This is a genomic window from uncultured Dechloromonas sp. (assembly GCF_945957265.1).
Taxonomy (GTDB): domain Bacteria; phylum Pseudomonadota; class Gammaproteobacteria; order Burkholderiales; family Rhodocyclaceae; genus Azonexus.
Genome location: NZ_CAMFKO010000032.1, coordinates 1 through 48556 on the forward strand (window position 1 = coordinate 1; position 48556 = coordinate 48556).

40 protein-coding genes are annotated in these 48556 nt (G+C 66.2%); 11 read left to right on the plus strand and 29 right to left on the minus strand.

The genetic code is table 11. From position 1 onward, the window contains the following. The 8 genes from Q0P59_RS15145 to Q0P59_RS15180 all read right to left on the minus strand — a co-directional run. Positions 1 to 1260: Fic family protein (locus Q0P59_RS15145; RefSeq protein WP_295007747.1), on the minus strand; the 1260-nt coding region annotated here is incomplete at its 3' end. Between the two features lie 245 nt (positions 1261 to 1505). Continuing rightward, the gene (locus Q0P59_RS15150; RefSeq protein WP_295007749.1) at positions 1506 to 2453 is read right to left on the minus strand and encodes an alpha/beta fold hydrolase; all 948 of its coding nucleotides are present in this window, start codon (positions 2451 to 2453) and stop codon (positions 1506 to 1508) included. A gap of 11 nt (positions 2454 to 2464) precedes the next feature. Next, entirely contained in the window at positions 2465 to 3106 is a 642-nt protein-coding gene (locus Q0P59_RS15155; protein ID WP_295007751.1) for a response regulator transcription factor, read from the minus strand. Beyond that, positions 3103 to 4491 (minus strand): ATP-binding protein, encoded by a 1389-nt coding sequence (locus tag Q0P59_RS15160; RefSeq protein ID WP_295007753.1) that lies wholly within the window; start codon positions 4489 to 4491, stop codon positions 3103 to 3105. Before Q0P59_RS15160 ends, Q0P59_RS15155 begins: the two co-directional genes overlap by 4 nt. A gap of 2 nt (positions 4492 to 4493) precedes the next feature. Then, complete coding sequence (locus Q0P59_RS15165; RefSeq protein WP_295007755.1) at positions 4494 to 6800, minus strand: TonB-dependent receptor; 2307 nt, start codon at positions 6798 to 6800, stop codon at positions 4494 to 4496. Further along, positions 6797 to 7510 (minus strand): energy transducer TonB, encoded by a 714-nt coding sequence (locus Q0P59_RS15170; protein WP_295007757.1) that lies wholly within the window; start codon positions 7508 to 7510, stop codon positions 6797 to 6799. Before Q0P59_RS15170 ends, Q0P59_RS15165 begins: the two co-directional genes overlap by 4 nt. Further along, positions 7507 to 8445, minus strand: coding sequence for a quinoprotein relay system zinc metallohydrolase 1 (locus tag Q0P59_RS15175; RefSeq protein ID WP_295007759.1), 939 nt, complete (start codon positions 8443 to 8445; stop codon positions 7507 to 7509). The genes Q0P59_RS15170 and Q0P59_RS15175 overlap by 4 nt, the downstream gene beginning before the upstream one ends. Next, a complete protein-coding gene (locus Q0P59_RS15180; protein WP_295007761.1) occupies positions 8442 to 9212 on the minus strand; it encodes a quinoprotein dehydrogenase-associated SoxYZ-like carrier in 771 nt (256 codons plus the stop codon). Before Q0P59_RS15180 ends, Q0P59_RS15175 begins: the two co-directional genes overlap by 4 nt. 406 nt (positions 9213 to 9618) lie before the next feature. Between Q0P59_RS15180 and Q0P59_RS15185 the strand changes: the two genes are divergently transcribed. Next, complete coding sequence (locus Q0P59_RS15185; protein ID WP_295007763.1) at positions 9619 to 11394, plus strand: PQQ-dependent methanol/ethanol family dehydrogenase; 1776 nt, start codon at positions 9619 to 9621, stop codon at positions 11392 to 11394. An 89-nt stretch (positions 11395 to 11483) separates the two neighbouring features. Here the strand turns inward: Q0P59_RS15185 and Q0P59_RS15190 are convergent, their stop codons facing one another. From Q0P59_RS15190 to Q0P59_RS15200, 3 genes are all read right to left on the minus strand, one after another. Next, the gene (locus tag Q0P59_RS15190) at positions 11484 to 11957 is read right to left on the minus strand and encodes a c-type cytochrome (protein WP_295007765.1); all 474 of its coding nucleotides are present in this window, start codon (positions 11955 to 11957) and stop codon (positions 11484 to 11486) included. Next, positions 11957 to 12529, minus strand: a complete 573-nt coding sequence (locus Q0P59_RS15195; RefSeq protein ID WP_295007767.1) for a pentapeptide repeat-containing protein — start codon at positions 12527 to 12529, stop codon at positions 11957 to 11959. The genes Q0P59_RS15190 and Q0P59_RS15195 overlap by 1 nt, the downstream gene beginning before the upstream one ends. Positions 12530 to 12657: 128 nt before the next feature. Next, positions 12658 to 14529: a methanol/ethanol family PQQ-dependent dehydrogenase gene (locus Q0P59_RS15200; RefSeq protein ID WP_366090908.1), complete on the minus strand. Its 1872-nt coding sequence runs from the start codon at positions 14527 to 14529 to the stop codon at positions 12658 to 12660. 214 nt (positions 14530 to 14743) lie between these two features. Here Q0P59_RS15200 and Q0P59_RS15205 point away from each other — a divergent pair, with 214 nt between their 5' ends. The 4 genes from Q0P59_RS15205 to Q0P59_RS15220 all read left to right on the plus strand — a co-directional run bounded on the left by Q0P59_RS15205 (position 14744) and on the right by Q0P59_RS15220 (position 18890). Further along, complete coding sequence (locus Q0P59_RS15205; RefSeq protein WP_295007770.1) at positions 14744 to 16027, plus strand: sensor histidine kinase; 1284 nt, start codon at positions 14744 to 14746, stop codon at positions 16025 to 16027. Beyond that, positions 16024 to 16671, plus strand: coding sequence for a response regulator transcription factor (locus tag Q0P59_RS15210; RefSeq protein ID WP_295007772.1), 648 nt, complete (start codon positions 16024 to 16026; stop codon positions 16669 to 16671). The genes Q0P59_RS15205 and Q0P59_RS15210 overlap by 4 nt, the downstream gene beginning before the upstream one ends. Positions 16672 to 16750: 79 nt before the next feature. Further along, the gene (locus Q0P59_RS15215) at positions 16751 to 17602 is read left to right on the plus strand and encodes a cache domain-containing protein (RefSeq protein ID WP_295007774.1); all 852 of its coding nucleotides are present in this window, start codon (positions 16751 to 16753) and stop codon (positions 17600 to 17602) included. A gap of 166 nt (positions 17603 to 17768) precedes the next feature. Next, a complete protein-coding gene (locus Q0P59_RS15220) occupies positions 17769 to 18890 on the plus strand; it encodes a branched-chain amino acid ABC transporter substrate-binding protein (RefSeq protein ID WP_295007776.1) in 1122 nt (373 codons plus the stop codon). An 81-nt stretch (positions 18891 to 18971) separates the two neighbouring features. On the opposite strand, the gene Q0P59_RS15225 is transcribed toward Q0P59_RS15220, so the two are convergent. Next, on the minus strand, positions 18972 to 21482 hold the full coding sequence (locus Q0P59_RS15225) for an ATP-binding protein (RefSeq protein ID WP_295007778.1): 2511 nt from the start codon (positions 21480 to 21482) through the stop codon (positions 18972 to 18974). A gap of 374 nt (positions 21483 to 21856) precedes the next feature. On the opposite strand from Q0P59_RS15225, the gene Q0P59_RS15230 reads away from it, so the two are divergent. From Q0P59_RS15230 to Q0P59_RS15245, 4 genes are all read left to right on the plus strand, one after another. Continuing rightward, positions 21857 to 23377, plus strand: a complete 1521-nt coding sequence (locus Q0P59_RS15230; protein ID WP_295007780.1) for an aldehyde dehydrogenase family protein — start codon at positions 21857 to 21859, stop codon at positions 23375 to 23377. A 164-nt stretch (positions 23378 to 23541) separates the two neighbouring features. Then, a complete protein-coding gene (locus Q0P59_RS15235; RefSeq protein ID WP_295007782.1) occupies positions 23542 to 23913 on the plus strand; it encodes a DUF779 domain-containing protein in 372 nt (123 codons plus the stop codon). Between the two features lie 15 nt (positions 23914 to 23928). Next, on the plus strand, positions 23929 to 24261 hold the full coding sequence (locus Q0P59_RS15240; protein WP_295007784.1) for a c-type cytochrome: 333 nt from the start codon (positions 23929 to 23931) through the stop codon (positions 24259 to 24261). Between the two features lie 281 nt (positions 24262 to 24542). Then, a complete protein-coding gene (locus Q0P59_RS15245) occupies positions 24543 to 27620 on the plus strand; it encodes a PAS domain S-box protein (RefSeq protein ID WP_295007786.1) in 3078 nt (1025 codons plus the stop codon). Positions 27621 to 27769: 149 nt separating this feature from the next. Here Q0P59_RS15245 and Q0P59_RS15250 read toward each other — a convergent pair whose 3' ends face one another. From Q0P59_RS15250 to pedF, 4 genes are read right to left on the minus strand one after another with little or no spacing between them, the layout of a single operon-like run. Next, complete coding sequence (locus Q0P59_RS15250) at positions 27770 to 28303, minus strand: cytochrome b (RefSeq protein ID WP_295007788.1); 534 nt, start codon at positions 28301 to 28303, stop codon at positions 27770 to 27772. Beyond that, positions 28300 to 29238: a beta-propeller fold lactonase family protein gene (locus Q0P59_RS15255; RefSeq protein WP_295007790.1), complete on the minus strand. Its 939-nt coding sequence runs from the start codon at positions 29236 to 29238 to the stop codon at positions 28300 to 28302. The genes Q0P59_RS15250 and Q0P59_RS15255 overlap by 4 nt, the downstream gene beginning before the upstream one ends. A gap of 8 nt (positions 29239 to 29246) precedes the next feature. Beyond that, on the minus strand, positions 29247 to 30095 hold the full coding sequence (locus Q0P59_RS15260; RefSeq protein ID WP_295007793.1) for a transporter substrate-binding domain-containing protein: 849 nt from the start codon (positions 30093 to 30095) through the stop codon (positions 29247 to 29249). Next, on the minus strand, positions 30085 to 30471 hold the full coding sequence (gene pedF, locus Q0P59_RS15265; RefSeq protein WP_295007825.1) for a cytochrome c-550 PedF: 387 nt from the start codon (positions 30469 to 30471) through the stop codon (positions 30085 to 30087). Before pedF ends, Q0P59_RS15260 begins: the two co-directional genes overlap by 11 nt. A gap of 306 nt (positions 30472 to 30777) precedes the next feature. Here pedF and Q0P59_RS15270 point away from each other — a divergent pair, with 306 nt between their 5' ends. Then, positions 30778 to 32763: a sigma-54-dependent Fis family transcriptional regulator gene (locus tag Q0P59_RS15270; protein ID WP_295007794.1), complete on the plus strand. Its 1986-nt coding sequence runs from the start codon at positions 30778 to 30780 to the stop codon at positions 32761 to 32763. A 33-nt stretch (positions 32764 to 32796) separates the two neighbouring features. On the opposite strand, the gene Q0P59_RS15275 is transcribed toward Q0P59_RS15270, so the two are convergent. The 8 genes from Q0P59_RS15275 to Q0P59_RS15310 all read right to left on the minus strand — a co-directional run bounded on the left by Q0P59_RS15275 (position 32797) and on the right by Q0P59_RS15310 (position 39921). Then, on the minus strand, positions 32797 to 33177 hold the full coding sequence (locus Q0P59_RS15275) for a SirB2 family protein (protein ID WP_295007796.1): 381 nt from the start codon (positions 33175 to 33177) through the stop codon (positions 32797 to 32799). Then, on the minus strand, positions 33174 to 34475 hold the full coding sequence (locus tag Q0P59_RS15280) for a hypothetical protein (protein WP_295007798.1): 1302 nt from the start codon (positions 34473 to 34475) through the stop codon (positions 33174 to 33176). Before Q0P59_RS15280 ends, Q0P59_RS15275 begins: the two co-directional genes overlap by 4 nt. 30 nt (positions 34476 to 34505) lie before the next feature. Continuing rightward, on the minus strand, positions 34506 to 34733 hold the full coding sequence (locus Q0P59_RS15285; protein WP_150427556.1) for a DUF2249 domain-containing protein: 228 nt from the start codon (positions 34731 to 34733) through the stop codon (positions 34506 to 34508). After that, on the minus strand, positions 34730 to 35176 hold the full coding sequence (locus Q0P59_RS15290) for a hemerythrin domain-containing protein (RefSeq protein ID WP_295007801.1): 447 nt from the start codon (positions 35174 to 35176) through the stop codon (positions 34730 to 34732). The genes Q0P59_RS15285 and Q0P59_RS15290 overlap by 4 nt, the downstream gene beginning before the upstream one ends. An 88-nt stretch (positions 35177 to 35264) precedes the next feature. Further along, a complete protein-coding gene (locus Q0P59_RS15295; RefSeq protein ID WP_295007803.1) occupies positions 35265 to 36005 on the minus strand; it encodes an MBL fold metallo-hydrolase in 741 nt (246 codons plus the stop codon). A gap of 15 nt (positions 36006 to 36020) precedes the next feature. After that, a complete protein-coding gene (locus tag Q0P59_RS15300; RefSeq protein WP_295007805.1) occupies positions 36021 to 36644 on the minus strand; it encodes a methyl-accepting chemotaxis protein in 624 nt (207 codons plus the stop codon). 80 nt (positions 36645 to 36724) lie between these two features. Further along, positions 36725 to 38473: an alpha/beta fold hydrolase gene (locus Q0P59_RS15305; protein ID WP_295007807.1), complete on the minus strand. Its 1749-nt coding sequence runs from the start codon at positions 38471 to 38473 to the stop codon at positions 36725 to 36727. A gap of 35 nt (positions 38474 to 38508) precedes the next feature. Then, positions 38509 to 39921 (minus strand): MBL fold metallo-hydrolase, encoded by a 1413-nt coding sequence (locus Q0P59_RS15310; RefSeq protein ID WP_295007809.1) that lies wholly within the window; start codon positions 39919 to 39921, stop codon positions 38509 to 38511. A gap of 151 nt (positions 39922 to 40072) precedes the next feature. Between Q0P59_RS15310 and Q0P59_RS15315 the strand changes: the two genes are divergently transcribed. Then, positions 40073 to 40516, plus strand: a complete 444-nt coding sequence (locus tag Q0P59_RS15315) for a universal stress protein (RefSeq protein ID WP_295007811.1) — start codon at positions 40073 to 40075, stop codon at positions 40514 to 40516. A 38-nt stretch (positions 40517 to 40554) separates the two neighbouring features. Here Q0P59_RS15315 and Q0P59_RS15320 read toward each other — a convergent pair whose 3' ends face one another. From Q0P59_RS15320 to Q0P59_RS15340, 5 genes are all read right to left on the minus strand, one after another. Beyond that, positions 40555 to 41247, minus strand: a complete 693-nt coding sequence (locus tag Q0P59_RS15320; protein ID WP_295007813.1) for a hypothetical protein — start codon at positions 41245 to 41247, stop codon at positions 40555 to 40557. 118 nt (positions 41248 to 41365) lie between these two features. Continuing rightward, positions 41366 to 42499 (minus strand): ABC transporter permease, encoded by a 1134-nt coding sequence (locus Q0P59_RS15325; RefSeq protein ID WP_295007815.1) that lies wholly within the window; start codon positions 42497 to 42499, stop codon positions 41366 to 41368. 2 nt (positions 42500 to 42501) lie between these two features. Further along, a complete protein-coding gene (gene rbbA, locus Q0P59_RS15330; RefSeq protein ID WP_295007817.1) occupies positions 42502 to 45252 on the minus strand; it encodes a ribosome-associated ATPase/putative transporter RbbA in 2751 nt (916 codons plus the stop codon). Between the two features lie 6 nt (positions 45253 to 45258). Continuing rightward, positions 45259 to 46245, minus strand: a complete 987-nt coding sequence (locus Q0P59_RS15335; protein ID WP_295007819.1) for an efflux RND transporter periplasmic adaptor subunit — start codon at positions 46243 to 46245, stop codon at positions 45259 to 45261. Between the two features lie 267 nt (positions 46246 to 46512). Continuing rightward, positions 46513 to 48556, minus strand: a 2044-nt coding sequence (locus tag Q0P59_RS15340; protein WP_295007821.1) for a hypothetical protein, incomplete at its 5' end; no start/stop codon positions are given.

Consider the following 48556-nt stretch of genomic DNA (forward strand, 5'->3'; position numbering starts at 1 on the left):
CAGCGGCCTGGCCTGTTCGGCACCGTGGAAGGCGAAATTCGACACCACGCCATCCTGGTAGGTAGTCCGCACTGGCTCGAACACGATCTGCTCCCGCACGGCCTGTATCAGGGGCTTGGACACCTCATCCAGCACCCGGTCATAGCCGCGCCGCTCCCCGGCGTCATCCGTGATGACGGCGGATACGGGCAGAATCACAGGCTCCGGAATCACGCCATCACGACGCAAGATGTCGTTGACCAGGAAGCGATGCACACGGCCGTTTCCATCGGCCAGCGGATGGATGTAAACAAAGCCGAAAGCCGCCACTGCGCTACGCATCGCGGGCGACTGACCTTGCGTTTTTTCGAGGAATGCCCGCAGCCCGTCCAGCATCGCGGCGACCTCGTCAGCCGGTGGCGCCACGTAGTGCACGACCTCCTGGTAGCGCAGAGTCTCACCGACGAACACGGGAGACTGGCGTATCCCGAAATGGGTAATCGTTGTCCGATCGCCCAGGATTTCTCGCTGCAACCCGGCCAACGCGGTATTACTGAACGGTAAATCCCCCTGACCGGTGCGCCGCGCCATCACATCCGCAAACCGCTGTACCCGCCCTGCCCGATCGGCTTCTCCTTCGATGGCAAAGCTTGCTTTGCTCTCCCGCAACGTCATCCAGACTGCCGCTCGCATCAGCAGGTCTTCGCCAAACTCGGCGGTCAGTTCCCCGAACAGGCGCGGCACGTCCAGACTGGCAGCTCGATTTACCGCGTCGGTCTTGACCACCATGGGGCAAAAATTCCGGTCCCCCGGCAGGTTGTCATTCACCCGCCAGCGCTGCACTTTGACGACCCGGTCGGGTGATGCCGCCACCAGTTTGGTGTCGTCAATGGCATCGATGTAATTCCCCCCCAGGCGCTCCGGCACCACCAGCGTCTCTCCCGTCAGCCACTCGTACAGGAAGGCGGCCCGACGGGCATACTGCCCGGTCGGTTCGGCCATGACCCAGGCTTGAACGAAATCCGGACCGCTTCGCCTGAAGAGGCGAGCGAGGAACTCCAGGTGGGGTATCTCGTGACGAAGGTGAAACTGCAGGTGTGCCGCCGGTTCTGCGGCGGGTCGCATGGCCTCCGTGTAGACCTCCGAACGGAAACCGTTGTCGACCTGGGTCGCGCGCCGCCCCCCGATCTGACTGAGCACAGGCGGCCTCCCCAGCGGCATCACGTCGTAGGTCTGCGCCAGCCAGGCAGAACCAATCAGTTGTGTCGGTAGTCCGTCCATGTAGCGTCTCCTGAGAATGGCGCTTTCGCTTGCTCAAAAACGATTACGCAAGCAAGGAGCCGGCATTCATTCAGCCAGAACCGCGTCAAATCAATTTAAATTAACACCCGTTGCTCAAAAATGATTATGGAACAAATTAACTCGCCCGCCAAGCCGCTTCAACGGGCAGGCAGCAACGATACGAATAGATGCCACAGGATCTTCGCCAACAGAAGGTCATCCCCGACACCGAACCTTCTCCGGTATCAGCCGACCACCTCGATACACTCGGCAACCCAGCCCAGCGCCTTGATGCAGGCCCGGGCGATGGGCGGCGACAGGCCGCCGTGGCCGGCATTCGACACCGGGAACCAGGTCGCCTCCGGCCAGGCGTGGTGCAGCGCATCGGCATTCTTCGGAGGGCAGACCGGGTCGGACAGCCCCTGCACGATGGCCGCCGGCAGGTGGCGCAGGCGCTCGACGCCGGCCAGCAGCTGCCCCGGCGCCAGGAAGCAGTGCCGCGACAGGTAATGCATCTGGATGCGCACCTTGGCCGTTTCCCGGGCGTCGGGCGAGCGGCCGAGCGGCGCCTCGCCGAGCAGGGCGCGCTCGTAGTCCAGCCAGGTCCGGCCGGCGCGCTCGGCCTCGCCGGCATCTTCGCCGAGCACGCGCGCCGCGCAGGCGGCCAGGAGATCGCCGGAGGCCGCCGCCCCCAGCCCCCGCGAGAAGGCGTGCCAGGCCTGGTGGGCGCCCGGATTCTCGCCGCCGACATACGAGGCGATTTCGGCCTGCGAGCCGAGAAAGATACCGCGCAGGACCAGCCCGAGCACGCGCTCGGTGTAGATCTGGGCGTAGGCCAGCGCCAGCAGGCTGCCCCACGAGCCGCCGAAGACGATCCACGCCGGAATGCCCAGCGCCTCGCGGACGATTTCCAGGTCGGCGACCAGGTCGGCCGTGGTGTTTTCGTTCAGGGCGCCCAGCGGCTGGCTGCGCCCGGCGCCGCGCTGGTCGACGAGCACCGCGCGGAAGCGCTGCGGGTCGAACAGCCGGCGCTGCGCCGGAGTGCAGCCGCTACCCGGGCCGCCGTGCAGGAAGAGCACCGGCAGGCCGTCGGCCGGCCCGACCTCCTCGACGTACAGGTAATGGCCGTCGCCGACGGCAATGCGCCGCGCACAGCGCGGTTTCACTTCGGGATACAAGAGATCGGCGGTCACCGCTGCTCCGCTCAGGATTCGATCAGGCCGTTGCGCACGGCGACCAGCGTCAGCTCGGCGGCATTCTGCACGTTGAGTTTCTGCTTGATGTGATAGAGATGCGTGCCGACCGTGCTCGGGCTGAGGCAGAAGTCGCTCGCCACGTCGTTGACCGAGCGGCCCTCGGCCAGCTTCAGGAAGACGGCGAGCTCCTTCTCGGTCAGCGACTCGACCGGGTTGGCCGAGCCCGACAGCTGCGCCAGGGCCACTGCCTGGGCCAGTTCGGGATCGAGGTAGCGGCGGTCGCGGCGCACCTCGCCGACCGCCCGCAGGAACTCGTCCGGCGACGCCCGCTTGCACAGGTAGCCGCGCGCGCCGAGCTTGAGGGCGCGCACCGGCACGATGTCGTCGTGATGCGCCGAGAGCATCAGCACGCGCGCCTTGCCGTCCCACACCAGCAGCCGCTCCAGCGCGGCCAGGCCGCCGATGCCCGGCATCGACACGTCCATCACCACCACGTCGGGATTGCACTCGGCGTACAGACGCACGGCGCTCTCGCCGTTGTCGGTCTCGGCGACGACCTCGGCGCCGGCCCCTTCGAGCAGGAGACGAAAGCCGAGGCGGACCATCGCATGGTCGTCGGCCAGCAGCACGCGGGTTCCTTGCAGATTCATGACACCACACTCCTTGCATTGACCGGCAGGCGGGCCTCGAAAACGAAGCCGCCCCCTGCCGGGCTGGTGAATTCCAGATGGCCGCCCAACAGGGCGACCCGTTCGCGCATGCCGAGCAGGCCCAGGCCGCAACCGGCCTGCCCCGACGGCCCCCGGCCGGCGCCGCGGCCGTTGTCGGCCAGGCGCACCCGCAGTTCCGCATCGCCCGCCTGTACCGCCAGCTCGACCCGGCTGGCCTGGGCGTGGCGGACGACATTGGTCAGCCCTTCCTGGACGATCCTGAGCACAGCCTGTGCCAGCTCGTCGTCGACGCCGCCATCGGGCAGCGAAATCCGGCTGTCCAGCGCGATGCCGTGCTGCCGGCGCCACGCCTCGACGCACCGCGCCAGGCGCACGGACAGGTCGTCCGCGTCGGGACGCAGGCGATGCAGGATGCGCCGGACCCCGTCCTGCATCTCGCCGGTCACCGCGACGATGCTCTGCGCGTGACCGTGCAGCGCCGGCTGCTCCGCGGTGCGCTGCACGATGGCGCCGCCCAGCGCACGCACCGCCGTGATGCCCTGCGCCAGCTCGTCGTGCAGTTCGCGGGCGATGCTCTCGCGCTCGGCGCGACGCTCGTCCTCGAGCCGGTTGCGCATCTGCTCGGCCACTTCCCTCGCCGTCTCGAGCCGGACGTTGTCGTCCACCGCCGCCTTCAGGCGATCGGCCATGCCGTTGAAGGCCCGCGCCAGGCGGCCGAGCTCCGGCGCAGCGAACTGCGGCAGCCGCGTATCGAAACGGCCGCTGCCGGTGCGGTCCAGCGCCTGCATGACCTGGTCGAGCGGCCGCAGCGCCCGGCCCAGGGCCTGGCGCACGCCGGCGAACAGGGCAGCCAGGAAGAGCAGCGCCCAGCCGGCCATGCCCAGCAGCTCGTCCCAAGCGTCGAGCACCGCCCGCGACGAATCCGGCAGCAGGCTCAGCCGGTAGCCGTCCACGCCCAGGTGTCGCGGTGGCAGCGGGCTGGCCAGCAGCCCGGCGAACCACGCCGGCGCCTCGCGCCCGGCCTTGTAGGTCGATGGCGGCGAGACATGGCGCAACTGGCCGTCGGCATCGCGCAGCTCGAGCACGTTGGCCCGCACCCGGCCGATGCCTGCCGCCACGGCGAGCAGGCGTTCGCCGCGGGCGCCCGGCGGCAGCGCCTGCAACTCGCCGATCACCACCTTCAGCCACTGTTCCGATACCCGCGTCGCCGCCTCGACCTCTTCATGCACGGCGTTGCGCGTGGCGTGCAGCCACAGGCCGCCGAGCACCAGCAGCAGGCTGGCCGCCAGCGCGCAGAGGACCAGGCCGACGCGGGTGTGCAGGCCGGCCTGGCGCAGCGCGGGGAGCGGAAACGGCCGCATCATGGTCACTTGCCGCCGAAGATGTAGCGCACGCCCAGCCATGCGGCGCGCGGCGCGCCCGGCGCGACGAAGGTCTGGCGCCGCCAGTCGTTGGGATCGACCTGGAAGCTGCCGGCGACGAAGGGGTTCTCGGCCAGCGCGCCGGCCGTCGCGTAGCGGCGGTCGAGCACGTTGTTGATCTTGGCGAAGAGCTGCCAGCCGCCGCCCAGCCTGGCCTCGGCGTTGAGGTTGAGGATGGCGTAGCCGCCGACCTTGCCCGGGCCGTCGAAGGTGCGCGTGTTGCCCAGCGCATCGGTGAAGGTGCCGCTCTGGTGCTGGTTGTTCTCGTTGCCGCGCACATACTGGCTGGAGAAAGCCTGGACGTCGCCGCCGACGCGCAGCCAGTCGGTCGTCCGCCAGGTCAGGCCGAGCTTGACGCTGTGCTCGGGCAGGCCGGGCAGGCGGTTGCCTTTTTTCACGAAAATCTCGTCATCCTGGCCGGCGCCGGTGCATTCCGCCGCCGTGCCGCGCGTGCTGTTGTTCCCGGCGAGCAGGCAGGCATCGGAGCGGAAGGTGGCGTGCAGCCAGTTGTAGCTGGCGAACCAGTCGACGGCGTGCAGGCTGCCGTTGAGGCCGAGTTCGAAGCCCTGGCGCTGCGTCTTGCCGAAATTGGTGAAGTAGCCGGCGCTGGTCGAGGTGCCGACGAACAGGATGTCGTCGGTGTTCAGGGTGCGGTAGACGCCGGCGTTCCACTGCGTGCCGCCGGCCAGATTGCCGCGCAGGCCGGCTTCCAGCGTGCGCGAGACGACCTGCTTGAGATAGGGGTCGGCGGCCATCGAGTTGGGCAGGGTGCACGGGTTGGCCGGGTCGGCGCAGCCGAGTTCGATCGGGGTCGGGATGCGGTTGCCCTGGCTGAAGCCGGCGTAGGCGTTGAGCGCCGGCAGCACCTGCCAGCTCAGGCCGAGGGCCGGGTTGAGCTTGCGGTAGCTGTGGTCGCCGTCGAGGTTGGGCGGGTTCGGGTTGTGCTCGTCGTGGGTGGTGACCCGGCTCATGTTGTAGCGCGCCGAGGCCGTCAGGTGCAGTGCGGGGGTGATCGACCAGGTATCGGTGGCGAACAGGCTGGCGGTGCGGGTGGTGCCCCACAGCCGGTTTTCCTCGTTCTCGGCGAGCAGGTTGCCGATGCCGCGCGAGTCGTCCAGCGCGCCGAGCTGCTGCGTCTGCACGAAGCGCATGCGGGCCTGGTCCCACGAGGCGCCGAGCGCCAGCTGGTGCGCCTGGGTCGTCAGGTTCCACTGCGCCGCCGCGCCGGTGCCCAGCTGCCGGGTCTGCGTGCGGTTATGGGCGCCGCTCGGGGTGGTCGGATCGCTCGCCCAGGCATCCTCGTAGTCGTCGTTCATGTCGCCGTTCAGCGTGCGGGTGCGCGTCTTGCGGACGTAGACGTTGCCGCTCAGGCTCTGGCTGTCGCCCAGCCACAGCTTGCCGTTGAGGCCGAGCTGGGTGAGGTCGTTGCGCGTCCGGTCGGGGTGGGTGAAGATCGCCTCGCGGCGCTCGGAAAGCAGGGACTGCGGCACCAGGCCGTTGCCGATCAGCCGGCTGCGCGCCTGGGTCAGGGTCAGGTCGGCCTCGCCGGCGCTGTTGCGGAAAGACAGCTTGCCGAAGAACTGCTTGACGTCCGACGGCGAGTAATCGCGCCAGCCATCCTCGCGGAACCAGTCGCCGGCGGCGTACCAGCCGACGGTGCCGTTGTTGCCGCCCCACGCCAGCTCGGTGTTGCTGCGCCCGAAGCTGCCGCCGGACACTTCGAGCTTGCCGCCGGGGTGCGAGAAGCCGCTCTTGGTGCGGATGGCCAGCGCGCCGCCCAACGTGTTGAGGCCGAAAGCCGGGTTGGAACCGGGAATCAGGTCGATGCCGGCGATCGCCGAATGGGGGATCAGGTCCCAGTTCACGGTATCGCCGAAGGGTTCGTTGACGCGCACGCCGTCGACGTAGATCGACAGCCCCTGCGCCGTGCCGAGCAGAGGCGAGGCGGTGAAGCCGCGGTAGTTGAGGTCGGCCTGGAAGGGATTGCCCTGGGTTTCGTTGATCGTCACCGCCGGCGCCTGGCGCTGCAGCTGCTCGGCGATGTTCAGGCTCTCGATTTCCTCCAGCCGGCGGTCGTCGAGCGACAGGACATTGGTCGGCAGGTGCAGGCGCGGCACGCCGATGCCGGCCAGCGGCGTGGTGCCGACGACCTCGACGGTGGCCGTGGTCACGGTCTGCTGCGCCCAGGCGGGGGCAAAGGCGGAGGCGAGCGCGACGGCGAGCAACGTCGGTTGATGGATTTGTCTTTTCATGTTGTTTTTCTGAGTTTGTAGTTGATGGGAACGATGACCAGGATTTCGCTGCCTTCCAATCCCTCGGGTAGGGGAGGCAGGTTGCCGTGACCTTCGAGCAGGGCCAGCGCGTGCTGGTCGAGCACCTCGAAACCGCTCGAACGATCCAGATGGACGCCGAGCAGGTTGCCCCGGCGGGCGACTTTCAGGCGCAGGCGCACCTCGCCCTCCCAGCCGCGCATGGCGGCGATGCGGGGGTATTCGTAGCCGCGCGCGAAGAGCTCGGTCAGGCGCTGGCGATAGCCGGCCAGCACGTCGGACTGGGCGGGTGCCGCCGTTGCCGGAGCAGCCGCGGCCACCGTCGGACGCGGCGCTTCGGCGACAGCCGTGCCGGCCACGGCGGCAACGGCCGGCACCGGCAGCGGATCGGGCTGTGCCGCGGCGGCAGCCGGAGCGGCGACCGGTGCCCGTGCCGGCTGGGCCATCCTGCCCGGACGCGGCGCGGCTTGCGGCTCGATACGCGGCGCAACCGGCCGGGTCGCGGAGGGCATGGTCGCCGCCGGCGCGGCGGGCGAGCCGGCGGCGGCAACGTCGACCAGGCGGATCGAGGCCTGGATGACCGGTGTCGCGGACGGCGTGCGCTGCACCGAAAGCAGGGCGAACAGCGCGCCATGGAGCAGCGCCGAGCAGCCCAGGATGATCCGGAAGCGACGCTTCTCCAGGGCGTTCACCGGCCGGGCTCCAGCGCGTCCTGCTCGAAGGCCGGGAACAGGTGGCCGACCGAACGGCGGTATTCGGCGGCGCCCATCGGCAAGCCGTCGTAAACGGCCGGCAGCGGCCGGGCCAGCACCTCGTTCATGTCCAGCCCGGCCCGCGCCGACTGGCGCAGGCCGTCCGTCAGCCAGTTCAGCCAGTCGCGGGTCTGGCGGATCGGCGCGGCATCGCGGGCGACGGCGCCGTGACCGGGAACCAGCGCGGCGAAACCGGATTCGCGGGTCAGCTGCTCCAGGCGGTCGAGGGCGGCGTGCCAGTGCCCGACGTCGGCATGCGGCGTGGTCGGCGCCCGGCCGTTGAAGACCAGGTCGCCGGCGAACAGCACGCCGCTCGCCTCGTCGACGACCACCAGATCGGCCCCGGTGTGCCCGTCGAGCGCCACCAGGCGCAGCGAACGCCCGGCCACCGCGAGCCTGCCGGCCGCCAGCGTGCGGTTCGGCACCTGCACCTCGGTGCCCTTCATCCAGTTGCCGCTCATCCGGAACAGGTTCTCGGCAAAGGCGTCGCCGTCCCGGGCGATGCCCTGGCGCGTGTCGGCGAGGGCGCCGATCGGCACGTCGGCGAAGGCCTGGTTGCCGAGGAAGTGGTCGGGATGATGATGGGTATTGATGACCAGCAGCACCGGCTTGGCGCTGACCCGGGCGATGGCCTGGCGCATCTGCTGGCCGTAGCGCAGCGACGGGCCGCTGTCGATGACGACGATGCCCTCCGCCCCGACGATGAAACCGGTATTGACGATGTTGCCGCCGTTGACGGTGTCGAAATCCTCGGTCTTGCCGATGAAGGCATAGACGTCCCCGGCCACCGGCTGCGCGACCAGGCGATAGTCGAAGTCGTCGGCGCCGAGGCCGCCGGCGAGCAGCGCGAGCAGGACGAAGAGCAGGCGCTTCATTGCTCGATCCGCGCCCGGAAGACGTTGCCGTTGTTGTCGCGGCCGCTGGCTTCGAGGATGCCGTCGACCGCCCCGCGATGCAGCGTGAACACCGGGTTCTCGCTGACCGGCTCGTAGGTCTGCACGCGCATCAGGCGCTTGCCGGCGGCGTCGGTGAAGTTGATTTCCTCGATGTGGAAGGCCGGCGTTCCGGCGACCAGCCCGGTATCCATGGGATGGACGATGCGCAGGCGGACCCGGCCGGCATTGGGCCCCTGCGACCACTGGCGGCCGGTGACCTCGTTCAGCCGCTTCTGCCATTCCGGCGACGCGGCGGCGGCCGACGGCGCGGTGCAGCCGCCGCCCATGGTCTCCACCCAGGTGCCGCCGACATGCCAGACGCCGTCGGCGGTACGCACGGCGGCCCGGACCGGGGTGGACTGCTGCAGCTTGACGCGGAAGCCGAGGTAGGCTGGCGCCTCCTCCGGGAAGAAGCGCAGCACCTGGACGATGGGATTGAAGTCGGCGAAGACCACCACTTCGACGATGCCCTTGAGCGCCGTGGCGTCGACGGTGACCGGCACCTGCATCGGGTTCTCGGCGGTGGACGGCGCCGTGACCTTGACGCGCGGATCGAAGAGGACCGGGGAGCCGGCCAGGAAAACCTTCTCCATGTCGGCCCAGCGCGCCGACGCGAGCGGGTCGCCGCTTTCCTTCATGGCGGCCGCCTCGGCCGGCGACATCAGGGCCGCCAGCGCAATGGCCGCAATGGTCAGGGGATATTTCATCGTGTCTCGCTCCAATCCGCCCTGCGGGCTGTTTGCGAAACTCTTGTGCAAGCGCCGTGCCAATCCGCCAGGCATCGCGCCAAACCGCCCGGTACACGGGGTTTCGGCAGCCCGGCGCGAGACCGCCACGGCATCGCCGGCAAACGGGTGTGCAACTTTGGAGCAGCTGGTGACATTTGAAGCAGCACATCAAGACACAAGTGTTCAACCCGCCGGGCCGGGGATTCAGCCGCGCATCCGCGCCAAACGGGCGATCCCGGCGACAACGGAGGCTTGGCACAGGCCTTGCAAACACCCATCCCGCCAGTGCGCCGATTCAGGGAAAGGAAGGCGGCACGCCGGCGGGACTCTCCGACCACCCGGAAACGGCTGGCCGGAACCAATTGGATAACCAAGGAGACAATCCATGCACAGACATACCCCCTTCAAGCGGAGCACCATCGCCCTGCTCGCCGCTGCCTTGCTGGCGGGCGGTCAGGCGTCCGCCGTCGTCACCGACGCGGACATCCTGAACGATGCGACCACCAAAGGCGACGTCGTCAGCTTCGGCCTCGGGACCCAGGGCCAGCGCTACAGCACGAGCACCCAGATCAACACCAAGTCGGTGAAGAACCTGGTACCGGCCTGGTCGATGTCCTTCGGCGGCGAGAAGCAGCGCGGCCAGGAATCGCAGCCGGTGATCCACAACGGCAAGATGTTCGTCACCGCCTCCTACAGCCGCCTGTTCGCCATGGACGCCAAGACCGGCAAGAAGCTGTGGAAGTACGAGCACCGCCTGCCGGACGGCATCATGCCCTGCTGCGACGTGATCAACCGCGGCGCCGCCCTGTACGACAACCTGGTCATCTTCGCCACGCTGGACGCCCAGCTGGTCGCCCTGAACCAGGACACCGGCAAGGTCGTCTGGAAGGAAAAGCTTGAAGACTACGCCGCCGGCTACTCCGCCACGGCCGCCCCGATCATCGCCAAGGGCAAGCTGATCACCGGCGTCTCCGGCGGCGAATTCGGCGTCGTCGGCCGCATCGATGCGCGCGACCCGAAGACCGGCAAGCTGATCTGGACCCGCCCGACCGTCGAAGGCCACATGGGCTACGCCTGGAAGGACGGCGAAAAGGTCGAGAACGGCATCTCCGGCACGACCAACGCGACGTGGACCGGCGACCTGTGGAAGACCGGCGGCGCGGCGACCTGGAACGGCGCCACCTACGATCCGGAAACCAACCTGATCTTCGCCGGCACCGGCAACCCGGCCCCGTGGAACAGCCACCTGCGCCCGGGCGACAACCTATTCTCGTCCTCCACCGTGGCCATCGACGCCGACACCGGCAAGATCGCCTGGCACTACCAGAACACCCCGCACGACGGCTGGGACTTCGACGGCGTGAACGAATTCGTCTCCTTCGACTACAAGGATCCGAAGACGGGCAAGATCATCAAGGCCGGCGGCAAGGCCGACCGCAACGGGTTCTTCTTCGTCAACGACCGCACCAACGGCAAGCTGCTCAACGCCTTCCCCTTCGTCAAGAAGATCACCTGGGCCACCGGCTTCAACCTCGAAACCGGCCGCCCGAACTACACGGCCGACGGCCGCCCGGGCAACCCGGCTGACGAAGCCGACGGCAAGAAGGGCAAGGTCGTCTTCTCAGCCCCGTCCTTCCTCGGCGGCAAGAACCAGCAGCAGATGGCCTACAGCCCGCAGACCGGCCTGTTCTACGTGCCGGCCAACGAGTGGTCGATGGACATCTGGAACGAACCGGTCGCCTACAAGAAGGGCGCCGCCTACCTCGGCGCCGGCTTCACCATCAAGGCCATCCACGACGACCATATCGGCGTGCTGCGCGCCGTCGATCCCGCCACCGGCAAGATCGTCTGGGAAAACAAGAACTACGCCCCGCTCTGGGGTGGCGTGCTGACCACCGCCGGCGGCCTGATCTTCTACGGCACCCCGGAAGGCTTCCTCAAGGGCGTCGACGCCAAGACCGGCAAGGAACTGTGGTCCTTCCAGACCGGCACCGGCATCGTCGCACCGCCGGTCAGCTGGGAACAGGATGGCGAGCAGATGATCGCCGTCACCACCGGCTGGGGCGGCGCCGTGCCGCTGTGGGGCGGCGACGTCGCCAAGCGCGTGAACTACCTCGAACAGGGCGGTTCCGTGTGGGTGTTCAAGCTGCACAAGGGCTAAACGGTCTCTCCCCGGGGCGGCTCGCCGCCCCACCCCAACGGCCCGTCTGCTTCGGCAGGCGGGCCGTTTTTTTGCGTTGACCGCCAGTCTCACGGTTTGCCCGCGGCCTGGCGCTCGACAAACAACTGGATGGCCCAGGCCAGCTCTTGCGGCAACACGCCTTCCCACGGCGGCATGTGGGTGACGCCGACGATGACCTTGCCGTGGCGCACGGTTTTCGCGAAATAGGCGTCGTTGTCGCGCAGGCACCAGGCCTTGAGTTCGTCATCTTCGATGCGCCGGCAACTGCGGTTCAGGTTGCGCAGGTCGGGAGCCGGGGCGGCATTGGTGCTGGCGTCACGGCCGTGGCAGCGGGCGCAGGCCTGGTTGTAGGCGTCGCGGCCGATGGCCAGGGCTTCGTCGGCGACCGGCCGGGCGCGGTAGGGGTTGGCCGCCAGCCATGAGCTGCCGAGCGCAGGCAGGCGGCCGGCATCGACCGTGGGGGCGAGCGCGACCTCGCCGGCGAACAGCGGGTTGGCGACAAGAACAAGCAGGCAGGCGGCGAGTTTCGTGAGTGGGCGCATTACCAGTCCTTGGGGTCCGGGCAGCCGGTGCAGCCCTCGAAATCCGCCTCCTGGAAGACGGCAAAGCGGCGGAAGGTGCCACTCAGGTCGGCACCGCGCAGGTTGACGGTAAACATCTTGGCTTCCTGCAGGTTGGCGTTGGTCAGGCGGGCGCCGCGGAACCAGGCGAAGTTGGCCTTGGCCGCCTCCAGATTGGCGGCGCTCAGGTCGGCATCGCTGAAATCGGCCCTGAACAGGCGTGCGAACTCGAGGTCGGCGCCGACCAGCCGGGCGCGCCGGAAGGTGGCCGTCGGCGCGGCGGCCTTGTTGAGTTTGGCGGCCGTCAGATCGGCCCCGTCGAAGTTGGCGCCGGCCAGGTTGGCGCCGGTCAGGTTGGCGCGCGCCAGATTGGCCCCGGCGAAGTCGGCGCCGGCCAGATTCCTGCCGGCCAGATTGGCGTGGCGCAGGTCGGCCCCGCGGCATTGGGCGTGCGGCCAGATGGCGCAGCCGTTGATGACCGGGGGGTCGGCGCTTTCCTGCGCCAGGGCGGTCGACAGGCGAAGCAAGAGGGTGACGACGAGCAGAAGACGCATCGCATGCAGCTCCCGAGTGAGAGTGACGTCTTGGGCGAACGGAGTGACGGGGCCGGTGTCCATGCCGCACCGGCCCCGCCGCGACAACGCCGGGAGCGGGGAAAGGTCGCTCGCGGCGCGGGGGAGACTTACTTCTTCGCCATCTTCGGCAGCTTGAACACCCACATCGAGCCACCCTGGGTGACCTGCTTGGTCAGGTCGGCCATGTCGCCGCCCCACAGCGGCACGGCGCCGCCATAGCCGGACTGGATGCCGAGGTACTGCTCGCCGTCCATCTCCCAGGTGATGGGCACGGAAACCACGCCGGAACCGGTCTGGAACTTCCACAGTTCCTTGCCGTTCTTCGCGTCGAAGGCCTTGACGTAGCCGTCCGAGGTGCCGGTGAACACCAGGCCGCCGGCGGTGGTCAGGGTGCCGGCCCAGAGCGGGAACTTCTCCTTGTGCTCCCAGGCGATCTTGCCGGTCTTCGGATCGATGGCGCGCAGTGTGCCGACGTGGTCGTCGAACAGGCGCTTGATGCGGAAGCCCTGGCCGAGATAGGCGGAACCGGCCTTGTAGGTCAGTTTTTCGGTCCAGTAGTCCATCGCCCAGTGGTTGGCCGGGATGTAGAACAGCTCGGTCTGCGGGCTGTAGCTCATCGGCATCCAGTTGGTGCCGCCGAGGAAAGGCGGCGAGACGAAGATGGAATCGCCCTTTTCGGCGCCCTCCTTCGGCTTCGGCGGATGCTGCCCGTCGACGATCATCGGCTTGCCGGTCTTGAGGTCGAAGCCCTTGGCCCAGGTGATGCCTTCGACGAACGGCCAGGCGCCGATCAGCGAGGTCGGCTTGTTCGGGTAGCCGGCGCCGTTGGTCAGTTTCTCCCGGTCGGTGACGAAGAAGAAGCCGTTGCGGTCGGCGTGCGCCGAGGCCTTGACCAGCCTGCCGGTCTTCGGGTCCTTGTATTCGAAGAGGACGACCGAGTTGTTGCCGGAGAAGTCCCAGGCGTCGTTCGGGGTGTGCTGGAAGAAGCCCTTGAGCTCGCCGGTGCTGGCATCGACATAGGCCTGGCCGGAGGTGAACAGGCTGTCCCAGTTGCGCGGATCGTCGCCTTCGGCGGTGCGGTGCCAGGTGTTCCACGGCGCCGGGTTGCCGGAGCCGATGACCACCATGTTGCGGTCCACGTCGTAGCTGGCGGTCTGCCACGGGGCGCCGCCGCCGTGCTGCCAGGCCTCGACCAGCTGGCCATCCTTGTCGCGCGGCCAGGACGGCGCCTTGGGGTCGCCGGTGGTCGTGCTCTCCTTGCCGTTCAGGCGGCCCATGTGGCCTTCGACCATCGGCCGCGCCCAGACTTCCTCGCCGGTATCGGGATCGCGGGCGAACAGCCAGCCGACGACGCCGAATTCGTCGCCCGACGAGCCGTGCACCAGCAGCACCTTGCCGCTCTTCTGGTCCTTCACGACGAAGGGCGCGCCGGTCATCGTGTAGCCGACCTTGTGGTCGCCGAATTTCTTTTTCCAGACGACCTTGCCGGTGTCCTTGTTGAGCGCGACGATGCTGGCATCGAGCGTGCCGAAGTAGACCTTGTCGCCGTAGATCGCGGCGCCCCGATTAACCACGTCGCAGCAGGGCCGGATGTCGTCCGGCAGACGCCCCTCGTATTCCCACAGGCGCTTGCCGCTGCGGGCATCGATGGCGAACAGGCGGGAGTACGACGCGGTGACGTAGATCACGCCGTCGTGCACCAGCGCCTGCGCCTCCTGGCCGCGCTGCTTTTCGCCGCCGAAGGAGAAGCTCCAGGCCGGGACCAGGTTGTCGACGTTCTTCGTATTGACCTTGGCCAGCGTGCTGTGGCGCTGCGCCTTGAGGCCCAGACCGTAGGAGAGCACGTCCTGCGGCGTCTTGTCGTCGTTGAGGATGTCCTCCCAGCTCACCGTTTTACCGGCCAGCGCGGGGGTGCAGACCGTCGCCGCGACCAGGGCGGCGAGCAGCGTCAGGCGGGAGGGGCAGTGCGTATTTTTCATGTTCTTCCTTGTCTCCGGATAGGTGTTCGTATCGTCCCCGTGGGGGCTGCCCGCTTTTGCCGGCAGGTGAGGCCAGTCTAGGAGGGCGCCCGCTGCTTCGTCCCGGGAGACGATCCCCCGCCAACCGGGAAAAATTCCCGGACTTCGGCGACAAGCCCGGAACGCAGGTACGGAACCTGCAATGCCTTGCCCAAACAACCGATGAGGAGACCCCATGGATCTGCGTCGCCGCCTGCTCGGCTGGCTCGGCCTGTTGCTCGGCGGCCTGCTGGCGATGACCCTGATCGTCCAGCTGCACTCCCTGCGCGCCGACATCGGGGCGGAGGTCGCCGCGTCGTCGCGCCTGGTCGAGGTGCTGCTCGCCGCCGACGGCGCCGCGCCCGACCTGCCGCAACGCCTGGCCGACGCCGACCTGCGGCATCTCAGCATGCGCAGCGTCGATACGCCGGCCGTGCCGGAAGCCCCGCCGCTCCTGGCGCGCCTCGGCCTGGTCCCGGAGAGCGGCGCCGGGCACGAGATACGCGTCGGCGCGCACCGCCTGATCATCGCCCCCAACCCGGCCTCCGAAATCGAGGAGCGACTGGGGGACACTGTTCGATTATTGATCACCCTGTTGCTCTATTCTGGAGCAACCCTGCTCGCCGTGTGGTGGGCCGCCGACCGCGCCCTGTCGCCGGTGCGCGCACTGGAAGACGGCCTGCACCGCCTGGCCCGAGGCGAATCCGACCCGGCACTGCCCTCCTTCGCCCTGCGGGAATTCCGCCGGGTGGCCGGCGCCATCGAGCGGCTGGCCGCGGCCCTGGGCGAGGCGCGCGCCGCCCAGCGCGCCCTCGCCCGCCAGCTGATCGCGGTTCAGGAGGAGGAGCGCCGCGCACTGGCGCGCGACCTGCACGACGAGATGGGGCAGACGCTGACCGCCATCAACGCCACCGCCGCCCACCTCGAACGCCATGCCGCCCGCCTCGACGCGACGGCGGTCGCCGAATGCGCGGCCGACCTGCGGCGCGACATTCGCCGCAGCGGCGAGCAGTTGCGGGCCATGCTCAAGACCTTGCGCCCGCACGGCCTGGACGCCTCGGGGCTGGCCGCCATGTTGCGGGAATTGCTGGACAGCTGGCGGAATCGCGAAACCGGCATCGAATTTGCAGTGGAACTCCCTGCGCACTGGCCGGCAGTCGATGAGACGACGGCACTGACGCTTTACCGGATATTGCAGGAGGCGCTGACCAACGTCGTCCGCCACAGCGGCGCCCGCCATTGCACGGTCCGCATCGTCGCCGATACCGGCTGCTTGCGGCTGAGCATCGAGGACGACGGCGACGGATTGCCGCAAACGGGCCCGGCCCGGCGGGGCGGCCTGCTCGGCATGGCCGAGCGGCTGGAAATGGCCGGCGGACGGTTGCAACTGGACAGCCTGCCGGGCCGCGGCCTCAGGCTGTCGGCCGAACTGCCGGCGATGGCCGGAACGGCGAACGGAAGGGAAGGAGAGAGGGAATGACACGCATCGTATTGATCGACGACCACGCCGTGGTCCGTACCGGCTATCGCCGCCTGTTGTCGGCGGAACCCGGTTTCGAGGTGGTCGGCGAAGCATCCGGCGCCGACGAAGCCAACGCGCTGGTCATCCGCAGCCTGCCGGATGTCGCGCTGGTCGACCTGAGCCTCAAGGGCAGCAGCGGCATCGAGGCGATCCGCGGCATGCTCGCCCGCCTCCCCGGCCTGCGCATCCTGGTGCTCTCCATGCACGACAGCGCCGGCCACGTCACCCAAGCCCTGAAAAGCGGCGCCCACGGCTACCTGACCAAGTATTGCGAGCCAGACGAGGTGATCGACGCCATACGCCGCGTCGCCGCCGGCCGCCGCGCCTTCTCGGCCGACATTGCCGACATCCTGGCCGGCGAGGCCGTCGATGGCGAGACCCCGCTGCACCAGCTGACCCCGCGCGAGTTCGAGGTGCTGCGCCTGCTCGCCCACGGCGAGACGGCCAGCGACATCGCCGACGCCATGCACCTCAGCCCGAAAACCATCTTCAACTACCTCTCGCTGATCCGCCAGAAGCTCGACGCGGACAGCGACTTCAAGCTGCTTCACTTTGCCGCCCGCCACGGCCTGGTGGAAATGCACCGCCCCGTCGGCGCCTGACCGCCGGAAACCCGCCATCCGTCCGGCGTCGCACCCGACGCAGGAAAACCCTCACCCAATCCAAACCGGAGACCCGCCCATGCACCACCCCATCCGCCGCACCCTCGCTGCGCTGAGCCTGGCTGCCGCCAGCGCCATCGCCTTTGCCGCCGACCACGCCACGCCGCGCGAGGCCCGCGCCCTGTTCGACCAGGCGGTCAAGTACCTGAAGGCCAACGGCCCCGAAAAGTCGTGGAAAGCCTTCAACAACCGTACCGGTCCGTTCGTCAGGAAAGACCTCTACGTTTACGTGATCGACAACAAGGGGACCTATGTCGCCAATGGCGCCGCGCCGATCGAACTGGTCGGCATGAACGTGCTGGATACGGTCGATGCCTCCGGCCTGCCGCTCTTCCGCGAGATGATCGCGGTCACCGAGAAACAGGCCGAAGCCCGCATCCGCTACGTCTGGCTCAACCGCAAGAGCAACCATGTCGAACCGAAGCATGCCTGGCTGCACCGCGACGGCGACTACGTCCTCGGGGTCGGCTACTACGCGCCGCGATCCACCGCCGACGATGCGCGCAAGCTGCTCGACGCCGCCAGCGCCCAGATCCGCCGCCAGGGCATGGGCAAGGCGCTGGCCGCCTTCAACGACCGCAACGGCGCCTTCGTGCGCGACGACCTGTACGTCTTCGCCGTCAACCTGGCAAGCGGCAAGTTCGAGGCCCACGGCATGAACCCGAAATGGACGGGCACCGACGCCAGCGACCTGCATGACGTGGAAGGCCGTCCGCTGGTGAAAGAAATGCTCGAAATCGCCCGCGGCAAGGGCGAAGGCAGCGTCGACTACGTCTGGCGCAACCCGGTCACCAATGCCGTGGAAAACAAGCGCACCTTCGTCCGCCGCGAAAACGGCAGCCTGATCGGCGTTGGCTTCTACCGCGAGTAGGCGCCAGCCGCCGGCCGGGTGCCGGCCAGCCTGGAATCGCCGGCACCTTGGGCCGGCGATTTTCTTCCCGCACGCTTCCAGTACAATCCCTGTTCTTGAGTCGGCGCACGCAGGCCGCGCCGCTCATGCGCCGCGAAGGTATCGGACAACACACCAAGGACAACACATGAAAACAATTGCTCTCGCCATCGCCAGTCTCGGCATCCTGGCGGCACCGGCCGCCGTGTACGCCCAGACGGTTGCCAAGATCGCCTTCGCCGGCCCGTTGACCGGCCCCATCGCCCACGTCGGCAAGGACGAGGAATTCGGCACCCGCCTCGCGCTCGACGACGCCAACGCCAAGGGCGTCACCATCGGCGGCCAGAAGGTCCGTTTCGAACTGATGGCCGAGGACGACCAGGGCGATCCGCGGCAGGCCACCATCGTTGCCCAGCGCATCGTCGACGCCGGCGCCAAGGGCGTCGTCGGCCACGTCACCTCGGGCACCTCGATTCCCGCGGCGGCCGTCTATGAACAGGGCGGCATCCCGGCGATCACGCCGTCGGCCACCAGCCCGAAGCTCACCCAGCAGGGCCTGAAGATCGCCTACCGCGTCATCGCCAACGACTTCCAGCAGGGCGAGGTGATGGCCAAGTACGCCGCCACCGTCCTCAACGCCAAGAAGATCGCCATCATCGACGACCGCACCGCCTACGGCCAGGGCCTCGGCGACGCGCTGGCCGAGAACCTCAAGAAGCACGGCGTCCAGGTCGTTGCCCGCGAATACACCAACGACAAGGCGGTCGACTTCACCGCCCTGCTCACCCGTATCAAGAGCAAGCAGCCCGACGCCATCTTCTACGGCGGCATGGATGCCCAGGGCGCGCCGATGCTCAAGCAGGTCAAGCAGCTCGGCATCAACGCCAAGTTCCTCGCCGGCGACGGCGTGTGCACCAGCGAAATGCTCAAGCTCGCCGCCCAGGCCATGTCGGGCGATGTCTATTGCACCCAGGCCGGCCTGCCGGTCGACAAGATGCCGGGCGGCGCCGAGTTCAAGAACCGCTTCAAGCAGCGTTTCAACACCGACATCCAGCTCTACGCCCCGTACGCCTACGACGCCGCCAACGCGCTGATCGAAGCCATGAAGCTGGCCAACTCGGTCGAGCCGGCCAAGTACCTGCCGCTGCTGCCGAAGGTGAATTTCAAGGGCGTCACCGGCACCATCGCCTTCGACGCCAAGGGCGACAACCGCTTCGGCGGCATCTCGCTCTACCAGTTCAAGGACGGCAAGTGGGCGACGATCAACTGATCCCCGCCCCCTGACCACGCAAAGGCCCTCCCGCGCAAGCCGGAGGGCTTTTTCGTTCCTGGCGGTCAAGCGGCCGCCCGGTCAGCGGCCCCCGCCGCCCTTCGGCGATATCGCGCCCCGCGCCAGCCATTTCAGCAAGACCCGGAAGAGGTGCTCCGGATCGACCGGCTTGCTGATGAAGTCGTTCATGCCGGCCTCCAGGCAGCGCGCCTTGTCCTCGGCGAAAGCGTTGGCCGTCATGGCCAGGATGGGCGGCGCCTCGCCGGGCAGCGCAGCGCGGATGCGCCGCGTGGCCTCCAGGCCGTCCAGGCGGGGCATCTGCATGTCCATCAGGATCAGGTCGTAAGGCCGGCCGGTGGCGAGCGCAACGGCCTCCTCGCCATCGACGGCCATGTCGACAGCGAAGCCGATTTCGCTGAGGATTTCCAGCGAAATCTCCCGGTTGATGGGTTCGTCGTCGACCAGCAGTATCCTGGCCCCGGCATGGGCGCCGGCCAGCGCTTCGCGCACTTGCGACAGGCTGCCGCAAGGAGCACCGGCAGTATCCCCGAAAGCCTTGCGCAGCGACACGACAAACCAGAAAACGCTGCCTTCGCCGGGGGTGCTCTCGACGCCGACCCGGCCGCCCATCAATGCGGCGAGTTTTCTGGAGATCGCCAGCCCGAGCCCCGTGCCGCCATATTTGCGGGTGGTCGAATTGTCGGCCTGTTCGAAGGAGGCGAACAACCTGTCCTGCGCTTCGGGCGCGATCCCGATGCCGCTGTCCTGCACCTCGAAACGAACGCTCACCGTCTGCGCATCCTCGTCCAGGATGCGGGCGCGGATGCTGATGCCGCCGTGCTCGGTGAACTTGATGGCGTTGGAAACGAAGTTCATCACGATCTGCTTGAGCCGGGTCGGGTCGCCCATTACCCGCACGCGGCCGAACGTCACGTCCGAGCTCAGTTCCAGGTTCTTGGCCTTCGCCTGCACGGCAAAAATGCTCACGATGTTGCCCAGCAGCGCCTCCAGGTCGAATTCCACGACCTCCAGGCCGAGTTTCCCGGCCTCGATTTTCGACAGGTCGAGAATGGCGCTGATGATCTCGAGCAGGTGCTGGCTGGCGATCTCGATGCTGGTCAGCTTGTTCCGTGCGCTCACCGGCAGGGATTCCCGGCGCAGCAGGTGCACCATGCCGGTAATGGCATTCAGCGGGGTGCGTATTTCATGGCTCATGTTGGCCAGGAAATCGCTCTTGGTGGCATTCGCCTCTTCGGCGATCCGGCGGGCGGCGGCGAGCTGCTCGTTGGCGGCCGCCAGATCGCGCGTCCGCTGCGCCACCTTGGCGTCGAGATCCTCGCCCCAGCGGCGCAGGTCGGAAGTCTGCCGGCCGACGGTGTCGAGCAGTTGATCGAACAGGGCGCCGAGGCGCACCAGCTCGTTGTTGCCCGGCATGGCGCCGACCCGCACCGACCGCGCCCCTTTGTGGACGGCGCGCATGGCCGATTCGAGACGCCCGAGGGGCGCGATGATGCCGCGCGCCAGGCGCCAGCTGAGCAGCGTGGCAAGCAGGGAAATCACGGCCAGCAGCAGGACCAGCACGCCCAGCGCCTTCCAGCGCAAAGCCACGAACGGCGCCTCCGGGATGCCGACGTAGAGCATGCCGATGCGCCTGCCCGAATAGTCCAGGATGGGGTCGTAGGCGGTCACGGCCCAGTGATTGACGACAAAGGCCCGGCTCAACCAGGGCTCGCCCCGGTCGAGCACCTGTTCCTTGACGGCCTGCGACACCCGCGTGCCCACGGCCCGCTCGTCATCCTGACGCCTGACGGTGGTGGCGATACGCACGTCGTCGAGGAACAGGGTCACGGTCTCCGAGACATCCATGCTGCGCAGCTGCCCGGCGGAGCCGATCTGCGCCAGATAATCGACGAAGCCGTAGTTCCGGTTGAGCAAAAAGCCGCCCACCACCACGAAGCGATGCCCGTCCGAGGCCTCCTGCATCGGCGCGGCGCCGACCACGAGCAGGCCCCGCGATTCCGTAGTCGCAGCGCTCGGCGTCGCCAGCGGGGTATCGAGCAGCTCCAGCCGCGCCCGCGTCGGCAGCGTCGCGGACAGCCGGCTCAGGACCTCCGCGGAAACCACTTCGAGCCCGGAAAAGCGGTTGCCTCCGGACAGCGTGTCGCGCACGAGCGGGATCTCGACATAGGGCTCGCCCGCCCGAAAGCCTTCGCTGGCGCCGACGACCTTGCCGTCGCCATCGAGCACCGCGAGAAAGTCGAAGCCGATGTTTTCCTGGCGCGACGCCAGCACCTCGTTCAGCGAGATGTCCTTGTTCCGGCCTTCGGCCAGGCCCAGTATCCGCGACGAATTCGCCAGGGAAGTCAGCGCCGCCAGCGCTTCGGTCTGGATGTGGTGCAGATGGTCATGGGTCACCGCCAGATCCGCCTGAACCTGGTTTTGCAGCAGGCGCTCGCCGGAATAGTTGCCGACCAGGATCAGGAAGACAGCCAGCACCGGCAGCGCCGCCATGGGCAGCAGCGCCAGCATCCACAGGCGGAGCTTCAGCCCTCCGTCGCGGATGACGCGCATCCCGGCACGCCAGAAGCTCATGGACCAGTCCTTTTCATGCTCGTTATCGCCCACTGTCCGACCATGCGACATGCTCTCACCGGGCAACAACGGGCGCAACCAAAAGCACCAAAAAATCCAAAACCATAAGCCCCGGGGCTGCTGCTCCATTTCGCAACAGCTGCTCCATCAAGCAACAGGCGACGAACAACACCCGCCCGGAACGCCCCCGCAAGCGAAGCACCAAGCCCATGAAAAATAGATGTTTTTTCCGGCCAACGGCCGGCGCAATCGGGTTGGCATGCCCCATGCGCCTTATCTGGCACAAGTCACCGCAGATCGACAGTCCCGCAAGACAAATCTGCCGGCTTTGAGTCAACCGTCCGCAACTCCCATCCAGAAAACAGGAGACAAACATGATTTATGCAGCTCCCGGTACCGCCGGCGCCAAGATCGCCTACAAGGATCGTTACGACAACTTCATCGGCGGCAAGTGGGTCGCCCCGGTCAAGGGCCAGTACTTCGACGTGGTCACCCCGGTCAACGGCAAGGCCTACACCAAGGTTGCCCGCTCCTCCGCCGAGGACATCGAGCTGGCACTGGATGCCGCCCACGCCGCCTTCCCGAAGTGGGGCAAGACCGACGCGACGACCCGTTCCAACATCCTGCTCAAGATCGCCGATCGCCTGGAAGCCAACCTGGAACTGCTGGCCTACGCCGAAACCGTCGATAACGGCAAGCCGATCCGCGAAACCCTGAACGCCGACATCCCGCTCGCCGTCGACCACTTCCGCTACTTCGCCGGTTGCCTGCGCTCGCAGGAAGGCGGCATCTCGGAAATCGACGAGAACACCATGGCCTATCACATCCACGAGCCGCTCGGCGTCGTCGGCCAGATCATCCCGTGGAACTTCCCGATCCTCATGGCCGCCTGGAAGCTGGCCCCCGCCATCGGCGCCGGCAACTGCGTCGTGCTCAAGCCGGCCGAATCGACCCCGATCTCCATCCTGATCATGATGGAACTGATCGCCGACATCCTGCCGGCCGGCGTGCTCAACATCATCAACGGTTTCGGCCGCGAAGCAGGCATGCCGCTCGCCACCAGCAAGCGCATCGCCAAGATCGCCTTCACCGGCTCGACCTCCACCGGCCGCGTCATCGCCCAGGCCGCCGCCAACAACCTGATCCCGGCCACGCTGGAACTCGGCGGCAAGTCGCCGAACATCTTCTTCGCCGACGTCATGGACAAGGATGACGCCTTCCTCGACAAGGCCATCGAAGGCCTGGTGCTGTTCGCCTTCAACCAGGGCGAAGTGTGCACCTGCCCGAGCCGCGCGCTGATCCAGGAATCGATCTACGACAAGTTCATGGAGCGCGCCCTGAAGCGCGTCGCCGCGATCAAGCAGGGTTCCCCGCTCGACACCGACACCATGATGGGCGCCCAGGCGTCGCAGGAACAGATGACCAAGATCCAGTCCTACCTGCAGCTGGGCAAGGACGAAGGCGCCGAATGCCTGATCGGCGGCGACCGCGCCCACCTCGGCGGCGACATCGAAGGCGGCTTCTACATCCAGCCGACCCTGTTCAAGGGCCACAACAAGATGCGCATCTTCCAGGAAGAAATCTTCGGGCCGGTGCTCGCCGTGACCACCTTCAAGGACGAAGCCGAAGCCCTGGCCATCGCCAACGACACCATCTACGGCCTCGGCGCCGGCGTGTGGAGCCGCAACGGCAACGTCGCCTACCGCATGGGCCGCGCCATCAAGGCCGGCCGTGTATGGACCAACTGCTACCACGCCTACCCGGCGCACGCTGCCTTCGGCGGCTACAAGGAGTCCGGTATCGGCCGCGAGACCCACAAGGTCATGCTCGACCACTACCAGCAAACCAAGAACCTGCTCGTCTCCTACTCCGAGAACAAGCTGGGCTTCTTCTAAGCAAGCAATTCGGCGCCGCCCGGCTGCCACGCCCTTGACCCGGGGCATGGCAGCGCCTGGGCGGAGCCTCAGAGGCATCTCCTCCACTGGCCCCTTGTTTTGCGGGCAATTTTACGGGGCGGGCAACCGCCCCCCTTTTTCGGATTCGTTTTTGGGAGAAGAACATGGTTGACCGCGTCATCGCCACCCCGGCCACGCTGGAACTGATCGACCTCCTGAAACAGCAATACGGGCCGGAACTGATGTTCCACCAGTCCGGCGGCTGTTGCGACAACAGCGCCGCCAACTGCTACCTGCCCACCGACCTGACCATCGGCCCCTACGACGTCCATCTCGGCGACATCGGCGGCGTGCCCTTCTACATCAGTGCCTCGCAGTACGAATACTGGAAGCACACGCAACTGATCATCGACGTGATCGAGGGTTCGGGCGGCACCTTCTCGCTCGAAGGCAATACCGGCAAGGCCTTCCACACCCGGTCGCGGCTGTTCACCGACCCCGAATGGGCCGAGCTGCAGGCCGCCGGTCTCGTTTAATTCAAGGAAACATTCATGAACCATCAACTGCAAAACGCGCTGCTGCTCGGCCTTGCCGCAGCCACCGTCCTGATCGCCACGCCCTCCGCGCAGGCCTCGGAAGCCATCGTCAAGAAAGCCCGCTGCGTGGCCTGCCACGCCATCGACCAGAAGCGCGTCGGACCGGCCTACAAGGAAGTCGCCGCCAAGTACAAGGGCGACGCCAAGGCGCCGGCCATGCTTTTTGCCAAGGTCCGCGAAGGCGGCAAGGGCAACTGGGGCGAAGTGCCGATGATCCCGCACCCGGCCGACAAGATCGGCGACGACGACCTGAAGGCCGCCGTCCAGTGGATTCTCGCGCTGGACTGAGCGCAGACCGGAGAGACCACCGCACCGACGAAAACCGGTGCCCAGGGAGAACAGCACGCTCCCGATGCAGAATGGCCGCAGGCCATCGGATGTGAAACCATGAAAACCGGGCCAGGCGCCCGGTTTTTTCGTTTTGCCCCGCCGCCGCCACGCGCACAATTGATGCAGTGCCCGTATGGCTTTAGTATTAATCAATGACATACTGACAAAATACTAAAAAATGAGCATCGTCTAATAATCGGGCGAAGTGCTGGATATTCGCCCCCATAAGGAACGACACGGTGAAGCGCGCCACCTACCGGAAAGACTACCCCGCGCCGGGATTCGACTCACGTTTCCGCCGTTCGCTGTGGATCGGCATCGTGCTGATCAACGCGACGCTGCTGCTGTTCGGCATCTGGGTGCTGCGCGACCGGACGCTGGCGGCCGAAGACCAGGCCAACCGCCAGGCCGAGAACTACGCGCGCATCCTCGATGGCAGCATTACCGGCACCTTCCAGAAAATCGACCTGGCGCTGGCGACGGTCGTGGACGAGGTGGAACGCGAAGCGCGGGAAGGCGTGATCGGCAGCGAACGCCTGCATGATTTCCTCGGCGCGCAGGGCAAGCATCTGCCGGAAACGCTCGGCCTGCGGGTCAGCGACGCCGCCGGCCGGATTCGGTACGCCGCCGCCGGCCCCTCTTCCCCGACCCCGCGGGCGCCCGTGGACATCAGCGACCGCCCGCACTTCCTGAACCTCAGGGATGCCGGCCCCGGGGCCGGGCTGTTCGTCTCGGACCCGGTGCTCAGCAAGATCAGCAACCAGCTGATCATCGCCCTGGCGCGCCGCCACAACAAGCCGGACGGCTCCTTCGGCGGCATCGTCTACGCGGCCGTGCCGGTCAGCTATTTCGTCGACCGCCTGTCGCAACTCGACCTCGGGGAGCGCGGCAACTCCGGCCTGTGGACCCGCAGCACGCTGATCGCCCGTTACGCCAAGGCCGACCCCGACGGCGCCCGCTCCGGGGCGACCACCCCGTCGCAGCGCCTGGGCGAACTGCTCGCCTCCGGGATCGGCGAGGCGAAGTACCGGGCGGTTTCCGGCATCGACGGCATCGACCGCAACTACCAGTTCCGCCGGCTGGACGGCTACCCGATCTACCTGGTGATCGGCCTGGCGCGGGACGACTACATGGAAGAGATGCACCGCGAGCTGCTGACGCCGATGTCCATCGTGCTGGCGCTGATGATCGGCACGCTGCTGCTTGCCTGGCAGCTGAACCGGAGCTGGCAGCGGCAGGCGCGCACGCAAATGCGGCTATCGCAACTCAACGGCGCCCTGCGCCAACAGCACCAGGAAACCGAAGCCGCCAAGCAGCGCAGCGAACTGATCCTCGGCGCGGCCGGCGACGGCATCTGCGGCATCGACCTGGAGGGCCGGATCACCTTCATCAACCCGGCCGCCCGCAGCATGTTCGGCTGGGATGCCGACGAAGGGGTCGGCCTCTCCCTGCACGACGCGACCCATCACCACCATCCCGACGGCAGCCCCTACCCGCTCGACGACTGCCCGCTACGCGCCACGCTGAGCGACGGAACGGCGCGGACCATCGACGAGGATGTCTACTGGCGCAAGGACGGCAGCAGCTTTCCGGTCGAGTACACGGTCTCCGCATTGCGCGTCAAAGGCAGGGCCATCGGCGCGGTCAACGTGTTCCGCGACATTTCGGAACGCCTGCGCACGGAAAGGGAACTCGAGGAGCACCGCAACAATCTCGCCGCGCTGGTCAGCGCCCGCACCTCGGCCCTGCTCGACACCGAAGCCAAGGCCAGCATGATCCTCAACTCCAGCGCCGACGGGCTTTACGGCATCGACCGCGAGGGCGTCATCCGCTTCGCCAACCCGGCGGCCTGCGCCATTCTCGGCTACGCCGACCCGGCGCAGATGATCGGCCGCTCCGCCCATGCCTTGCTGCACCACAGCCATCACGACGGCAGCCACTATTCGCCCGACGACTGCCCGAGCTATCGCTCGCTGCGCACCGGCGCCGAGGTTCGCGTCACCGATGAAGTGTATTGGCGGGCCGACGGCAAACCCATACCGGTGATCTACGCCACCCACCCGATGACCAAGGATGGCGAAATCGTCGGCGCCGTCACCAGTTTCATCGACGCCAGCCAGCAGCAGGCGGCGAACGAGGCGCGGGAACGCGCGCTCCGGGCGGCCGAGCAGCTGGCCCGCACGCGCAGCGAATTCATCGCCAACATGAGCCATGAAATCCGCACCCCGCTCAACGGCGTCATGGGCTTCGCCGCCATCGGCATGCGCCACGCCGACAACTCCGCCAAAGCCAGGGATGCGTTCGCCAAGATCGACGCCTCCGGCAAACGCCTGCTCGGGGTGATCAACGACATCCTCGACTTTTCCAAGATCGAAGCCGGCAAGATGCAGGTCAGTTCGACCCCCTTCGATATCCATACCCTCGTTCGCCATACCGTCGAACTGCTCGAGGAGCGCATGCACGCCAAGGGGCTGTCGCTGCAGCTCGACCTGGCCGCCGACCTGCCCGAGGCCTGCATGGGCGACGGGATGCGCATCCGCCAGGTGCTCCTCAACGTGCTCTCGAACGCGGTCAAATTCACTGAATCCGGCAGCGTCACGCTGGGCATCGCCCGGGAAAACGGACAGCTGGTGTTCACCACCGTCGATACCGGGATCGGCATGAGCAAGGAACAGATCGCCGACCTGTTCACCCCGTTCTACCAGGCCGACTCGTCGTCCAGCCGGAAATACGGCGGCACCGGGCTGGGCCTGGTCATCAGCCAGCGCCTGCTCGACCTGATGGGGGGCGACATAACGGTCGACAGCGCCCTCGGACAAGGTACCCGCGTCGTCTTCCGCGTGCCGCTGACCCTGCCCGACAGCCCGCCCACCGACAGCCCCATGCAGACGGAAAGCGCCACGACGATCGACGCGCGGGCGCTGGCCGGGCTGTCCATCCTGGCCGTGGACGACGAATCGATCAACCGCATGGTGCTCGAGGAAATCCTCTCGGCCGCCGGCGCCCGGGTCACCCTGGCCGAAGGCGGCCAGGAAGCGGTCGACCGTGTCAGGCAGGGCGAAGGCTTCGACCTGATCCTGATGGACCTGCAGATGCCGGGACTGGGCGGCTATGAAGCGACCGAAATCATCCACCGGATCGCCCCCGGCATCCCGGTCGTCGCCCAGACCGCGCACGCCTTCGCCGCGGAGCGCGAACGCTGCCTGGCCGCCGGCATGAAGGCCCACGTCACCAAACCCTTCGACCCCGAGGCGCTGATCGACATCGTGTGTCAAACGAGCAAGCCGCAGCACCAGGGCAGCGGACACCCTGATTAGTCGAGACCCCGCTCCGCCGGCGAACCGGGCAAGCGGCACCCGAAAAAAAAGCCACCTGCACAGGTGGCTTTTTGCTGTCCGGACGATTGCGCAGCGGGATGGTTATTACTTTAGTGAGAGCAACACTGCTCCAGCATGGAGCATGCTGTTCATTTTTTGAACAACCGGCCGGGCAACATGCGGGCAATCATGCCGTCGCGCAGCAGGGCATGCTTGAGCGCCCCGGCGATGTGCAGGGCGATCAGGGCCGCCCCGCTCCACACGAACACCACGTGCAGCAGCTTGAAGGTCGCGTTCATGCCCTCATCCGGCCAACCCAGCTTGGGCACCTCGACGCCGAAGAACTTCAGCGGATATTGCGTGAAGGACGAGGCCAGGTAACCCGCCACCGGGGCGAACACCAGGAAGACATAGAGCAGGTGGTGCACCGCCGTGGCCAGCCGGGCCTCGTTGCCGACCGCCGGCGAGGGGGGCGCCGGATGCCTTGCGCGCCACAGCAGGCGCACGACGATCAGGCCCATGGCCAGCAGGCCGAGCGACTTGTGCAGGCCGTAGGCGGCGCTGCGTTCCGCCCCCTTGGGCAGGTCGACCATGGTCCACCCCAGCCAGAGCAGCCAGACGATGACGACCGCCTGCCCCCAGTGGAGCAGGATCGCCGGCAGGGTATAGCGTTGCGCGCTCATTGGATGCTCACTCCCCAGGGCAGTTCGCCGACCTCGATGTCGGCGGTTTTCTTCATCTCGGCGGTATCGATCACCGACACCGTGCCGGAACGGCCGTTGGCGACATACAACTTGCCGCCGTCAGGCGTCAGCGCCATGTTCCAGGGCCGCTTGCCGACCTCGATGCTGGCCAGCACGGCGTTGCTCGCCACGTCGATAACCATCACCGACGGATCGCGGCCATTGGAGACGAACACCCGCCGGCCGTCGGGATGGATGGCAATGCCGTTCGGATACTGCCCGGCGGCGATCTCCGCCGTCACCCGGCGCTGCCGCACGTCGATGACGTAGACCTTGCCGGCCAGCTCGCTGGCGACGTAGGCCCGGCTGCCATCGGGCAGGAAACCGATGCCGCGCGGGCGCTTGCCGACCGGGATGCTGGCCACCTGCTTGCGACCGGCGACATCAACCACATCGACCTGCTCGGCCTCCTCCGCGCTGACGTACAGCCAGCGGCCGTCGGGGCTGAACACCGCGTGCTCCGGGTTCTTGCCCTGGACCTTGATGCGGGCCGCCTGGCGGCCATCGCTGGCGCTCAGCAGGGCAACGCTGTTGTCGTCCTCGACGGCTACCGCCAGCGTTCTGCCGTCGGGCGAGAGGCTGACGCCCTCGGGCGAATCGCCGATGCGCACGGTTTTCAGCAGCTTGCCCTCGGTCGTATCGACGATCAGCAGGCTGCCCGTCTTGCCGTCGGTCAGGTACAGCCGGCCGCCCCCGGCCGCGATGCCGCGCGGCCGCTCGCCGACGGGAATGTCGCGCAGGCGCTGGTCGGTAGCGGTATCGATGACGCTGACCGTGGCCGACTTTTCGTTAGGCACATAGGCCAGCGGGCCGGCCGCGGCCGGCCCGCCGAAGGCGGCCAGCACGGCCGCGCAGAGAAGGGAAGCGAGTCGCATGGGAAGGCTCAGGCCGGTTGGTGGGAAATGCCGTGGCGCTTGAAGATCGCGGCGATGCTGCCATCGCTCTTGAGTTCGGCCAGGGCGGTGCCGATGGCTTCGGCCAGCGCCTGCTCCTCGACCTTGACGGCCATGCCCAGCGGCCAGCCGTCCATCTTCAACTCGGGCAAATGCGGCGTGTCGATGACCATCCTGGTCTGCCCCTGCAAGGCGGCCTCCAGCTCGGCGCGCTGGGCGAGCACGGCGGAAACGCGGCCGTCGGCCATGGCCTGGGCCGCTTCGGCGACGGTCTTGAAATGCACGACATTGTCGCGCAGGCGGCCGTTGAGCACCGACAGCAGGAAGGAGTCGGCCAGCGAAGTGGTCTCGACGCCGATCTTCTCGCGGGTGAACACCTCCAGCGCCACCGCCGCCGAGCCTGCCGGGGCTTTCGGAATGCGCTCCGGATTGCGCGCCAGGGCAAGGGTTTCGCGATGGTAGGCGCCGAAGATCCGCACCTTGTCGTTGGAACGTGCCAGGTATTCGTCGACCGGCACGTGCATCATCACGTCGGAAGGCTGGGCGCCGAGATAGTGCCCTTTCCAGACCATGTTGCGCAGGTCGTCGTTCATGTCCTCGTCGGCGTTGTAGCCGACCACCTCGGCGGTCACGCCCAGCTTGGCGGCAATCGCCCGGGCAATGTCGGCATCGATGCCCTTGCCCCCGGCCATCGAGTACGGCGGAAACTGGTTATAGACCGCCACCCGCAGGCGACCGCGCTGGCGCACCGAGTCCAGCGCATCCGCCGTTGCCGGCAGGCAGGCGGCCAGCGGCAGGGCGGCGCAGGCCTTCAGCCAAAGGCGGCGATCATTCTTCATGGACGGTTTCCAGCCAGGTGCGGATGGCCCACATCGCTTCCTGCGACAGGATGCCCTCGAACGGCGGCATGTAAACACGGCCGTCGCGCACCGAGCCCCTGCGGATGCGCGGCAGGAACACTTCGTCGCCCTCGTCGCCGAGCGGCAGGTAGCGCAGGTCCGGCGCGATGCCGCCGGAAATGGCGCCCAGGCCGTGGCAGCGGGCGCAGTTCTGGTTGTAGGCAGAGTCGCCGATGCGGATGGCAGTCTTGTCCTTGCGATACGGGTTGGCCGGCTGGAAGTCGGCGCCGAGGTTCTTCAGGCCGGTCGTATCGACTGCCTGCGGCACGACATCGCCGTGGGCGAACACCCCGGGTGCTGCAAGGCCGATGGACAAGGCTGCGACAAGGGCGCAGAGGGTACGGGAAGCGTGTTTCACATTGTCTCCTTGATTGAGGTCCGGTTACTGCCGTAGTGACTCCCCTTCTGCAAACCCTGTGCCAGGCACCCTGTCGCGACAGGCCAAAGCGGACAGTTCGCCCTTTTCGGGAAAATTCGGAGAAAATGCACAATCGCATGAACGTCTGGCACGCCGCTTGCTCAAAGAGGGTACGCACTGCTCGCCGCATTGCTGATAAAAAGTGCAGCTGTTACGTTTTGCAACAACACAATAAAAAAACGATCTGGAGCCTCCGGAGGAGTGATGGGACAAATTCAACTACTGCCCGACGCGCACGACCAGCGTCTGCAGCAGGCAAGGCAATTATTCTTCGACCAGGGCGACCTGCCGGACGGCCTGGTCGACCCGATGATCCTGCGCTCCTGGGAGCGCTGCCGCCGCTTCGGCCTGGGCGACGCGAACTACGCCCCGGCCATGGACGCGATGGACCGCGTGGCGCTGAAGACCGAGCAGGAGCGCAACCGCCTGCTGCTCACCCAGGGCCGCTCGATTATGGAGCATGTTTTCGAGCAGATCCGCGACTCGGGCAGCATGGTCATCCTGGCCGACTCGAACGGCCTGCTGCTGGAAACCGTCGGCGACCCGGATTTCGTCAGCCGTGCCGACCGCGTCGCGCTGCTCGCCGGCGCCTCGTGGGACGAGAACCTGCGCGGCACCAACGCCATCGGCACGGCGCTCTCCGAGGAGGCTTCGATTGCCGTGCTGGGCGGCGAACACTTCCTCGAGAACAACGGCTTCCTGACCTGCTGCGCCAGCCCGATCTTCGGACCGGACGGCCGGCTGATCGGCGTCCTCGACATTTCCGGAGACTACCGCAGCCACCAGCGGCATACCCTGGGCCTCGTCCGGCTGTCGTCGGCCATCGTCGAAAAGCGCCTGTTCGAGACGGTGCACGCCCGCGAAATACTGGTCTGCTTCCACGGCCGCGCCGACTACCTGGGCAGCCCCAAGGAAGGCATGGCCGCCGTGTCGCCGGACGGCCAGGTGCTGGCCATCAACCGCAACGGCCTCGACCTGCTCGGCATCCGCCAGGTCGACGCCGTGCGCCGCGACTTCTCGATGGTCTTCGAAAGCAACCTCGCCGCCCTCGTCGACCGCCTGCGCCACAATCCGCAGGCGAGCTGCGAAATCGGCGTCAACGGCAAATCATTCCATCTCCAGCTACGCGGGCAATTGCCGCCGCAGAGCGTGGCCGGCCGCGTCTACGACGAGCTGCCGCCGGCGCGCCCCGCCCGCCGGCCGGAGAGCGGCGCTCCCCCCAAGCTGACGCTGGACACCCTGAACACCGGCGACGTCCGTCTCCAGGCCGCCATCGACCGGGCCCGCCGCATGCTCGACCGCGACATCCCGATCCTGATCCAGGGCGAATCCGGCGCCGGCAAGGAAATGTTCGCCAAGGCCTTCCACAACAGCGGACCGCGCCGCGACGCCCCCTTCGTGGCGCTCAACTGCGCCTCCATTCCCGAGTCGCTGATCGAATCCGAACTCTTCGGCTACCAGGGCGGCGCCTTCACCGGCGCCCGCAAGGAAGGCGCGCCGGGCAAGATCCAGCAGGCCCATGGCGGCACGCTGTTCCTCGACGAAATCGGCGACATGCCGCTCAACCTGCAGGCCCGGCTGCTGCGCGTGCTGCAGGAACGCTGCGTGACGCCGCTGGGCAGCACCCGCTCGATCCAGGTCGACATCTCGCTGGTCTGCGCCACCCACCGCAAGCTGCGCGAAGAGGTCGCCCGCGGCAGCTTCCGCGAGGATCTCTACTACCGCCTCAACGGCATGAGCGTCACCCTGCCCGCCCTGCGCGAGCGCACCGACATCCGCACCATGGTCGCCAAGCTGGCCACCGCCGAAACCGCGTCGCGCAGCGCCCCGGTGCGCTTCTCGGAAGGCGCGCTCCAGGCCATCGAGGGCTATGCCTGGCCGGGCAACATCCGCCAGCTGTTCAACGTGATCCGGGTCGCCATCGCCCTGCTCGACGACGACGAAACCCTGATTACCGAAACCCACCTCCCCGAGGAACTGTTCGAGGCCTCGCCGCTCGGCCGGGGCGCCCCTCCACCGGCGCACGACCCGTGGGCCGCGGCACCGCTCGAGGGGCCGAACAGTCTCGACGCGATCAGCCGGCAGGCGGCGATGCGCGCGCTGGAAGCCGCCGGCGGCAACATCTCGTCGGCCGCGCGGCAGCTCGGCATCAGCCGCAACACGCTGTACCGCAAGCTGGGGCGGATGTAAGCGACGCGCCGCCCCGGCAACGGGGCGGCTTGCTCAAAAAACGATCAGGGGATTGCGCGACAGCGCGACGCCGACAATGTAGGCATAGGCAGCCAGCGCCAGGACGAAATAGCGCGTCCGCAGGCTGCGGGTCCGGCCGCGCCGGAGCGCCATCACGCCGAGCAGGATGTAGGCGATCAGCCCGCACAGCTTGGCCGTCAGCCAGCCGCTGACGAACGGGTACTGGCCGCTCATCCAGGCCAGGGTCAGGGCGCTGCCGAGGAGCAGCGTATCGACGACATGGGGCAGTATCCGGGCCAGGCGATGCCGGGCCAGCGGCGATTCGCGCATCATCCAGATGCCGCGCAGGCAGAAACCCAGCCCGCTGAGCACGACGCAGGTCACATGCAGGTGCTTGATCGCCAGGTAGCTCATCGCAGGGCCGCCAGCTTTTCCGCCATCTCGGCCTGCGCCCGGCGATAGCGCCGGACGGCGCCGGCCAGGTTCCAGAACAGCCAGCCGTTGGCCAGCGCAAATGCCAGGCCGGCCGGCCGCGCCAGCCAGTCCGGCACGATCACCGCCGCCAGCAGCAGGGCCAGCGCCACGCTATAGGCGACCATCTGCCGCTGGGTGTCGGTGTCCGACAGGATCTTGTTCATGGCCGGGGCAGGTATTTTGGCCTGGCCGAAATTCTGCAGGTGCAGCCAGGTCAGAAAGGCGGAAATCTTGTAGAGCATGCCGGTGATGAACGGCAGGAAACCGCCGGCGACGATCAGGATGCCGAAGCCTATCGTCCACCCGCCCAGCTCGCTGGCCGCCGGCCACAGCGAGGAGACCAGCAGCATCAGCAGGGCGAGCACGCTGGCCACCAGGCCGAGCTGCCAGTAGCGGTAGGTGGCGTCGGCCCGCGCCCGGCGCCGCTTTCCCTGCAGGCGCAGCGTCAGCACGCAGAAGGCGATGCCGATGATCGCCGCCAGCCCCTGGCTCAACTGCACCAGCCAGCCCATGTCCCCCAGCACGCCGCCGCTCCACAGCAGCAACAGCAGCAGCATGGCCACCGGGAACCACCAGCTGGGCCGCGCCGGGTAGCCCGGGGTCAGCTGGAACATCGGCACGACGACGTAGGCCATGGCGACGAGCAACACCCCGGCCCAGCCGCCCAGCCCCCAGCCGGCATGGAGGTCGGCAAGCGCGGCGAGCGGCACCGGCCAGCCATAGATCAGGGCGAAGGCCATCAACATGCCGAGCCCGACCACGGCGGCAAGCCCGACGAGCGCCAGCTTGAGGCCGCGGATGGTCGGGCTGGTCGACGGCACCCCCGCCAATGCCCGGACGCAAACCGCCAGGAAATACAGCAGGGTGCCCCCCAGCAGCAGCGCGGCGACGCCCAGCACGCCGGGGGTGGCGGCCAGGAAACCGGCGGCCAGCAGCAGCACCCCGCCACTGAGCCCGACATGGACGATGCGGGCGACGCGCAGCGGGTTCCCGAGGTTGGCGCCGGCGACCACCGGCAGGATCTGGATCAGCGCGCCCAGCATGACCTGCAGCATGAAACCCACCGTCACCAGATGGGTGGCCGCCAGGGTGCCGGGCATCCAGCGCGAGGCCATCAGCGGCGCCCCGCTCCAGGCCAGCAGCAGGCCGGCGAGAACGGCGAACAGGGGCGCAGTCAGGAAGAAGCGCAATGGCGCCGCGAAAGGCGGCGCGTTTTCAAAGGACAGCAAGGCTTGCATCGTTGCAGCGCGGCAGCAGCCGATGCCCGGTCAGCGCGAAATCAGGATTTCGAATGTGCCGTCGGGCATCAGTTCGGTTTCGTAGTCGTGGCCGTTCTGACGCAGGACCTTGTACAGCGGATGCGGCTCGCGGAAGAGCAGAAGCAGCATTTTCTCGCCGTCCTTCAGGGTATCGAGCATTTCCATGGTCGCCACGAACGGGCCGGGCGGCTCCATGTAGCGGGCATCAACGACATGCGGGGTCTTCGGGTGGCTCATTCGTCGCACAGCTCCATTTCCAGCCGTTCGAGGACGGCGGGCAATTCCGCCGAGAGATGCTGGTCGCACATCGGGTAGAGAATGTTCTCTTCCTTCATGTTGTGCTGCTGCATCATGATCAGCAAGGTTTCGGCCAGGCCGAGGTAATCGTCGGTATCGCCCGACTCGATGGCGTTCCGGGCATCGTCGAGCAAGGCGCGCATTTGCTGGTGTTCCATGCGCATCACCTGGGTCGGCCCCATGCTCATGCCGGTCTTGGCCTCGAAAGTCGGGAACAGGGTTTTCTCCTCGCATTCGAAATGCGCCAGCACCGAGGACTGGAAATGCCCGAAGGCCGCGCGGGCAGCCGCGATGTTCTGCTTGCCGATGGCCTGCTCGGCCTCGGCGAAGAAATCATCGCAACGGCGATGATCGTCGGTCATGAAACTGCGTATGGTGGTCATGTCTTTCTTCTCTCTGTGGGTTTTGTCAGTTCCATTCTCGCGGGGCGCCGGGGGAATGCTCTTTGACCACCGTCAAATCCGCAAAGATTCAGCCGTTGACGATGCCGACCTGCAGCTCGTCGAACCAGTTGATGAAGCGCTGGACATCGGCCCCCTGGTAGATTGCCCCGTGCTGCGGGCAGAGCATGTCGATGTCGAGCTGGGCGACGCGCTCGCACCAGCGGCGCTTGGCCTCGTTGGAGCCCATCCAGCGGCGATGGAAGCCTTCGGCGTGGCGGATGTGCTTGTCGAAGTTCTCGACGAACAGGCCATCCTCGCCGGGCGGCAGGAGCGCGGCGCCGACGTCGCCGGAGAACAGCACCCGGGCGATCTTGTCGTAAAGATTGAAGTTGCCCGACGAATGCAGGTAGTGCGCCGGCACCGCGCGCAGGGTCAGGCCGCTCAGGGAAATATCGGCGCCCTCGTCGGGAATGCTGGCGAAGGTATCGGCGTTGCCACCGAAATGCGGGATGAACCCGCTCCACAGCCAGCTGACGTGGCAGCGCATGCCGGGGTTGAACTCGAGCCAGAGCGCCAGCGAGGAACAGATATCCGGGTCCTGGTGCGAAGCGAAGATGCCGGCCAGCGCCGAGGGGTCGAACTCGGCCGACAGCGCGGAGAAAACGGCGGGGAATACCTCGGCGCCGCCCGGGTCGAGCAGCAACCCCTGCCCGCCATGGGTGACCAGGTATTCGTTGGTGTCGATCAGGTAATTCGGCTTTTCCGGATCGCGCACAATCGCGATCCACTTGTGATCGCCTTCCTGAAAGATCGTTTTTGTTGTTTTCACGCATCCCCCCCTGGGTTATTTCGTGGCAAAAAATGCCGAATGGCGCAGCGACTCCAGCGACGCCCGGATTTCCTCGACGACGCCGTCGAATTCGCCGGAAACCTGGGACAGCGGCACGGCAAACGACTGGCCGTAGGCGGCCTCGATCTTTGCCGACTTGGCCAGCACGCCGCCCAGCTCGACCATCCGGAAGGCTTCCTCGAGCGCCCGCTTGAGCTGCCGGCGCTGACTGGCAAGGCTCTGCGCATGCCGCTCGTTCTTGACCTCGCGCGCCGCCAGCACGGCGGCGATCTCGGGCTTGGACGACATCTCCACCGCCTGGCGCAACAAGGCGGTATGGCGGATATCCTGCAGCATGCGCGACACGTCGTCGACGCAGGCATGCACCAGCCCGGTCAGCGACGACATGCAGTCCCGCAGATCCTGCGAGAACACCCGCAGTTCGTTCGACAGTACGCCGAAGCCCCGCGCCGCCGTGCCGGCCCGCTTGGCGAGGAAAATGGCGTTGAGCGCCATGATGTTGATCTTGAAGGCGACGTTGACGACCGACTTGATTTCCTCGTTGATGCGGACAATGCGCATCAAATCCACCCCCGCCTGCGGAGTCTTGTGCGCTGCCGGGACCAGGGCCGTTGTCATGGATGCCTCACGTGGGTTTCGTCAGCCAGCAATGTACCAATTCGGGCTGGAGAGAACCAGCCCGCGGCGGCAGGCAAGCGCTACTTTTCGAAGACGTAGCTTCCCGGCGCGTTGCCCAGCGAGGGGAACTTGCGATTGGCCGCCGGGTAAGGCTCGACCAGTTCGCCGGTGCGTTCGCCCAGCCAGCTCACCCAGTCCTCCCACCACGTGCCCTCGTGCCTCTCGGCGCGCTCGAACCAGTGCTCCCAATGCTCGTTGCGCACCGGCTCGCCGATCCAGTAGGCGCGCTTGGGCGGCTTGGCCGGCGGATTGACGATGCCGAGGATGTGCCCGGACGTGGAGAGCACGAAGCGCACCGGCGCCTCGACGTTGATGTACTTGCGGATACGGTAGCACTGCTTCCACGGCGCAATGTGGTCGTCCTCCGCGGTCACCGCGTAGAGCGGCTGGACGATGCTGTCGAGGTCGATGGATTCGCCGGCGATGGTCAGCTTGTCGCGCTTGATCAGGTTGTTGTTGAGGTAGAACTCGCGCAGGTAGTAGGCATGCATGGCCTGCGGCATGCGCGTCGTGTCCATGTTCCAGAACAGCACGTCGAACGGCGGCAGCGGCTCGCCGAGCAGGTAGCTGGATTCCCAGTAATGCCAGATCAGGGAGTTGGAACGCAGCATGCGGAAGGACGAGGCCATTTCGCTGCCGTCGAGGTAGCCCTTCCTCGCCATCGACTCCTCGAGCGCGCCGATGCAGGCTTCGTCGATAAAGACGTCGATATCGCCCGGATGCGCGAAATCGGTCAGCGTCGTGAACAGCGTCCAGTGCGCGACCGGCACCTTGTCCTGGCCGAAGCGCTTGTTGGCCCAGGCCATGTAGGTGCTGACCAGCGTGCCGCCGATGCAGTAGCCGACCAGATGCACCTTGGGCTGCTTGCAGAATTCGCCGGCCACCCGCACCACCTCGTTCACGCCGTCAAGCAGGTAGTCGTCGAAGCGGACGTCGGCCATGTCGGCGCCGGGATTTTTCCAGCTCGTGATGAACACCGAGAAGCCCTGGTCGGTCAGGTGCTTGACCATGCTCTTCCTGGCCGTCAGGTCGAGGATGTAGAACTTGTTGATCCACGGCGTGATGATCACGATGGGCATCGCCCGCACCTTGGCCGTGGTCGGCTCGTAGTGGATCAGTTCGACCAGCCGGTTGCGGAAGACGACCTTGCCGGACGTGCTCCCCAGGTCCTCGCCGACCGTGAAGGCATCCGGCTCGACCATCAGGATGTTCTTGGCCTTGAGGTCGCGCTGGAAATGCTCCCAGCCCTGGCGCAGGCTCTCGCCGTTGGTTTCGACGAAGCGGCGCATGGCCACCGGGTTGAGCCAGAAGAAATTGGTCGGCGCCACCATATTCAGCCAGTTGCGCAGCCAGAAGGCGGAACGCCGGCGCTCCTTGTCGGACAGGCCCGGCGTCTCGAAGAACATGTCCTCCAGGCGGCGGGTGAAGGCGACATACCATTCCTTGACGATGTCCCAGCTGGCCGACTCGGTCCACACCGGATCGGCGAAGCGCGCGTCGTCGGCGTGGGGCTTGATCACGTCGGCCGACGGAATGCCCAGCGCCCGGCGCATGACATGCGACTGCAGCGCGAACAGGTCGCCCGACAAGGCATTGGCGGCCCGCGCCAGTTCCTGCGGATGCATCAGCCAGGCCATCTGGGCCGCCAGCATCGAGGTCGTCACCCCGTAGGGATCGATCGCCTTGCTGACCGCGTTGCCCAGCGTTTCCATCGGGCTTTCGCTGCGGATATCGACTGCGTTGTGCTTGCCATTCGAATTGCCGGACATGATGAAACCTCTTAATGACCTGATAGTCAGTTATCTTACAACGAGTAGCTGGCGCCGGATTGCGGAAGGTCAACTGCCGGCCACTTCAACTGCTCGCCTATCGCCCTGGCAAAGTTCGCCGAGGCCCCGGCCTCGCCATGCACGACAAAGGTCCGCCCCGGCGGCTTGCGGAATCCGGCCAGCCAGGCGAGCAGCGCCGCCTGGTCGGCATGCGCCGACAGGCCACCGACGGTGTAGATGCGCGCCCGGACCGGCACCTGGGCGCCGAAGATGGTCACCAGCCGGGCACCGTCGACGAGGCGACGGCCCAGCGTGCCGGCCGCCTGGAAACCGGCGATGAGCACCGCGCATTCGCTGCGCGGCAGGTTTTCACGCAGGTGGTACTTGATGCGCCCCGCCTCGCACATGCCGCTGGCCGACACGATCACCGCCCCGCTGCGGATGTCGTTGAGCGCCTTCGAATGCTCGACGTCGGCGACGAACTCGATCTTCACCTGGTCCGGATGCGCCTGCTGCCAGGCCAGCAATTCGCGCGTTTCCCGGTCGAGCAGGTCGGGATGCGCCAGGGTGATGCGCGTCGCCGAGTTGGCCATCGGCGAATCGACGTAGATCTTCAGCGGCGACAGGCGCTTGCGGCGCACCAGGTCGGTCAGCATGTAGATGATCTCCTGCGTTCGCCCGACCGCGAACGCAGGGATGATCAGGTTGCCCCTGGCCGCCCGCGTCCGTTCGATGGCGGCGACGATCTCGTCTTCCGTTTCGCTCAGCGAACGATGCAGGCGGTCGCCGTAGGTCGACTCGATCAGCAGCACGTCCGCCTCGGCCGGCGGCGGTTCGGGATCGCGCAGTACCGGCCGGCCGGACATGCCGAGATCGCCGGAGAAGACCAGCCGCCGCGGCTTGCCTTCGCCGCTGACGGTCACCTCCAATGAGGCCGAACCGAGGATATGGCCCGCGTCGCGGAAAACGACGCTGACCCGCTCGTCCGCCCTGAGCGGCCGGCCGTAGTCGACCGGCTGCAATTGCTTGAGGCAGGCCAACGCCTGGGCGACGGAATACAAGGGCGCGGGAATGCCCCGCTCGCCCTTGCCGCGCCGGTGCCGGTGGCGCAACTGCCACTCCGCTTCCTTTTCCTGGATGTGCGCGCTGTCGGGGAGCAAGACTTCGAGCAGGTCGACGGTGGCCTTGGTGGCATAGATCGGCCCGCGATAGCCGAGCATGGTCAGGCGGGGCAAAAGGCCGGAATGGTCGATGTGGGCGTGGGTCAGCAACACGAAATCGATGCCGCGCACATCGAAGCCGAAATCGAGGGCGCGCTGGTTCTTCTGGCGCGCCTCCGGACCGCCCTGGAACATGCCGCAATCGACCAGGAAGCGCACATCGCCGGTTTCGACCAGCGTGCAGGAACCGGTCACTTCGCCGGCTGCACCGAGAAATACGAGACGCATGTTTGAAATCCTCCCGACTTGGCGTAGCATGATCCTCAACAAGGCGAAATGCAACGCTGGCGGTCATTCCGGCGTTTTACCCGAAGCCCGGATTCGGTTGCCGGAGCGGGTGCCGGATTGGCTGTACACAGACCAACTCAGGAGGTAAAGCATGTTCAAGCATATCTTCGTCCCGACCGATGGATCGGAACTGTCGCGAGCCACCGCCAGGCGTGCCGTGTCGTTCGCCAAGGAAGCCGGCGCCCGGATCACGGTCTTTTTCGCCAAGCCGGAATACCCGATCGCCTACTTCGGCGAAGGCGCCCTGATCGACCCGACGACGCCGGAGAAATTCGCCCAGCTCGCCGACCAGCAGGCCAGCGAGTACCTCGGCGAGGTCGCCGCGCTGTGCGCCGAGCAAGGCGTCGAATGCGGCACGGTTTCGGCAACCAGCGACGTGCCTTACGAAGCGATCATCGAAGCCGCCGAAAAGTCGGGCTGCGACCTGATCTTCATGGCCTCCCACGGGCGCAAGGGGATCAGCGGCTTCCTGCTCGGCAGCGAAACCAACAAGGTGCTGACCCACTCCAAGGTGCCGGTTCTCGTCTATCGCTAGGCCAGTACGGCGCATCCGCCCCGGATGCGCCCGCCTTGCTAACGAACCGAACAACGCCCCTGGCCGGGCAGTATCCGGCACAGGATTTGGCCGCTGTCGGTATCGACGAAATCCACTTCGTCGAGATGGCCGACCAGGTAGCGCTTCTTCAGCGTGAAATCGACGGGACGGCTGTAGATGGCCTTCCAGAAGGTCGTGCTTTCGCTGATCACCGGATCGACCAGCGTCGCCCTGGCGCGCATGCCGACATGCCCGACCAGGCCTGACGGCACCTCGGCCAGGAACCCGGCATCGTCGTCGACCTTGCGCGGGTAAAAATCGTAGAGGTTGTCGAAGGCCAGGAAATAGTCGTAGCGCCAGCGCACCGCCATCTGCTGCGCCGTGCCGATCTTGTCCTCGCCGGCATACTCGCCGCGCTCGACCAGCACCGACTGCAGGGGCAGGAACTTGAAACGGTAGTAGTCCTCGACCTGCGGATCGGCCAGCGGCTGCCAGCTCCAGCCCTCGGCGATCTGGTTGAAGGCCATGCGATAGCGGATGTTGGCCCGCTCGCCGCTGACCTCGACCTCCAGTTCGGGGCCGCTCAGATCGACATCGACCTCGATGCGCTTCCCCGCCTGCGCGTGCATGCGCTCGCCGGGCAATTCGGCCAGGCTGACAAACTGCCGCTCAGCCGTATCGGCTGCCCGGGCAGTTCCAAAAAAGGCGGCGACCGCAGTCGCCGCAAGCATATATCTGAGGAAAAACATGTCGACTTGGACCATACCCATATGGTTGAACAAGCAGGGTCCATGTTCGGCCGATTGCCGGCTGCCGCCCATGATGCACATCAACAATTTCCGACATCGTTCAGATTTGCGTCTGGGTCACCGCCTTGCGGAAGCGGAACAGCGCGATGTTGAAGAAGACGGCGCCGACGGCGGTCATCGCCAGCAGGTCGCGCCAGACCACATCGAGCCCCGCCCCGCGATAGAGGATGCCCTGCGCCAGCCGGACGAAATACGTGGTCGGCGCGCCGAGCATGATGTTGCCGACGATGGCCGGCATGCTCTCGCGCGGCGTCACCCCGCCGGAGAGCAGCAGCAGCGGAATGATGCTCAGGATGATGAGCAGCCCCAGCTGCGGCATCGAGCGGGCCAGCGTGCCGAGGAAAATGCCGATCGACGCCGCGGCGAACAGGTAGCAGGCGGCTGCGGCAAGAAACAGCGGCACCGAGCCGGCAATCGGCACCTGCAGGACATGCTGCACCATGACGATCAGCGCGAAACTGGCGCCGAGCAGCACCGCCAGCCCGTTGGCCCAGATCTTGGCCATCATGATCTCGAAAGGCGTCAGCGGCATGACCAGCAGGTGTTCGATGGTGCCGTGCTCGCGCTCGCGGATGAAGGCAGCCCCGACCAGGATGATGGTCAGCATGGTGACGTTGTTGATCACCTCCATGACGCCCCCGAACCACACGCCGGTGAGGTTGGGATTGAAGCGCACCCGGGTGCTCAGCCTGATTGGCGTCGCCGCGCTGTCGCGCTTGCCGGTCAGGTATTCGTTCACCTCGCCGAGCGCGATGCTCTTGATGTAGGTGGCGCCGATGAAGGCCTGGCTCATGATCGTCGCGTCGATGTTGAGCTGGACATCCGGCCGGCGCCCGGCCTGCACGTCGTGCTGGAAATTGGCCGGGATGATCAGCGTGAAGTTGTAGCGGCCGGAATCCATGCCCTGGTCCAGTTCGGCCTGCGTCGCCGGCGGGGGCGGCCGGACGTCGGGGGGGTCGCCGGCGCCGACACGGCGCCGCGACAAGGGCGACTGATCCTCGTCGACCACCGCCACCGGGGCATTGCGCAACTCCTGCGAGGCGCCCGTCGCCGCCGTGTAGATGGCGCCGGTGAAGGCCCAGCAGATGAGGATCAGCAACACCTTGTCGGCCCACAGGCTCTTCAGCTCCTTGAGGCCCAGCCGGTAGATATTGGACAGCGTCGCCCAAGACATGGCTATTTCTCCTGTTTCCGCAGCAGCAGCACGGAAAGCACCGTCAGCACCGGGATGAAGCAGGCCAGCGCGAGGAACTGCGGCCACAGGTCGGCAAAGCCCAGAGCCTTGGTGAAGGTGCCGCGGCTGACGATCAGGAAATAACTGGCCGGGAAGCACTGGCCGATCCAGTAGCTCGCCCCCTCGAGCGCCGCCACCGGGGTGGTCAGGCCGGAGAAGCTGACCGTCGGCAGGATGGTCAGGATCGCCGTGCCGAACAACGCGGCGATCTGCGTGCTGGTGAAGGTCGAGATCAGCAGCCCGAAACCGGTGGTGGCGACGACATAGAGGAAGGCGCCGCAGCACAGCGCGGCCAGGCTGCCCTTGATCGGCACCTGGAACATGAGCTGCGACTGGATGACGAGCAGCGCGAAGCTGATCAGCGCCACGACGATGTAGGGCAACTGCTTGCCGAGCAGGAATTCCAGGCGCGTCACCGGCGTGACGTAGAGATTGGTGATCGAGCCGAGTTCCTTCTCGCGCACCACTCCGAGCGCCATCAGGATGGCCGGGATGAAGATGAGCAGGATGGGGATCACCGCCGGCACCATGGCGTAGATGCTCTTGAAATCCTGGTTGTAGCGGTAGCGCGAGACGATGTTGACCGGGTAGCCGGCACTCGCGCCGGTCTTGTCGCGGATGATCTGCTGCACGTAATCGAGATGCAGGCCCTGCACGTAACCGCGCACCGTCTCGCCGCGATAGGGCATGGCGCCGTCGACCCAGACGCCGACCTCCGGCCAGTGCGAACGCCGCAGGTCGCGGCCGAAATTGGCCGGAATGTCGATGGCCAGCGCCAGTTCGCCATTTTTCATGCGCCGGTCGAGATCGGCATCGTCGACGATGGGCGCTCGTTCGATGAAATAGCGCGACCCGGCGATGTTCTGGATGTAGGCCCGGCTTTCCGGCGACTGGTCGCGATCGAGCGCGGCGAAGCGCAGGCCTTCGACATCGAGCGAGATGCCGAAGCCGAGCACGAACATCAGCAGCACCGAGCCGAGCAGCGCGAAGGCCAGGCGAATCGGATCGCGGCGCAGTTCCAGCGATTCGCGGTAGGCGTAACCGAGCAGGCGGCGCAGGCTGAAGGCGCCGGGGTGCTTCGCGCCATTGCTGTGCCCGACCGGGAGCGCCGCGTTCGATTCCGGAAGAGGCTCGGCAGCGTGCGACACGCTCCCCTTGCTTACCCCCGTCGCCTCTTCCAGGTAACTGATAAAAGCCTCCTCCAGCGTCGCCTCGCCGCGTGCCGCGCACAGGCCGGCCGGCGTGTCGCTGGCCAGCACCTTGCCGGCGTGCATCAGCGAGATGCGGTCGCAGCGCTCGGCCTCGTTCATGAAATGGGTCGAAATGAAGATGGTCACGCCCTGCTGGCGCGACAATTCGACCAGCAGCGCCCAGAACTGGTCGCGCGCCACCGGATCGACGCCGGAGGTCGGCTCGTCGAGGATCAGCAGCTTCGGCTCATGAACCACGGCGACGGCCAGCGACAGGCGCTGGCGGATACCCAGCGGCAATTCCGCCGCCGGCTGGCCGGCATAGGGTTCCAGCCCGAAACGCTGCATCAGTTCGGCAATGCGCGGCCCGCGCCGCTCATCCGGCAAATGGAACAGGCGGGCGTGCAGGTCGAGGTTGGCCGCCACCGTCAGCTCGCCGTACAGCGAGAAGGATTGCGACATGTAGCCAACCTGCTTGCGCGTCTCCAGATCGCCGGCATCCACCGCCTTGCCGAACAGGCGCGCAAGGCCGGCGGTCGGCGGCAGCAGGCCGGTCAGCATCTTCATGGTCGTCGTCTTGCCGCAGCCGTTGGAGCCGAGGAAACCGAAAATCTCGCCCCTTTCGATGCGGAAACTGACGTGGTCGACCGCCGTGAAATCCCCGAACTGCTGCACCAGCCCCTGCGCCTCGATGGCCGGCAGGTCGCCGTCGGCCACCCGGGGCGGAATGACCAGCGCACGGTGCGCCTGCCGGCGCGCCTCGGGCAGCAAGCGGATGAAAGCGCCATCGAGCGTCGCCTGCCCGGTCTGCGCCCGCAGTTCGGCCGGCGTGCCGCGGCCGATCACCCGCCCGCCGTCCATCGCCGCCAGCCAGTCGAAGCGCTCTGCCTCCTCCATGTAGGCCGTTGCCACCAGCACGCTCATGCCCGGCCGGCGGGCGCGGATGCTGTCGATCAGCTCCCAGAACTGGCAGCGCGACAGCGGATCGACGCCGGTGGTCGGCTCGTCGAGAATGAGCAGGTCGGGGTCGTGGATCAGCGCGCAGCACAAGCCGAGCTTCTGCTTCATGCCGCCCGACAGCTTGGCCGCCGGGCGCTCGCGGAAAGGCGCCAGCCCCGTGCTGGCGAGCAGTTCGGCGATACGCTCGGCGCGCTCCCTTTTGCCCTGCCCGAACAGCCGGCCGAAGAAATCGACGTTCTCGAAAACCGACAGGGTCGGATACAGGTTCTTGCCCAGCCCCTGCGGCATGTAGGCGATGCGCGGCAGTGCCGAGGCGCGGAAATGCCGCTCGCCGATATCGCCGCCCAACACCTCGACCCGCCCCTGCTGGATCTGCCGCGCCCCCGACACCAGCGCCAGCAGCGACGACTTGCCCACCCCGTCTGGCCCGATCAGGCCGACCATGCAGCCGGCCGGCAAGGCGATGTCGACGGCATCCAGCGCCACGGCCGCGCCATAGCGCTGGCTGACTCCGGACAGGCGGGCGACCGGTGCACGGTCCATGGCGGATTACTTCCCCTTGATTTGCAGATTGGCCGGCCACGGCGCAGCGGCGTCGAGCCGCACGAAGCCGGCCCCCGGCATGCCGCCCTTGGCCAGGTCGCGATGCGCCGCCAGCCAGGCCGGATCGGCCTTGAGCTTGATGCGGAACATCAGCTTCTCGCGTTCGCTGCGCGTTTCCACCTCGCGCGGCGTGAATTGCGCCTTTGGCGCCACGAAACTCACGCTGGCGGGAATCGCCTCGCCCGGCAGCGCGTCGAGCACGATGCGCGCCTCGCCCCCCATCGCCACCAGCCCGGCCTTGTCGGTCGGCAGGTAGAGGGTCATGAACATGTCCGACAGATCGACCAGCGTCAGCGCCTTGCCGCCGGCCGCCAGCACCTCGCCCGCTTCGGCCAGGCGATAGAGCACGCGGCCCGAGATCGGCGACTTCAGTGAGGTATCGTTCAAGGTCGCCTGCAGGCTGTCGACCCGCGCCTGCGCCGTCGCCACCGCCGCACCGGCCTCGGCCACGCGGCTTTGCGCCTGCGCCATGCCGGCCATCGCCCCCTCCATACCGGTCTGGTCGGTATCGAGCTTGTTGCGCGAAATGAAACCGCGCCCGACCAGTTCCTCGGAACGCTTCAGCATCTTGCCGGCCAGCGCGGCATCGGCCTTCGACTTGCGCGCCCCGGCCCGCGTTTCATCGACCGTCCGCTGGGCCTGCACCACCTGCGCCTGCGCCGCCCGCAACTGGGCACGCAGATCGTCGGCATCGAGCCGCCCAACCGCCGCTCCCGCCTCGACCCAATCCCCCTCACGCGGCCCCAGCTCAGCCAGCCGCCCGGCAATCTTGGTCGCCACATCGACCTCGGTCGCCTCCAGCCGCCCGTTGCCCGAAGCAAACCCGGCCGGCAGGCCACTCGGCCGTTGCTGGTACAGATACCAGCCCCCCGCCGCAAGCAGCACGGGGACCAGAACAAGGAGCACAACCCTGGAAGAACGCGCGAAGCTCATAAGCCACCCAATCGGTTACTGACCGAACGGTCATTAGTCGATTCGATTATAGGCCGACGAGGTGAGCGGGTTTTGCCTTAGGTCAACTCGGCTGAATCGCCTCGTGGGCTTGGCGGGTGGATATCGATCTTCCGGTTATCGGCCTGAGCTGTCGTTCGAGCTATCTTTCTTGAATGACCGGAGTTATCCAATTTGCCGACGCTGACGTTAAACGTGGCGTGAATCCGAGGAGGGTATTGCAGTACATCCAGCCTCAACAGCACTAATTCATTCGAAGCTGCCTGTTTCTGATCGCTCTCGCTCCTGCTCCCACTGTTCTTCGCTTTCGATGAGTTTTGAAACGCGCACCTTCATTTCCTCTATCAACAACGTGAGTTCTTGATCGCCAGTCGGGTTGAATTCATCAAGATGTGCGAACCTTTGACGCATGATTGCTGCACGGGAACCAGACCAAGAATTGGGAGAGAAACGGTTGATTAGCGTATCGAAAACCATCTTTTTGTCTGGCGCCAGAGCCAGAAGTGTTTTAGCCGTACTTGATATACCTATGACGGCTACTTCACTAGGATTTGGTCTTTCGAATAGTTTGCAGGTCTGTGCGGCAAATACGCATCTGTCTTCAGGAGAGACTTTGCACCACTCAATCAAGGCTTCCTCTGGCACAACTCCTATTGCTGTGTCCCCATGCCTATCGAGTCGAACCGTCAGCATGCGCATAAGAGCGGTGTGCTCATCTTTGGTATAAACGGCATCCAAGGCTTCAATTGGACATTTCTTGAAAAATGGCAAGAGTACGTTACCAAGGCGACGGGGAAATATCCTCTTGCCGGCGCGTTCCTGTTGGATCAATCGATTAAGTGTCTTGGTAGCCGCCTCATGTGGCTCGCTGCTATCAAGAGAAAATTCGATCACGCGTTCAAGGTGATGCAGAAAGTTTTCGTTCGTAAGATCAATCAAACACCAATCAAGCTCACCGACGAAGTTCAAGCAATAGGCCCGCAATTCCTCTTTATATTGTTCATCTTTAGTGTCGGTGCAGTAAATCACCATATAAAGCACATCAATTGCTGCAGACAAGCCTTCGTCCGGCTTTGCAGCTAGAAGCCTCAGCAAAGCAGAAATTTGAGCAACAGTGAGAGGATCGGTTCTGCGTCCGCAACCAAGATTCGTATATCTCCAGCAAGATGCACGGCCGAGCTCTAGAGATTTGATGAGTCTCAAATAGCCCACCAGATCAAGTTCAATTGCGAATTGCAGGTTTGGAAATAGTGGCCCCCAAACTTCATCTCCAACAGCTTCATCCAGAAAAGCAGCAACTTCATCGGGCTTTGCCTGGTTCCAGCCGTTGATTAAGCCTGTGATGAATTGAAGGTCAAATCCGTCGGCTGGCGGAAGTTCGACCAATGGCTTTAGGCGATCAAGAATCTGTCGCGTAGAAACTGAAGCTAGGCCTAGGCCAACAGCGAAGCACCAAACCTTGTCGGTTGTATTCCTATTCGATATGAATAGAGAAAGGTCAGCGAGTAAATCTGTATCCTGTGCGGCAGCTTTTCCGAGCGCCTTGGCCTCTTCATGGGCTTTCACATACCAATCTGTCGGCGAGTCTTCTTCAGAATCGTCAAGATCAACGCCAAATGATCCTCTCTGGAGAACCTTGGCATGAATTTTTGCTCGCAAATCTCTAGGCGTAATCTCCTTTTCCAGCGCCTTCAACCTTTCGAGTGAATCGGGGGCTATGCGCTCTTTATCCCAATGTAGGGTGTTTCGGATACCGATCCATCCATCGGGCCACCCGTCAATTGGAGCTAACTCTCGCGCAGCGCCGATCAAGGTATCTTCCATTCTGGCATCGCCCCATAGCCCCCTGAAGGCGCTTCCCAATATGGCACGAGCATCGGAGCCTAAGGCTGTTGTAGCCTTCCCAAGGTCAATAGCGACCTTAATGAATAGCTCATACCAACCTTGAATCTCCTCCAGAGTTCGTGGAAACCATCCATATCCGCGTTTTAATGCCCCAAAGTCGAATCCGTAGTGAGATGAGAAATGATGAGATTCCAATCCTGCGCGCAGAAGATCCAAAGTCAGCTTTTGCTTGGCGTCATCTCCTGAAAAAGCTAACGTCCTAAGAAATGCAGCCCGATGCTCAGGAGGGGCAAGAGTTCCAGAGAGATGGATGTGGAACAGAGATTGAAGGATGTCACGTGTCGAGTCCGATTTGTAACCGTCGGGTTCTGCTAACGCCAATTGCAAAAGTGCCGATCCTGCCTCGTCAAACAAGTCGGACTCATAAGCTAGCGAGCGCAGTAGGCGA

Bases quoted from the DNA above. Each gene is read 5' to 3' on its own strand.
- Q0P59_RS15155 (WP_295007751.1), bottom strand. From the start codon at position 3,106: ATGAATCTGCAAGGAACCCGCGTGCTGCTGGCCGACGACCATGCGATG.
- Q0P59_RS15160 (WP_295007753.1), bottom strand. From the start codon at position 4,491: ATGATGCGGCCGTTTCCGCTCCCCGCGCTGCGCCAGGCCGGCCTGCAC.
- Q0P59_RS15165 (WP_295007755.1), bottom strand. From the start codon at position 6,800: ATGAAAAGACAAATCCATCAACCGACGTTGCTCGCCGTCGCGCTCGCC.
- Q0P59_RS15175 (WP_295007759.1), bottom strand. From the start codon at position 8,445: ATGAAGCGCCTGCTCTTCGTCCTGCTCGCGCTGCTCGCCGGCGGCCTC.
- Q0P59_RS15180 (WP_295007761.1), bottom strand. From the start codon at position 9,212: ATGAAATATCCCCTGACCATTGCGGCCATTGCGCTGGCGGCCCTGATG.
- Q0P59_RS15185 (WP_295007763.1), top strand. From the start codon at position 9,619: ATGCACAGACATACCCCCTTCAAGCGGAGCACCATCGCCCTGCTCGCC.
- Q0P59_RS15190 (WP_295007765.1), bottom strand. From the start codon at position 11,957: ATGCGCCCACTCACGAAACTCGCCGCCTGCCTGCTTGTTCTTGTCGCC.
- Q0P59_RS15195 (WP_295007767.1), bottom strand. From the start codon at position 12,529: ATGCGTCTTCTGCTCGTCGTCACCCTCTTGCTTCGCCTGTCGACCGCC.
- Q0P59_RS15200 (WP_366090908.1), bottom strand. From the start codon at position 14,529: ATGAAAAATACGCACTGCCCCTCCCGCCTGACGCTGCTCGCCGCCCTG.
- Q0P59_RS15205 (WP_295007770.1), top strand. From the start codon at position 14,744: ATGGATCTGCGTCGCCGCCTGCTCGGCTGGCTCGGCCTGTTGCTCGGC.
- Q0P59_RS15210 (WP_295007772.1), top strand. From the start codon at position 16,024: ATGACACGCATCGTATTGATCGACGACCACGCCGTGGTCCGTACCGGC.
- Q0P59_RS15215 (WP_295007774.1), top strand. From the start codon at position 16,751: ATGCACCACCCCATCCGCCGCACCCTCGCTGCGCTGAGCCTGGCTGCC.
- Q0P59_RS15220 (WP_295007776.1), top strand. From the start codon at position 17,769: ATGAAAACAATTGCTCTCGCCATCGCCAGTCTCGGCATCCTGGCGGCA.
- Q0P59_RS15225 (WP_295007778.1), bottom strand. From the start codon at position 21,482: ATGAGCTTCTGGCGTGCCGGGATGCGCGTCATCCGCGACGGAGGGCTG.
- Q0P59_RS15230 (WP_295007780.1), top strand. From the start codon at position 21,857: ATGATTTATGCAGCTCCCGGTACCGCCGGCGCCAAGATCGCCTACAAG.
- Q0P59_RS15235 (WP_295007782.1), top strand. From the start codon at position 23,542: ATGGTTGACCGCGTCATCGCCACCCCGGCCACGCTGGAACTGATCGAC.
- Q0P59_RS15240 (WP_295007784.1), top strand. From the start codon at position 23,929: ATGAACCATCAACTGCAAAACGCGCTGCTGCTCGGCCTTGCCGCAGCC.
- Q0P59_RS15250 (WP_295007788.1), bottom strand. From the start codon at position 28,303: ATGAGCGCGCAACGCTATACCCTGCCGGCGATCCTGCTCCACTGGGGG.
- Q0P59_RS15255 (WP_295007790.1), bottom strand. From the start codon at position 29,238: ATGCGACTCGCTTCCCTTCTCTGCGCGGCCGTGCTGGCCGCCTTCGGC.
- Q0P59_RS15260 (WP_295007793.1), bottom strand. From the start codon at position 30,095: ATGAAGAATGATCGCCGCCTTTGGCTGAAGGCCTGCGCCGCCCTGCCG.
- Q0P59_RS15270 (WP_295007794.1), top strand. From the start codon at position 30,778: ATGGGACAAATTCAACTACTGCCCGACGCGCACGACCAGCGTCTGCAG.
- Q0P59_RS15275 (WP_295007796.1), bottom strand. From the start codon at position 33,177: ATGAGCTACCTGGCGATCAAGCACCTGCATGTGACCTGCGTCGTGCTC.
- Q0P59_RS15280 (WP_295007798.1), bottom strand. From the start codon at position 34,475: ATGCAAGCCTTGCTGTCCTTTGAAAACGCGCCGCCTTTCGCGGCGCCA.
- Q0P59_RS15285 (WP_150427556.1), bottom strand. From the start codon at position 34,733: ATGAGCCACCCGAAGACCCCGCATGTCGTTGATGCCCGCTACATGGAG.
- Q0P59_RS15290 (WP_295007801.1), bottom strand. From the start codon at position 35,176: ATGACCACCATACGCAGTTTCATGACCGACGATCATCGCCGTTGCGAT.
- Q0P59_RS15300 (WP_295007805.1), bottom strand. From the start codon at position 36,644: ATGACAACGGCCCTGGTCCCGGCAGCGCACAAGACTCCGCAGGCGGGG.
- Q0P59_RS15305 (WP_295007807.1), bottom strand. From the start codon at position 38,473: ATGTCCGGCAATTCGAATGGCAAGCACAACGCAGTCGATATCCGCAGC.
- Q0P59_RS15310 (WP_295007809.1), bottom strand. From the start codon at position 39,921: ATGCGTCTCGTATTTCTCGGTGCAGCCGGCGAAGTGACCGGTTCCTGC.
- Q0P59_RS15315 (WP_295007811.1), top strand. From the start codon at position 40,073: ATGTTCAAGCATATCTTCGTCCCGACCGATGGATCGGAACTGTCGCGA.
- Q0P59_RS15320 (WP_295007813.1), bottom strand. From the start codon at position 41,247: ATGCTTGCGGCGACTGCGGTCGCCGCCTTTTTTGGAACTGCCCGGGCA.
- Q0P59_RS15325 (WP_295007815.1), bottom strand. From the start codon at position 42,499: ATGTCTTGGGCGACGCTGTCCAATATCTACCGGCTGGGCCTCAAGGAG.
- rbbA (WP_295007817.1), bottom strand. From the start codon at position 45,252: ATGGACCGTGCACCGGTCGCCCGCCTGTCCGGAGTCAGCCAGCGCTAT.
- Q0P59_RS15335 (WP_295007819.1), bottom strand. From the start codon at position 46,245: ATGAGCTTCGCGCGTTCTTCCAGGGTTGTGCTCCTTGTTCTGGTCCCC.